This is a genomic window from Mesorhizobium sp. M7A.F.Ca.US.010.02.1.1, from assembly GCF_004023085.1.
In the GTDB taxonomy this organism is placed as follows: domain Bacteria; phylum Pseudomonadota; class Alphaproteobacteria; order Rhizobiales; family Rhizobiaceae; genus Mesorhizobium.
The window spans coordinates 57,672-115,342 of the sequence record NZ_RZRV01000004.1 but is presented as its reverse complement, the minus strand read 5'-3'; the positions used below and the strand labels follow the sequence as shown (position 1 = coordinate 115,342).

Annotated in this window: 50 protein-coding genes and 4 pseudogenes (1 of these 54 only partly in view); 27 read left to right on the top strand and 27 right to left on the bottom strand. The window is 59.5% G+C overall.

The window, feature by feature from the left end:
- Positions 1 to 52: 52 nt before the first annotated feature.
- Positions 53 to 316: a hypothetical protein gene (locus tag EOA19_RS35790; RefSeq protein WP_245273263.1), complete on the bottom strand. Its 264-nt coding sequence runs from the start codon at positions 314 to 316 to the stop codon at positions 53 to 55.
- A 237-nt stretch (positions 317 to 553) separates the two neighbouring features.
- Positions 554 to 1,264 carry an SDR family oxidoreductase gene (locus tag EOA19_RS05555; RefSeq protein WP_023812734.1) on the bottom strand — a complete coding sequence of 237 codons (711 nt, stop codon included), beginning with the start codon at positions 1,262 to 1,264 and terminating at the stop codon, positions 554 to 556.
- 308 nt (positions 1,265 to 1,572) lie between these two features.
- Between EOA19_RS05555 and EOA19_RS05550 the strand changes: the two genes are divergently transcribed.
- The 4 genes from EOA19_RS05550 (at position 1,573) to EOA19_RS05535 (ending at position 7,649) form a co-directional block, all read left to right on the top strand.
- Complete coding sequence (locus EOA19_RS05550) at positions 1,573 to 2,004, top strand: VOC family protein (RefSeq protein WP_245486069.1); 432 nt, start codon at positions 1,573 to 1,575, stop codon at positions 2,002 to 2,004.
- 898 nt (positions 2,005 to 2,902) lie between these two features.
- Entirely contained in the window at positions 2,903 to 5,197 is a 2,295-nt protein-coding gene (locus tag EOA19_RS05545) for an FdhF/YdeP family oxidoreductase (RefSeq protein WP_128302953.1), read from the top strand.
- 209 nt (positions 5,198 to 5,406) lie between these two features.
- Positions 5,407 to 6,444 (top strand): alpha/beta hydrolase, encoded by a 1,038-nt coding sequence (locus EOA19_RS05540; RefSeq protein ID WP_023812731.1) that lies wholly within the window; start codon positions 5,407 to 5,409, stop codon positions 6,442 to 6,444.
- 167 nt (positions 6,445 to 6,611) lie between these two features.
- Positions 6,612 to 7,649: an LLM class flavin-dependent oxidoreductase gene (locus EOA19_RS05535; protein WP_128302952.1), complete on the top strand. Its 1,038-nt coding sequence runs from the start codon at positions 6,612 to 6,614 to the stop codon at positions 7,647 to 7,649.
- Between the two features lie 59 nt (positions 7,650 to 7,708).
- Here the strand turns inward: EOA19_RS05535 and EOA19_RS05530 are convergent, their stop codons facing one another.
- Together EOA19_RS05530 and EOA19_RS36515 are read right to left on the bottom strand one after the other, a co-directional pair.
- Positions 7,709 to 8,170 carry a nuclear transport factor 2 family protein gene (locus tag EOA19_RS05530; RefSeq protein WP_023812729.1) on the bottom strand — a complete coding sequence of 154 codons (462 nt, stop codon included), beginning with the start codon at positions 8,168 to 8,170 and terminating at the stop codon, positions 7,709 to 7,711.
- 248 nt (positions 8,171 to 8,418) lie between these two features.
- Positions 8,419 to 8,641, bottom strand: a pseudogene (locus EOA19_RS36515) (nitronate monooxygenase); the annotation flags it as partial.
- A 359-nt stretch (positions 8,642 to 9,000) separates the two neighbouring features.
- On the opposite strand from EOA19_RS36515, the pseudogene EOA19_RS05520 reads away from it, so the two are divergent.
- The 6 genes and pseudogenes from EOA19_RS05520 to EOA19_RS05495 form a co-directional block, all read left to right on the top strand.
- A pseudogene (locus tag EOA19_RS05520) lies at positions 9,001 to 9,090 on the top strand (3-oxoacyl-ACP reductase); the annotation flags it as partial.
- Entirely contained in the window at positions 9,084 to 9,554 is a 471-nt protein-coding gene (locus EOA19_RS05515) for a RidA family protein (protein WP_023812726.1), read from the top strand. The pseudogene EOA19_RS05520 and the gene EOA19_RS05515, both read left to right, overlap by 7 nt.
- A gap of 36 nt (positions 9,555 to 9,590) precedes the next feature.
- A complete protein-coding gene (locus EOA19_RS05510; protein WP_164892854.1) occupies positions 9,591 to 10,580 on the top strand; it encodes an enoyl-CoA hydratase/isomerase family protein in 990 nt (329 codons plus the stop codon).
- A 140-nt stretch (positions 10,581 to 10,720) separates the two neighbouring features.
- A complete protein-coding gene (locus tag EOA19_RS05505; RefSeq protein WP_023812724.1) occupies positions 10,721 to 11,269 on the top strand; it encodes a hypothetical protein in 549 nt (182 codons plus the stop codon).
- Between the two features lie 19 nt (positions 11,270 to 11,288).
- The gene (locus tag EOA19_RS05500) at positions 11,289 to 11,924 is read left to right on the top strand and encodes an isochorismatase family cysteine hydrolase (protein WP_128302951.1); all 636 of its coding nucleotides are present in this window, start codon (positions 11,289 to 11,291) and stop codon (positions 11,922 to 11,924) included.
- 565 nt (positions 11,925 to 12,489) lie between these two features.
- Positions 12,490 to 12,612 (top strand): annotated as a pseudogene (locus tag EOA19_RS05495) (IS481 family transposase); the annotation flags it as partial.
- Positions 12,613 to 12,689: 77 nt separating this feature from the next.
- On the opposite strand, the gene EOA19_RS05490 reads toward EOA19_RS05495, so the two are convergent.
- The 5 genes from EOA19_RS05490 to EOA19_RS05470 all read right to left on the bottom strand — a co-directional run bounded on the left by EOA19_RS05490 (position 12,690) and on the right by EOA19_RS05470 (position 18,332).
- Positions 12,690 to 13,283 carry an NAD(P)H-dependent oxidoreductase gene (locus tag EOA19_RS05490; RefSeq protein WP_023812721.1) on the bottom strand — a complete coding sequence of 198 codons (594 nt, stop codon included), beginning with the start codon at positions 13,281 to 13,283 and terminating at the stop codon, positions 12,690 to 12,692.
- Between the two features lie 47 nt (positions 13,284 to 13,330).
- On the bottom strand, positions 13,331 to 14,359 hold the full coding sequence (locus EOA19_RS05485; RefSeq protein WP_128302950.1) for a D-cysteine desulfhydrase family protein: 1,029 nt from the start codon (positions 14,357 to 14,359) through the stop codon (positions 13,331 to 13,333).
- A 51-nt stretch (positions 14,360 to 14,410) separates the two neighbouring features.
- Positions 14,411 to 15,697: an epoxide hydrolase family protein gene (locus EOA19_RS05480; protein WP_128302949.1), complete on the bottom strand. Its 1,287-nt coding sequence runs from the start codon at positions 15,695 to 15,697 to the stop codon at positions 14,411 to 14,413.
- A gap of 584 nt (positions 15,698 to 16,281) precedes the next feature.
- Positions 16,282 to 17,214, bottom strand: coding sequence for a LysR family transcriptional regulator (locus EOA19_RS05475; protein ID WP_128302948.1), 933 nt, complete (start codon positions 17,212 to 17,214; stop codon positions 16,282 to 16,284).
- Between the two features lie 578 nt (positions 17,215 to 17,792).
- On the bottom strand, positions 17,793 to 18,332 hold the full coding sequence (locus EOA19_RS05470; RefSeq protein WP_128303079.1) for a hypothetical protein: 540 nt from the start codon (positions 18,330 to 18,332) through the stop codon (positions 17,793 to 17,795).
- A gap of 306 nt (positions 18,333 to 18,638) precedes the next feature.
- Here EOA19_RS05470 and EOA19_RS05465 point away from each other — a divergent pair, with 306 nt between their 5' ends.
- A complete protein-coding gene (locus EOA19_RS05465) occupies positions 18,639 to 19,625 on the top strand; it encodes a helix-turn-helix domain-containing protein (RefSeq protein ID WP_128302947.1) in 987 nt (328 codons plus the stop codon).
- Between the two features lie 176 nt (positions 19,626 to 19,801).
- Here EOA19_RS05465 and EOA19_RS05460 read toward each other — a convergent pair whose 3' ends face one another.
- From EOA19_RS05460 to EOA19_RS05445, 4 genes are all read right to left on the bottom strand, one after another.
- Positions 19,802 to 20,053 carry a cupin domain-containing protein gene (locus tag EOA19_RS05460; protein ID WP_245273262.1) on the bottom strand — a complete coding sequence of 84 codons (252 nt, stop codon included), beginning with the start codon at positions 20,051 to 20,053 and terminating at the stop codon, positions 19,802 to 19,804.
- 388 nt (positions 20,054 to 20,441) lie between these two features.
- A complete protein-coding gene (locus EOA19_RS05455) occupies positions 20,442 to 21,059 on the bottom strand; it encodes a response regulator (RefSeq protein WP_128302945.1) in 618 nt (205 codons plus the stop codon).
- A 90-nt stretch (positions 21,060 to 21,149) separates the two neighbouring features.
- Positions 21,150 to 21,524: a response regulator gene (locus tag EOA19_RS05450; protein WP_128302944.1), complete on the bottom strand. Its 375-nt coding sequence runs from the start codon at positions 21,522 to 21,524 to the stop codon at positions 21,150 to 21,152.
- Between the two features lie 7 nt (positions 21,525 to 21,531).
- Positions 21,532 to 24,564, bottom strand: coding sequence for a PAS domain-containing protein (locus EOA19_RS05445; protein ID WP_128302943.1), 3,033 nt, complete (start codon positions 24,562 to 24,564; stop codon positions 21,532 to 21,534).
- A gap of 225 nt (positions 24,565 to 24,789) precedes the next feature.
- On the opposite strand from EOA19_RS05445, the gene EOA19_RS05440 reads away from it, so the two are divergent.
- The 4 genes from EOA19_RS05440 (at position 24,790) to EOA19_RS35605 (ending at position 28,550) form a co-directional block, all read left to right on the top strand.
- Positions 24,790 to 26,091 carry an epoxide hydrolase family protein gene (locus EOA19_RS05440; RefSeq protein ID WP_164892853.1) on the top strand — a complete coding sequence of 434 codons (1,302 nt, stop codon included), beginning with the start codon at positions 24,790 to 24,792 and terminating at the stop codon, positions 26,089 to 26,091.
- Between the two features lie 100 nt (positions 26,092 to 26,191).
- On the top strand, positions 26,192 to 26,998 hold the full coding sequence (locus EOA19_RS05435; protein WP_128302942.1) for an SDR family oxidoreductase: 807 nt from the start codon (positions 26,192 to 26,194) through the stop codon (positions 26,996 to 26,998).
- A gap of 51 nt (positions 26,999 to 27,049) precedes the next feature.
- Positions 27,050 to 27,700, top strand: a complete 651-nt coding sequence (locus EOA19_RS05430; RefSeq protein ID WP_128302941.1) for a VOC family protein — start codon at positions 27,050 to 27,052, stop codon at positions 27,698 to 27,700.
- 517 nt (positions 27,701 to 28,217) lie between these two features.
- On the top strand, positions 28,218 to 28,550 hold the full coding sequence (locus EOA19_RS35605) for an SDR family oxidoreductase (RefSeq protein ID WP_348629819.1): 333 nt from the start codon (positions 28,218 to 28,220) through the stop codon (positions 28,548 to 28,550).
- A 375-nt stretch (positions 28,551 to 28,925) separates the two neighbouring features.
- Here the strand turns inward: EOA19_RS35605 and EOA19_RS35185 are convergent, their stop codons facing one another.
- Positions 28,926 to 29,072, bottom strand: a complete 147-nt coding sequence (locus EOA19_RS35185; RefSeq protein ID WP_164892852.1) for a hypothetical protein — start codon at positions 29,070 to 29,072, stop codon at positions 28,926 to 28,928.
- A 691-nt stretch (positions 29,073 to 29,763) separates the two neighbouring features.
- Here EOA19_RS35185 and EOA19_RS35180 point away from each other — a divergent pair.
- The 4 genes and pseudogenes from EOA19_RS35180 to EOA19_RS05405 all read left to right on the top strand — a co-directional run bounded on the left by EOA19_RS35180 (position 29,764) and on the right by EOA19_RS05405 (position 35,396).
- Positions 29,764 to 29,904 (top strand): hypothetical protein, encoded by a 141-nt coding sequence (locus EOA19_RS35180; protein ID WP_164892851.1) that lies wholly within the window; start codon positions 29,764 to 29,766, stop codon positions 29,902 to 29,904.
- 112 nt (positions 29,905 to 30,016) lie between these two features.
- Positions 30,017 to 33,622, top strand: coding sequence for a PAS domain-containing protein (locus EOA19_RS05420; protein ID WP_128302940.1), 3,606 nt, complete (start codon positions 30,017 to 30,019; stop codon positions 33,620 to 33,622).
- Positions 33,622 to 33,993, top strand: coding sequence for a response regulator (locus tag EOA19_RS05415; RefSeq protein ID WP_128302939.1), 372 nt, complete (start codon positions 33,622 to 33,624; stop codon positions 33,991 to 33,993). The genes EOA19_RS05420 and EOA19_RS05415 overlap by 1 nt, the downstream gene beginning before the upstream one ends.
- Positions 33,994 to 34,297: 304 nt before the next feature.
- Positions 34,298 to 35,396, top strand: a pseudogene (locus EOA19_RS05405) (IS3 family transposase).
- 262 nt (positions 35,397 to 35,658) lie between these two features.
- On the opposite strand, the gene EOA19_RS05400 reads toward EOA19_RS05405, so the two are convergent.
- From EOA19_RS05400 to EOA19_RS05375, 6 genes are all read right to left on the bottom strand, one after another.
- Complete coding sequence (locus EOA19_RS05400) at positions 35,659 to 36,216, bottom strand: hypothetical protein (protein ID WP_128302938.1); 558 nt, start codon at positions 36,214 to 36,216, stop codon at positions 35,659 to 35,661.
- A gap of 325 nt (positions 36,217 to 36,541) precedes the next feature.
- On the bottom strand, positions 36,542 to 37,027 hold the full coding sequence (locus tag EOA19_RS05395) for a hypothetical protein (RefSeq protein WP_128302937.1): 486 nt from the start codon (positions 37,025 to 37,027) through the stop codon (positions 36,542 to 36,544).
- 23 nt (positions 37,028 to 37,050) lie between these two features.
- Complete coding sequence (locus EOA19_RS05390; RefSeq protein ID WP_128302936.1) at positions 37,051 to 39,444, bottom strand: primase-helicase family protein; 2,394 nt, start codon at positions 39,442 to 39,444, stop codon at positions 37,051 to 37,053.
- Positions 39,445 to 39,450: 6 nt separating this feature from the next.
- On the bottom strand, positions 39,451 to 39,816 hold the full coding sequence (locus EOA19_RS05385; protein WP_128302935.1) for a hypothetical protein: 366 nt from the start codon (positions 39,814 to 39,816) through the stop codon (positions 39,451 to 39,453).
- Positions 39,817 to 40,031: 215 nt separating this feature from the next.
- Positions 40,032 to 40,532 carry a hypothetical protein gene (locus EOA19_RS05380; protein WP_128302934.1) on the bottom strand — a complete coding sequence of 167 codons (501 nt, stop codon included), beginning with the start codon at positions 40,530 to 40,532 and terminating at the stop codon, positions 40,032 to 40,034.
- A 236-nt stretch (positions 40,533 to 40,768) separates the two neighbouring features.
- Positions 40,769 to 40,990 (bottom strand): DUF6471 domain-containing protein, encoded by a 222-nt coding sequence (locus EOA19_RS05375; RefSeq protein WP_023808488.1) that lies wholly within the window; start codon positions 40,988 to 40,990, stop codon positions 40,769 to 40,771.
- Positions 40,991 to 41,113: 123 nt separating this feature from the next.
- On the opposite strand from EOA19_RS05375, the gene EOA19_RS05370 reads away from it, so the two are divergent.
- The 3 genes from EOA19_RS05370 to EOA19_RS05360 all read left to right on the top strand — a co-directional run bounded on the left by EOA19_RS05370 (position 41,114) and on the right by EOA19_RS05360 (position 44,164).
- A complete protein-coding gene (locus EOA19_RS05370; protein WP_023808489.1) occupies positions 41,114 to 41,332 on the top strand; it encodes a hypothetical protein in 219 nt (72 codons plus the stop codon).
- Between the two features lie 54 nt (positions 41,333 to 41,386).
- The gene (locus EOA19_RS05365; RefSeq protein WP_128302933.1) at positions 41,387 to 42,073 is read left to right on the top strand and encodes a hypothetical protein; all 687 of its coding nucleotides are present in this window, start codon (positions 41,387 to 41,389) and stop codon (positions 42,071 to 42,073) included.
- Between the two features lie 753 nt (positions 42,074 to 42,826).
- Positions 42,827 to 44,164 carry a site-specific integrase gene (locus EOA19_RS05360; protein ID WP_128302932.1) on the top strand — a complete coding sequence of 446 codons (1,338 nt, stop codon included), beginning with the start codon at positions 42,827 to 42,829 and terminating at the stop codon, positions 44,162 to 44,164.
- Positions 44,165 to 44,685: 521 nt separating this feature from the next.
- Here EOA19_RS05360 and EOA19_RS35175 read toward each other — a convergent pair.
- Positions 44,686 to 45,147 carry a hypothetical protein gene (locus EOA19_RS35175; protein ID WP_164892850.1) on the bottom strand — a complete coding sequence of 154 codons (462 nt, stop codon included), beginning with the start codon at positions 45,145 to 45,147 and terminating at the stop codon, positions 44,686 to 44,688.
- 222 nt (positions 45,148 to 45,369) lie between these two features.
- Here EOA19_RS35175 and EOA19_RS05350 point away from each other — a divergent pair, with 222 nt between their 5' ends.
- The 3 genes from EOA19_RS05350 to EOA19_RS05340 all read left to right on the top strand — a co-directional run bounded on the left by EOA19_RS05350 (position 45,370) and on the right by EOA19_RS05340 (position 46,555).
- The gene (locus EOA19_RS05350) at positions 45,370 to 45,540 is read left to right on the top strand and encodes a hypothetical protein (protein WP_348629818.1); all 171 of its coding nucleotides are present in this window, start codon (positions 45,370 to 45,372) and stop codon (positions 45,538 to 45,540) included.
- Between the two features lie 6 nt (positions 45,541 to 45,546).
- Entirely contained in the window at positions 45,547 to 45,987 is a 441-nt protein-coding gene (locus EOA19_RS35780; protein ID WP_023808494.1) for a hypothetical protein, read from the top strand.
- Positions 45,988 to 46,210: 223 nt separating this feature from the next.
- Positions 46,211 to 46,555, top strand: coding sequence for a hypothetical protein (locus tag EOA19_RS05340; protein WP_128302930.1), 345 nt, complete (start codon positions 46,211 to 46,213; stop codon positions 46,553 to 46,555).
- Between the two features lie 33 nt (positions 46,556 to 46,588).
- Here the strand turns inward: EOA19_RS05340 and EOA19_RS05335 are convergent, their stop codons facing one another.
- The 4 genes from EOA19_RS05335 to EOA19_RS05320 all read right to left on the bottom strand — a co-directional run bounded on the left by EOA19_RS05335 (position 46,589) and on the right by EOA19_RS05320 (position 52,019).
- Entirely contained in the window at positions 46,589 to 48,208 is a 1,620-nt protein-coding gene (locus tag EOA19_RS05335; protein WP_128302929.1) for an ABC transporter ATP-binding protein, read from the bottom strand.
- Between the two features lie 16 nt (positions 48,209 to 48,224).
- Positions 48,225 to 49,346 (bottom strand): ABC transporter permease subunit, encoded by a 1,122-nt coding sequence (locus EOA19_RS05330; RefSeq protein ID WP_128302928.1) that lies wholly within the window; start codon positions 49,344 to 49,346, stop codon positions 48,225 to 48,227.
- Positions 49,339 to 50,262, bottom strand: a complete 924-nt coding sequence (locus tag EOA19_RS05325; protein ID WP_027035849.1) for an ABC transporter permease subunit — start codon at positions 50,260 to 50,262, stop codon at positions 49,339 to 49,341. Before EOA19_RS05325 ends, EOA19_RS05330 begins: the two co-directional genes overlap by 8 nt.
- Positions 50,263 to 50,426: 164 nt before the next feature.
- Positions 50,427 to 52,019, bottom strand: a complete 1,593-nt coding sequence (locus tag EOA19_RS05320) for a peptide ABC transporter substrate-binding protein (RefSeq protein ID WP_023808499.1) — start codon at positions 52,017 to 52,019, stop codon at positions 50,427 to 50,429.
- Between the two features lie 389 nt (positions 52,020 to 52,408).
- Between EOA19_RS05320 and EOA19_RS05315 the strand changes: the two genes are divergently transcribed.
- Complete coding sequence (locus EOA19_RS05315; protein WP_127295651.1) at positions 52,409 to 52,843, top strand: TadE/TadG family type IV pilus assembly protein; 435 nt, start codon at positions 52,409 to 52,411, stop codon at positions 52,841 to 52,843.
- Positions 52,844 to 54,598, top strand: a complete 1,755-nt coding sequence (locus EOA19_RS05310) for a TadG family pilus assembly protein (RefSeq protein WP_128302927.1) — start codon at positions 52,844 to 52,846, stop codon at positions 54,596 to 54,598.
- A gap of 13 nt (positions 54,599 to 54,611) precedes the next feature.
- On the opposite strand, the gene EOA19_RS05305 is transcribed toward EOA19_RS05310, so the two are convergent.
- A complete protein-coding gene (locus tag EOA19_RS05305; RefSeq protein WP_128302926.1) occupies positions 54,612 to 56,237 on the bottom strand; it encodes an alpha-glucosidase family protein in 1,626 nt (541 codons plus the stop codon).
- Positions 56,224 to 57,671: the 3' portion of a glycogen debranching protein GlgX gene (glgX, locus tag EOA19_RS05300; RefSeq protein WP_128302925.1), read on the bottom strand. It continues 568 nt past the right edge of the window; only the last 1,448 of its 2,016 coding nucleotides appear in the window; its start codon lies off the right edge, out of view; its stop codon occupies positions 56,224 to 56,226. Before glgX ends, EOA19_RS05305 begins: the two co-directional genes overlap by 14 nt.

Below are 57,671 nucleotides of genomic sequence, written 5' to 3'. Positions count from 1 at the left end.
GTCTGTCGCGACCTCTTCGATGGTACTCCGCTTCCTGTAGGCCTCGAGGAATTCATCGGGGTTGACGGGTGACTAAGTCCTTGAAAGCGCGGGATCCCACCTCCGCCAGTACGAAGCCGTTCGTGGTGTTAAGCGCATCGACGTAAAACGCGTGCTGGAATGCACGGAAAACCTTGAGAAGATCCGCCTGCGGGCGAAGGATCCGGGCGGTAACGACCGCGCGGCATACAGGCTCGGTGTCGTAGACGAACCCAGTCCTTGCAAGCAGGCCTTCACGGTTGAACGGCACCTCGCTGGCCTCCTCCACCTTCGCCAATGGTGCAGTCTGAACTGCTTGCCCGCGTCTCGGTCGCTCCGGCGCGCAGTCCACCGAGGATGATCGTCAATGAGACGTCCCGACGCCGATGCATCAGAAGTTCCATTTGCTTGGCAAATCCATAACACCAAGAGCACATCGGATCGGCGGCCAGCACGAGTTCCATTTTTTTCCTTTAGTTTGTCGGCAGGGCCCGCGGCGTAACCACGCCACGTGACCCGCTTCCTGGTGAACCTACTAGCGGCCAGCGTTCTGGCCACCGTCGACGTGTAGGATCTCTCCCGTGACGAAATTTGCGTTCTCGAGGTAAATCACGGCGTCGACGATGTCGCTGATCTCGCCCATGTGGCCGACCGGGTGGAGAGCGGATAGGAACTCGTGAGTTTCAGGCGCGTGCATCGGAGTCTTGATGATGCCGGGAGATACGGCGTTCACCCGGACCCCAGTCTTGGCGAATTCGATCGCCAGTTCCTTCGTCACAGCGTTCAATCCGCCCTTTGTGAGCGAAGCGAGAGCCGTGGGAACGCTCGACACCGGCTGGTTCACAAGGCTCGTCGTGATGCTGACGATGTGGCCGGAACCCTGCTTGAGCATCTCCCTCGCAGCCCGCTGCGTGATATGGAAGAAGCCCGAAACGTTCACGCCGAAGTTCAGGTCGTAGTCTTCCTGCGTAAAGTCGACGAAAGGCTTTGCAGTGAAGACGCCTGCGTTGTTGACCAACGTGTCGATCCGACCGAAGCGTTGGATCGCCTCGCGGACGACGCGCTCGGCGGTCTCTGGATTGGAAATGTCGCCCGCTACGGCATGCACGCCGTCATCGGAACCCGGCTTGATCGAACGCGAGGTGGCGACCACGCGGTAGTTCCGCTGGCGATAGGCGCGGACAAGACCTTCGCCGATGCCCTGTGATGCACCAGTGATTATAGCGACCTTCTGCTGATTGCTCATAGTATATATCCTTTTCAATTGCTGCGGCCCTTGCTCGAGCCGCCCGGCGCCCTCGGCGTTGGTGCGATTGATTTAAGGGCTCACAATCATCGGGAGAATTGCTGAGCAGCGGCATTCACTTCACCGCTTTTCGGCAGAATGTCTATTGCGCGTAGTTTATCGGCGCTTCGCGATTCAGGCGTAACGAGTGGGCCGCAGCCAATACCAAAGTGTCGGGCACACCTTCGGACAATACCGGTCAGAATCCACCTTGTTTACCTGACGTCACCGCGAAAAGACCCTGCGGCGGGCTAACAATAGGAGCCGACATGACCGACCCGACGCTGCAAGCGAAACCACCGGCTAAGACATTAGACACCAGTCCGCCCAGCATGAATCTTGAACTCGTTGTAATCCCGGTATCCGACGTGGATCGTGCTTTAACGTTCTACAAAAACCTGGGCTGGCGGCTGGACATCGACCACGGCAAGGGCGACGATTACCGCATTGTCCAGTTAACCCCAGTCGGCTCAGGAGGCTCCGTGATGTTCGGCCAGAACATCACCACGGCGGCGCCCGGCTCTGCCCAGGGCATGCATCTAGTCGTGCCCGACATCCTTGCCGCGCGCGACGACCTCGTACGACGCGGCGTAAAAGTCAGCGACCTTTCCACGACGTCGGCGGAATCTTCCATCACTCTAACGGCAAGGGAATTGCCAAGGGGCCGAATCCCGATAGGAAGAGCTATGCCTCTTATTTGACGTTCGAGGATCCCGACGGCAACGGATGGACCTTGCAGGAGGTGACGGCGCGTCTACCTGGAGCTCCTACCGACACCAGCTTCACGACGCAGCTTCACGAAGCCGTCTGGGGATCTGAGCGGTAAGCGAATTTGTTGATTCAGGTTCGGCTCGCGCAGGGCTCGACTACGTCACCACGTCCCACGCCTATTGCAATCAAATCTCGTGCGATCTGACTGAATGCATTGCGTGGTTTTCATTGCGCTTCAAGGAAACGCAGGACGTGGTGACGGTTTGCTCGACTTAACACTGGCGCTAAACGGTGTCGATAAATCACGAAGGCCGGCGCATCCCCGCCTGAGGGCGTCCGCTCGACTCACCTTGGAGTGACCCTGGCTCGAAACGCTTTGAAGCAGAACGGCGATCTTGCAAGTCGCATCGTCGAAGACAAGGCCGGGAATTTTGGGCGCATTGAGCCCTGACCGGCGGATGCAGGTTCCGTTCGCTTTACAAACACGGTCGTTCCCTGCACCGCCGCTAAATGCGAACGCACGTCGCAGAGGCAGACCGCGACGGCCGCTACAAGATCCATTTGTTCATCAAACATGGTGCAGCGTCCAGCGGCGGGCCCTCCGACAGCAAGGCAAAATCACGACGGGCGATACCAAAGTGCACTTATGCAGGGGCGGCGTCAGGGATAGCGTCTAGACATCGCCTCCGTCTTCGACAAGGCGATCCGCTGCAAGCAGCGAAACGCTCCTGCGTCCTCCCCTCCGCCGGAGCGCGCGGATTTAGCCAAGATCCGCCTTGGGGCCGTCTCCTTCCGCCGGGAGACGGCCTCTTTCAAACGCCCCGCCCAGTGACATGCAATGGCAGCGGACGCCGCTTTAGGTCGAATAAACCGTTCAAGGAAAATAAAATGAAGAAGACCCGCCCCCCGGGTATTTTGCGCTACGACCATCCGGCAGGTGGCTGGGATGCGTTGAAGGCGGTTGCCAAGACGCTGGCCCGCCAGCAGATTGCCGTGCAGGGCAGCAGAACCTTGCTGAGGGCGAACCAGCCGGAAGGATTCGACTGTCCCGGATGCGCGTGGCCAGACCCCAAGCACACCTCGTCGTTCGAGTTCTGCGAGAACGGCGCCAAGGCGATCACATGGGAGTCCACCGCGAAGAGGACCGATGCGAGCTTCTTCGCGGAACACACCGTGTCAAAACTCTGGACCTTGAAGGATCACCAGTTGGAAGATGCCGGGCGTATCACGCTCCCACTACGCTACGACACCTCCAGCGACCGCTTTGAACCAATCGATTGGGAAGCGGCATTCAAGTTGATCGGCAGCGAACTGAATACTCTCGTCTCGCCAGATCAGGCGGAATTCTACACGTCTGGACGGGCTTCCAACGAAGCTGCGTTTCTATATCAGCTTTTCGTTCGCGCCTACGGCACCAACAATCTCCCGGACTGCTCCAACATGTGTCATGAAGCCACCAGCGTTGGCCTTCCAAAATCCATCGGCGTCGGCAAGGGGACAGTGACGCTCGAAGACTTCAATCACGCCGACGCGATCTTCAGCTTCGGACACAATCCGGGTACCAACCACCCGCGAATGATGACGACTCTTCATCAGGCGGCGCGCCGCGGCGTTCCAATCATAGTCTTCAATCCCCTTAAGGAGCGCGCGCTCGAACGGTTCGCGGCGCCCCAAGACCCCGTCGAGATGGTCACGATGTCCTCGACGCCGATCGCCTCGGCCTATCACCAGGTCCGCGTGGGCGGCGATATGGCCGCTCTAAAGGGACTCATGAAGGCGGTTTTCGAGCTCGACGCAGCAAGTCTTGCCGCAGGCCGCGGCGGAGTCCTCGACAGGCAGTTTATCGGCGAGCATACCTCCGGTATTGATGCACTTCGCGCCGACGTCGAAGCCACCCGTTGGGACGAGATCTTCGAGGCCAGCGGCTTGACGAAGCAGGCCATCGAGAGCACTGCGGGCGTCTACGCGAAGGCAGAAAGGGTCATCGTCTGCTACGGCATGGGGATCACGCAGCATGCGCGGGGCACCTACAACGTCCAGCAGATTGCAAACTTTTTGATGCTGCGAGGAAACATCGGCCGCGAGGGCGCAGGCATCGCGCCTATCCGGGGTCACTCGAACGTTCAGGGCGACCGGACAGTCGGCATAACCGAGATTCCGAGCAAGACACTTCTCGACGGCATGGAACGTGCGTTTGGATTTCGACCGCCAAGCGGGAAAGGCCACAACGCGGTCGACGCCGTGGAAGCCGCTATCGATGGCCGCGCCAAGGCGCTGATCTGCCTCGGCGGCAATCTCGCTGTCGCAATGTCTGATCCAGAGGCCACGTTTCAAGGCATGCGCAAACTCGACCTTTCGGTGCATATCGCAACGAAGCTCAACCGCTCCCATCTGCTAACCGCGAAGACTACCCTCGTGCTGCCGTGCCTCGGTCGCACCGACCTCGATATGCAGTCATCGGGACCACAGTTGGTTACCGTCGAAGATTCGATGTCCATGGTTCACGCGTCGCGAGGCTTCCTGTACCCACCGAGCGATCTCGTCCGATCCGAGCCGGCAATCATCGCAGGGATCGCCAAAGCCACGCTTGGCGATCGGCATGGCATCAACTGGGACGGCATGATCGCAGACTATGACGTTATCCGCGACAAGATCGAGGAGGTCTTTCCCGACTTCTGTGAGTTTAACAAGCGCGTGCGCAAGCCAGGCGGGTTCAGGCTGGACATCGCGGCGTCGTTTCGCCGGTGGGACACCCCTGGGGGCAAGGCAAATTTTCTGACATCTCCAGGCCTTTGGGAAGATCCTCTACCCGACGGTCATGACTCACTAATGCTGACCACGATCCGTAGCCACGACCAGTACAACACGACCATCTATGGATTGGACGATCGTTATCGCGGTGTGTTCGGGCGGCGCGACGTGGTCTTCATGAATGGCGAGGATCTCGCCGGCCGAGGACTGAAAGACGGAGATCGTGTCGACGTCCAGGGGATGACCGAAGGGGCAGACGACAAGCATCTCGTGCGCGGATTCACGGTTGTCGCCTATGACATTCCCAGAGGTTCGATGGCGGGCTACTATCCGGAGATGAACGTGGTCATGTCGCTCAATCACTACGATCGATTGTCAGGCACGCCATCCTACAAAGGCGTTCCGGTTCGAGTATCACTAGCTTCATCCTGATCGCAAAAGAAATCGTCTCCGTCGTGTCGTGCGCCTCCAAACAATCAGTTCGCAAGAGAAGGCGACGAGGCCGTCACCGTCAGTCACTCCCGACACCTTCGTCTACTAGCGGTTTTGACCCGTCAGTCTCAAACTTCGCTGGTCAACCGCCGCGCTGCGATAGAATTTTGAGCGGCAGCCATTCATCGTCCATCATCAGAGAGGCAATCATGCGCAATCTTGAATTTGAGAACCTCACACGTCGGTCTTTCGGCGGGGTCGCACTAGGACTGACGGCGGCGGGTATCCTCCCCGGACGCGCCGCGGGTGCGGACCAGGGAAAGAAGGCCGTTCGTAAGAATAGCCATGAACTGGTTGCCGACAAGCGTATAGACGCCGGAGACCTCAATATCGGATACGCCGAACTGGGCCCTGCCGACGGCTCGCCCGTGATCCTTTTTCACGGTTGGCCGTATGACATCAACGCCTTTGCCGAGGTGGCCCCGGTGCTCGCAGAGAGGGGGCATCGTGTGATCGTGCCACATCTGCGCGGATACGGCAGCACGAGGTTTCGTTCCGACGACAGGATGCGCAATGGCCAGCCGTCGGCCCTTGCCGTAGACGCCATAGAGCTGATGAACGCACTTAAGATCGGCAAGGCGACGTTGGGCGGGTTCGACTGGGGTGCGCGGACAGCCGACATCGTAGCCGCGCTCTGGCCGGAACGATGCAAAGGCCTGGTTTCCGTCAGCGGTTACCTGATCGGGAACCAGACCGCCGGAAAGTCCCCCCTCCCACCCGCTGCCGAACTCCAGTGGTGGTACCAGTTCTATTTTGCGACGGATCGTGGCCGAGACGGGTATGAAAAATACACGAGCGAGTTCGCTAAACTGATCTGGCAACTCGCCTCCCCGCATTGGAAGTTCGACGACCCGACGTTCGAGCGAAGCGCCAAGGCGTTTGCTAATCCGGACCACGTCGCGATCGTTGTTCATAACTATCGCTGGCGGCTTGGTCTGACGAAAGGCGAGAAGCGGTTCGAGGAGTTCGAAACCAAGCTCGCTTCCGCTCCCGAAATCCACATTCCCACGATCACGATGGAGGGCGACGCTAACGGAGCCCCCCATCCGGATCCTAAATCCTACGCCGGGAAATTCAAAGGGAAGTACGAACACCGTCTGATAACTGGCGGGGTTGGCCACAACCTCCCGCAGGAGGCCCCCGAGGCCTTCGCCAAGGCGGTCCGGGATGTCGATTCCTGGGCGTGACCGATCACGAAGGGTTCAACCTGCGCCCTGTCCCACGGATTGGTTATCCAGTGATACCCATTATAAAAACAGGCTGGCGCGAGGCTCGCCAGCCGTGTGCTAGCTTGCGTGTTCATCCGCGTCGCTCAACTACTTAAGCGCCTCGTCGTCCCCAAAGGATTTATGAATTGGAAATCGGAATCGACAGTTTCGCAATGCTGCTGACCGACCCCGCTACAGGTCAGTTGCAGTCAGCCATCGAACGGATGGCGAGCGTGCTCGCAGAAGTCGAGCTCGCAGATCAAGTCGGACTCGATGTCTTCGGAATGGGCGAACATCACCGGGAGAACGCGCTCGATTCAGCACCTGCGGTGATCCTTGCCGCGGCTGCCGCACGCACGACGTCGATCAGGCTTACAAGCGCCGTCGCCGTTTTGAGCGCCGCCGACCCCGTGCGGCTTTTCCAGGAGTTCGCCACACTGGATCTCATATCCCGCGGACGAGCGGAAATGGTGGTCGGTCGCGGCTCCTCCGTGGAGGCTTACCCTTTGTTCGGACTCGACCTGCGTAACTATGATGCGCTCTTTGCGGAGAAACTGGACCTGTTGCTGAAGATTAGGGAGCAGCCCAACATTACGTGGACGGGCCGTTTTCGCCCTGCGATCAATGGCGAAGGTGTTTTTCCTCGCCCGCACCAGCCAGCCTTGCCCATTTGGCTGGGCGTCGGCGGGACGCCCGAATCGTTCGTCCGTGCCGGAACGCTCGGTCTGCCTCTGATGGTCGCTATCATCGGCGGAAGTTTCGAGCGTTTCCTGCCCCTCGTCGAACTCTATCGTCGCGCATGGCTGGCCGCCGGCCGTCCTCCAAAGAACCAGAAGATCGGCATCCACGCTCTGGGCTTCGTCGGGGAGACTGATGTCGCTGCCAGGGAAGCGTTCTTCCCCGGGTGGTTCCAGATGTTCACGGAGGCGGGAAGGGAGCGCGGCTGGCCGCCGCCAACACAAGCTCAGTTCCAGCATATGTGCGGGCCAGGTGGCGCGTTTCTGGTCGGCAGCCCGCAAACTGTTGCTGCGAAGATATTGCATGTTAACGGGACGTTGGGAGGGATCGCTCGAATCACCTTCCAGATGAGCACTGCCGCCCTCGAGGCGAAAGCGATGCGTCGTTCGATCGAACTGCTGGGAACCCACGTTGCGCCTTTGGTGAGAGGACAACTTGGCGACTAGCAAGAGCGCTTCTACGGCGGGCGCCGACATCGGGAGGCGCCCCCTCTTTCTCCGATCTTTTATCCGAAAATCAATCTCTGGTAATTGGCCAGCATTTTCGGATCCTCGACCGACCCGTGATGGTGTAGCTGCCGCCAGGCCCCGTCCCTGCGTACGAACCACCGGGTCGTCCGGAAGGCGACGTCGAGCTTTTCCTTCGCCGTGCTGCATGCTCCACGCTCGCGACCGACGAACAGATGCCAGTCGTCGGCGCCCTGGCTGGTGAAGTCATGGAAGGTCACGTGAACCTTCGCCTGACCTCTGAAGACCTTCGAATACCCGTCTGCGATCTCCTGCCATCCACGGCGGATACCACCGATAGGGTTGTCCATGCTGGGCTCCGAACCGCCGAGCCACACGGCTTCGAGCCCGGTGAGATCGCCATCATTGAAGGCTCGGTAGAATTCGATCAGCGCATCCAAGGGACTGCCTTCGCCCGGCTTCGTCTCGCCGCCGTCGACTTCTGTAAGATTCGGGTTCATCGGCATCGTCCTCGCATCTAAGTCCACGGCGGTATCCTCATTCGTTCGCATGGGCATGCAGCCATATTTCGGTCAGACAGACGGGCGGGCCGAACCTCGTATCGCGCCCTTCGTCCGCTCTGGAAGCAATGCTCGATGGACATCGCCGATTCCATTGTACGATGGTGTCGTCGGTTTTCTGAGGGACGAACGTGCGCTTAGGGCGCAAGCAAAGCTCTCATCGCATCGGTGCGGCCTTACCTTCGGCTGAAGTTGACGTTGACCGCAGCCGCTGTCGCCGTCCTAATTTCGGTCAAGGCCTGCCGAAGTCCCTCAACGTTTACCTGTGGGCTTGGAAGGGAACCGAGAGCGCCGGCCTTGTCAGCGGCGACGACCATGTCGACCGTCGTTGCGCCAGCCATCGGCGCCTGGATGATGGAAAGCTCGACTTCCGAACAGGTCGAGAATTAGGCGATCCGGCCAGCGGGTCATGGGGACTCCCTACCGAGCGTGACGTTCCACGCTGATAGCTCCGGACCCCCTGCACGTCCACTAGACCTTGGTGTGCTGACGAAACTTCCGATCCCAAGGTATCGGAGACACCTTGGTACAATACCGGGTCTGGATTTAATGCGCGATGGTTTTTGACAGAGGGGAAGACGGCACGACCGTCGGAACACTCCCGGCTCGTGGCCGTCCAACGAACACTCAACACCAGAGCGACCGACCGCCACCTGGCGGCCGAGGGTACCCGCGTCGCCAGAACGGAGGTAGGCATGAGCGTGCATAAGACTGTGATCGGCACCGGCACGTCACAAGGGATCGGAGCAGGCCTGGTGAAGACAGGCGACGTCGATGGCGTGGTCTATCTGACAAAATCGTCAAGCATTTCCGGGGAGGTGCTGCACGTCGACAACTGCGCACATCACGTCAAATGGTAGTCGCGAGCGCGGAAGCGCGTTTGAAGGAACTCGATCTGCTCGTACCGGCGGCACCCACCCCGTTCGGCGCTTACGTCCAGTCAGCGCGGGCCGGCTCCCTGCTGTTCTTGAGTGGCATGCTTCCGGTGGTCGACCACGTCCCCCGTTACACTGGTCTTGTCGGCAAGGACTTATCGGTCGCCGAGGGCTATGACGCCGCGCGAACCGCGTGCCTCAGCGGTCTTGCTGCTGCGCGGTCTCATATAGGATCGCTGGATAGGATTCGTTCAGTTGCCAAACTGGGCGTTTACATCGCCTGCCCGGCGGAATTTCACGAGCATCCAAAGGTAGCCGACGGCGCCTCAGAGCTGTTGCTCGAGGTTTTTGGTGCCGCCCGGCTTCCGCCCCGCATCGTGCTTGGCGTTTCTAGCATACCGCTTGGAATGCCCGTGGAGATCGAACTCGTCTTCGAGATCGAATCTTAGCGAGGCAACTTGCTCTAACCCGAAACGGAGGCAGTCATGAAGACCAGACCCCCTACTACGACAAGCTCCATCGCCATGTCGTCAAAATTGCTCACTGCTACTGCCGTGCTGCTGATTCCGGCGCTTGCCCTCGCGGGGGAGATGAAGGCGCCCGAGAAGATCTATCGATCTCTGGACGTCAGAGCCGTGGCCGGTCAGGAGAAGGCGCTGATCAAGCTTGAGAAGCGGACGGCTGCCTATTGGCGCGTCACCTTCGACAATCCGCCGTTCAACATTTTCGGGCCGGAAACAATCCCGCAGATGGAGAAGGTCGTTTCTCAGATAGAGAAGGATCCCGATCTCCGCGTCATCGTGTTCGATAGCGCGGTGCCCGGCTTCTTTCTGACCCATTATAACTTTACGCCACCCCTTGCTGAATCCACCGGCCTCCCCTCTGGACCGACCGGACTGCACCCACTCCCCGACATGCTGGTCCGCATCAGCAAGGCGCCCGTGGTTTCCATCGCCCTGATCCGCGGCCGCGCGACGGGGGTCGGGAGCGAGCTTGCGCTGGCTAGCGACATGCGGTTCGCCAGCCGCCAGAAGGCGATTCTGTCGCAATGGGAAGTCGGCGCGGGCCTCGTCCCTGGTGGCGGCCCGATGGCACGGCTTCCCAGACTGATGGGGCGTGGCCGCGCCCTCGAAGTCCTCCTTGGATCCGACGACATCAACGGCGATCTCGCCGAGGAGTACGGCTACGTCAATCGGTCGTTCGATGACGACAAGCTCGATCCGTTCGTCGACGGGCTGGCAACCCGGATCTCCGGGTTCGACCGCCAAGCGATCGCTGACACCAAACGCCTCGTCGATTTCGCGAGCCTTCCGAGCGATCCCGAGATCGCGGCAGGATGGGACGCCTTCATAACATCGATCCAGCGCCCGGTCGCGCAGAAGAACATCGGCCGTCTCATCGATATGGGCCTGCAGAAAGACCCGGACGTCGAAGCAAGACTGGGACATTACACGCAGTCTCTTGCCGACAAATAGCTATGGCGGAGCCCGCCAGTGACGGCAGGTCGCGCGGGCACCAATTTGAACTGCCAAACCCAGTCGCGAAGTCGCACTTCGCCTTGCGATAACGCGATAATCGCAACCCGTAAAAACCCCGTTAAACCATGGAGAGACACATGCACAGCATCGAAAACCAGATCGTCGATTCAAGCTTCTCGGCGATTATCAACGCTCCGATCGAGAAGATCGACATTCCGAAGTGGTGCTTCAATCTTCCGGAAAAAGAATACCAGGGATGCTCCCCCGCGCACATCGCAGCAGGTTTCACGACTGCGGCGGACGGCACCCGGATGTCGATCAACGTCGAAACTATCGGCGGGAGCCTGATGGTCCAGCATTATCACGAGACCTTGGGTGAAAAGAATCGTCTGATCCTCGACTCCGATTCCGACGTCTTCACGTCGAACGGCCGAGTGACCATCCACGTCACCTGGGAACTGAGCGTGAAGAAGGTCGATGCCGTCCGCTGCGAGTTTACGAATCGCGTTAGATCCTACGCGACCGACGAAATGATTGCCTACCTCGGGAGCCAGGGGATTCCGTTCGATATCTTCCGCTCTCAGCGGCAGCCGATGTCGATCGCGCACAATAAGGGGGAGACACCTCTGTTTGCGGCAAGCATCGAGCGGGCTGCACTTCAGAACACGTCCACGAAGGCAGCCTGAGCGCCGAAGGAGGTATCCCATGACAGAACTGTCGTTCGACCGGAGCAACACTGGCTTGCTGGTGGTGGACCCATACAACGATTTCATCTCCGAGGGCGGCAAGATCTGGCCTCGGATCCAGGAGGTCGCGGAGGCGAATAACTGCATTCCGCACATGCTTGAGGTGTTGACGGCCGCACGCAAGGCCAAGTTCCGGGTCTTCTTCGCGATGCATCATCGCTATCGTGCCGGCGACTATGAGAACTGGAAGTTTGTGGCGCCCATCCAGCGGGCGGCCTGGCACCGCAAGAGTTTCGAATTCGGAACGTGGGGCGGTGAATTCCGCGCCGAATTCGTGCCGATGGCCGGCGAGGTCGTCGCCTCCGAGCACTGGTGCTCGAGTGGCTTTGCCAACACCGACCTCGATCTGGAACTGAAGCGGCATGGAATCCAGAGGGTCATCGTGATCGGGCTCGTCGCTCACACCTGCATAGAGGCCACGGTACGATACGCCGCGGAGCTCGGCTACGACGTTACGGTCGTAAAGGACGCGGTTGCCGACTACTCGCCAGAGATGATGCATGCGGCACTGGAGGTCAATCTCCCAAGCTATGCCAGCGCGATTGTCGACACTAAGGAAACCATCGCGGCGATCGCCCTCACGCAGGCGGCGTAGTCTCGCGGTAGCGCCGTCTCCACAATCCGGCAGGCGTCTACGCGCACGCCGGATTTTTTTTGCCCGGAACAAGTATTATGCGGGTCGAGTGTTGGGATGCCTTTTCGATGCTTACTTGGGTTCGGAAGCCATGCGTCGAGGCCTGCGCGGCGTGGCTGCGATTTACCGCAATCGCGCCGGCGAAGTGCGGTTCCGTCGAAGGTCGGCTTATTGCACTGGGCGATGTTCTCGTTCTGTAAGCGCTGCACGTGGACGCATCAAAGTGAGCGCGCTAGTCCGTGGGACGGCTTCGCCTCTTCGCGAAAGGGGTCCGCGACGGCAGTTTGCAGGAAATCGCGGTGTTCGAGCGTCGAAGTTTCCACTGGCGTCTTCGGTCGTCGGCGATAAAACCGCGTCTGCCCTCGCCGCCGGCTGTCCGATCATCTTCAAGACTTGCACCGCCCTTCACGAAACCTCCGCGCTGGTCGGCAAAGCCGCCGCCCGCGCCGGTCGCGGGGTTGCGGCTCCAATCGGGGACTTTTGCGCTTTTGTCGGTGCCGGATTCGAGGTTGGCCAGACCCTCGTCGCCGAACTGCCTTTCTGGCTGCACAGATACAATTGGCATCGCCCACACGGCAGCCTAAATTCCAAACTACCCATCAGTCGCCTCGATCTAACCCTGGACAACCTGTTGAGGTTCCACAGCTAGGCGGGCCGTCCCCGCGCCAAGAAAGACGATATCAATGGCGGGGGCGGCTCATGCCCCCGCGACATCCGAATCCCACGTCAGGCGCCTGCAGTCTTGGCGGCCATCGTTGCCCCCGCCCACCAGACAAGTTCGTCGAGCGCAGTCTTCGCCGACGGCAGGAGGTTGGCTTCGATCTCCTCGATCGGCTTGTTGGCGCCCATTGAGGAGACTGTGAAGAAATCGCTGCCGCCGATATGAACAGCCGCATGGGTAGAGACCATCTGCAGCTCGACCCCGATCCCACGCAGATGTTCGAGCGCGCGTGAACCGCCTGCAGTGCCGTATGCGATCGCGGTAAACGGCTTGCGAGCCCATTCCGTGTAGGACTGGTCGAGGGCATTTTTCAGTACGCCGGTGATGGAGCGGTTGTATTCCGCGACGACGAATATGTAGCCGTCGTAGCGACCCACAGTCTGCTGCCATCGGACCGCTTCCGCGTTCTGGCTGGGAGCATAGGCATTGGATGCCACCTCGTCGAAAAACGGCAAGGGATGGTCGCGCAGATCAACCACTTCAACGTCGATGTCGTTGCGGCCCCGCGCCTGCTCCAGGATCCACTGCGCCGGCTTGTCGGCGAAACGAGTAGGCCGCGTGGAGCCGATGATGATGGCGATTTTTGGTTTCATAGCCATAGTATTCCTAATTTTTTGAGTTGAAAATGATTACCTCTTGAAGAGGATCAGTTGCTGTTCAGGGCGTCTGCGTAAGCAAAAAGCCCGGGGGAACCTCCCGTCATGATGAACAGGACGTTCGATCCAGGGGCGATGACTTCGGTTTCAATATCGGAGAGCAGACCCGCAAAGGCCTTGCCTCCGTAAACGGGATCAAGGAGCAAGCCTTCCGAGCGGCCGACGAGCTTGACCGCTCCAACCATTTCGGAGGTCGGTATGCCGTAGCCACCACCGAGCTGCGTGCCGTTTATGTTCAGATCTTCCGCTTGAATACGGGCTTTGCTCCCGAGAAGCTCAAAGACAGCGTTGACTTTGCCGGCCGTCGCGGCGACGCATGCGTCCGCTGGCGACAGGACGGTATGTGCCCTTATTTGGAAAGGATCTCTTCCCGAGATAGCTGCTCCCGCCACAAGGCCTGCGTGCATGCCGCCGCTGCCGTTCGGGATGACGACCTGGTCGAACGGAGTGCCGATTTCAGTCGACTGCGATTCGATTTCGAATGCGCAGCCGACGTAGCCCAGAGCCCCGACCGGAGTCGAACCGCCGAGCGTGCCCACGAAAGCCTTCCCCCCAGACGCCGCTATCTCCGCCGCCCGGCGCAAAGCGAACCCGCCCGCATCGTCTCCCAGTTCCAGAATATGGACGTGCGCACCGAACAGTCGGTCCAATACGACGTTGCCGTTGGCCTGATAGATCTCGGTCTCGCGGGGCACCATTTGAGCCAGAACGACTTCGCATGCCAGACCGGTTCTGGCGCAGGCGGCGGCGGCTAATCGGGCGAAGTTGGACTGAATTCCGCCGGTCACGACCACGGTATCGCAGCCTTCCGCCATCGCCTCCCCGAGGAGAAACTCGAGCTTGCGGAGCTTATTACCGCCCCCGCCGAGTTCCATCAGATCGTCACGCTTCACCCAGATCGAGACGCCTTTGCGTCTTTCGCCAAGAACCTTCTCCAGATGACTGAGCTGCTGGATCGGCGTTGGTCCATTCATGAGACGTACGCGCGGAAACCGGTTCACTAGATCGCTATCGGGCATTGCTCGCCTCGCAGTTCGTAATCAAGGTTCGTGAGAGCAGCGTTCGACGCTTCAACGCAGGGTTTTGAACGCCGCACGTAGTTCATATGTGAAGAGTTCAGGCTGTTCCCACGCGGCGAAATGGCCGCCCTTATCGACTTTGTTGTAGTAGATGAGGTCGTGGTAGGCCTTGTCGGCCCAACTCTTGGGCGCTTGGTAGATCTCGCCGGGAAACACGGTGATTGCCGCGGGGATATTGATGTCGACGGCGTTGAAGTTGTTGGCGTTGTTTTCCCAGTACAGACGCGCGCCCGAGGTTGCCGTCCCGGTGAACCAATAGAGCGAGATGTCGTCCAGCATCTCGTCTTTAGTCAGCGACTTCTCCGGATCACCTCCGCTGTACGTCCAGTCTGCGAACTTGTCGTAGTACCAGGCGGCAAGACCGACCGGTGAATCCGTCAACGCATAGCCCAAGGTTTGCGGCCGGGTGACCATCATCAGGGCGTAACCCGCTCCCTTCGTGTAAAGAGCGCTCATCTGCTCGTATGCGACTTTTTCGTCTGCGGAGAGACCGTCGGGAGCGGGCTCGCCGTCGGCAAGAGCCTTCGCGATCTCCGGAGGGACAGTGGCCGGCATGTTAGTGTGGATGCCGAGCAGGCCTTCCGGCGCTTGGGCTGCCATCTTGTCGGAAACGACCGCGCCCCAGTCGCCGCCCTGCGAGACATAGCGGTCATAGCCCAACCGCTTCATGAGCGCGTGCCAGGCACGTGCGATGCGGTCCGGTCCCCACCCAGTCTCGGTCGGAACCTCGGAGAAGCCGTATCCTGGCATAGAAGGTATGACCACATCGAAGGCGTCCTCGGCGGCACCGCCGTACGCGGTCGGATCCGTAAGCGGTCCGATCGTCTTGACAAGTTCAAGGACAGATCCCGGCCAGCCATGCGTCATGATCAGCGGCAGCGCATTCTCATGCTTGGACTTGACGTGAATGAAGTGGATGTCCAGGCCGTCGATCCTGGTCATGAACTGCGCATGCGTGTTCAGCTTCTTTTCGCACTGGCGCCAGTCGTAATGTGTCCCCCAGTATTCGATGAGCGGCTTCAACCTTTGAAGCTGAGCGCCTTGCGTGCGATCGGAGACCGTCTCCTTGCCGGGCCAGCGGGTGGCGCGAACGCGGCGACGGAGCTCGTCGACGTCCTGCTGCGGAATCTCGCACTTGAACTGACGCACTGCGTCGCCTCCCGCCGCCGCGCGGGCAGGTCTCGGGAGAGCGCTGAGGGCGGCGGTTGCGGCTGTGGCGGCGAGTACTTCGCGCCTCGTCGGCGACAGTACGGTCTTGGTCTCGACTTCTGCTGACATGACGTCCTCCGTCTGGATCGAAGTGGTTGTGATGTGGTCCAAGGATCGTCTGGCAGCAGCGCTGCCGATGATATTGTGCCTAGGTATCGCCGATACCTAAGCACCGGTTGTCGGGGTGAGCGGCGGGTCGACACCTTCGAACAATGGACGCTGACCTTGGCAATCGCAGATCGTTCTCGGATCTGGTGTAACTGCCCCGTGCGACGGAATGGTCCAAGAACCAAGCTCACCGACGTCCGTGCACGCCGACCACATCGACATGAAGTTCAACGCCGTCATTCGCATTGTCCGACGTCGATCGCGCCAACGGGCTTGCGCTGACGGCCTCGATGCCGACGTCTCCGGAAAGGACGGTTTCGGCGTCTCCGAAGGGCTGTGCCGCAGCGCCCTCCCCGCCTGTGCGGCGCGTGAAAGGGTCGATCCGATCGGACCGGCGTGTTCCCCGCTGGCTACCTGCGACAGCGTTTGTGTCCGCCATTCACGTCAGGCGCTAAGCCGTAGCTCGCCATGTTGGTTAGGGAGTTAGACGCGTCCGCTGTTCTTCAGAATAGTCACTTGCCTAAAGACGCCCGCCGCAACTCAAATCACCCAAGGCTACCCGATTCCGCCGCGATGCGTCCAATTTCTGATCGAAGACGCGGAACAGCGAAGTCAATGAACGTTCGGACTTTCGGAACGGCTGCACGGCCTTGAGGGGTCAATATATGAACGGGCAGAGCCGGCGGCTCGGCGTGCGGAAGAATGATCTTGAGGCGGCCGTCGCGGACGTACTCAGCGACGTGATAGGAATAAAGCCGTGTCACACCCATTCCCTCCGCAGCCGACGCGGCGGCCGCCCGAACGCTGTTGACGAGATACCGAGGAGCGAAGTGCACGGTTCTCGGGATGGACGAATCCTGGGGCGGTGCGAAGCTCCAGGATTCGAGACCGAAATTTGAGAAGGCGATGAGGTCGTGTTTGGCCAGATCGGGAAGCTCGTTGATGTCGGGGTGGCTTTCGAGGTATTTCGGGGCGGCTACAACCACGCGCCGGACGTCGCCTCCGATGCGCGTGGCGATATGTGTTGAGTCCGTGAGGTTGCCGATCCGAAGCGCCGCGTCCACGCCTTCGTCGACCAAATTTACGAGCCGATCAAGCATCAGAAGCCGAACCGAGACGCTCGGATTCTCGCGCAGATAGCTGTCAAGAATGGGTCGCAGCACTTCCTCCCCCAATATGGGAGGTGCGGAGATGGTCAACGTTCCCCGAGGAGAGGATCGTTCCGAACCCGCGACCAGGTCGGCTTCCTCAAGGTCGACCAGCACCCTCCGGCATGCTTCGACGTAGCGCTGACCAGCCTCGCTTAGTTTCAGGCTGCGCGTCGTACGATGAAGAAGTTCGACGCCGACATGTCGCTCCAGCATTCCCAGTGCGCGACTGATTGCAGTTGGGGATCGCTTCAGTCTGCGGGCCGCTGCCGCGAGGCTTCCTTCCTCGACGGCCGTGACGAAGACCTTCATTGCGTCGATACGATCCATCAGGGCAGTCCCTCTGCTTGTGCAAACGTACGGCAGCCCAAGCCGTTCGTCTCGACGAAATACGCCCAATTCTCTTCAAAGGCATAGCGGACACTTTGGTGCATTGCTCGCAAAAGCCGTGGATGCGAGGTCCCGAAAGTCTGAGCCCCCGCCAAAGGTCCATCCACACGCCGCCTGACGAGGTCTTCGCGGGCGGGAACGGTGCTCTCGTCGCCGCGACCTACACCCGCCCCCATTCGTCACGGCCTCCCGAAGTCATGGCGCGGCTTGGCCGAGGTAACGCATTGCAGCGTCGAGCTACTATTTCCGGATCGTTCCAAGCTTCGCGACATCTAACTCCAGGCTGAACTGGCATCCGCGACGTTGCTTTCGGAAATGCCCCGTGGCCTGCGGAACGGCGGCCCTATGTCGTGCACGAGGCAGTGTTCGGCCGGGCAGCGAATCGATCAGGTCCCGCCGCGTTGCGCGAAGTGAGATGCATAGTTGCCTAAGCTCAAACCTGCGCTTATGGCCCAGACGTCTCTCATTCCCATCCCACGCCCCAGTGAGCGGCAGAAGGCCATCTACCGGCATTGGAGTCATTTGTTTAGAATGCCATTGATCAGAGCGGCGCGCTCGATGCTTGCCGCGAGTGAAGGTGTTCGTGCAGTATTATGAGCCGTGCACCAAAGTTGCTGTTGTGACCGAATCTGATCGAACGAAATACCTTCGCGCGCGAGATATGCGAGGAAGTCGTCTGTTGCCCGGGAACGGAGGCGGTTTGTAAACTCGCATCGGCGGTTGTCGACTACAGTGACGCTGAGGTCCCACTCGGTGTCGATCGTAGTACGGCCCGAAGGCGTGAACATTTCGGAGACGGACTTCAATATGAGACGATCGCTGCGGTGAACTGTCTCAACATAGTGGTGGACAAGAAGGGTTTTCCCGGCAGCTGCGACATGAATTGACATTCGCCGGCCATCTAAAGCTGTCGTGAAGCCGGCGGCGATGTGGTCGGGCGAGCATGCGCGATACTCGTCTTCGGGAAGGGAAAAGCACCAGTTAGGAATATCAATTGCCTGGATAGGCGCGTTGACCATCGCCGTGAAACTTTGATCGGTTAGCTCCCGATGGTCCAGCCTCGTCCCCGGTGAGCGGGAGGCAGTAGATGTGTGAACAGGTCCGATAGCCGGAAACGAAGACATGCTCTCTCTCTCCACATGAAGCTATACCTAGGAGGAGAGCGGGTTACAGGCGTTGTCGCTATGCACTTTGCGAAACTCAAGAGGTTTCGTTTTCTGCATAGCCGACTCCCAGGCAGTCGGCGTGCATCCGCGTGCAGGCGCGGAGTGGATGATCTCACGATCATCTCACGTTGATGAAATCACATATTTATCATAGCATGCAGGCATAGGCTTGGCCTGCGGTTGCTCTGGAGCTTGCTCATGGAATTGTTGTCCTCCCATCATGTGTTCTCAAGCGGTGATCTCGAAGAGGGCGCGAGCTTTGCTGGCCAGGTTTGGGAGCGCAATCGAAGTATCAAGACCGATCGTCGCCGATATGGCATCCGGTGGAACCAGTTTGATATGGAAAAAATCGGGTTCTCTTACATCGAGCATGATTGCGCCGTGGATCTTACGGCTCAGGGACCGTTATCCGACCATTTTCGCCTATTCTTCCACGAGTATGGATCGATCAATCACACCGTTGACGGCAAGGCATTTGAATCCCATTCACGCAACCCCGTGATGCATGCGCCAGACACTGACTTGCGTCTCGGCATCAACCCGTTCGGACTCCTCCTTATGACAGTTGACGGGGCCGGCATCAGGAAGGCGATGCGCCAACGGTTCCGAAAGCTGGCGCCTTTCCGAGAATGGGTAGGCTTATTGCCGGAAAGCCCACGACTAGCGACGCTGCAATCTACGGCAAGATGGATGGCCTCCGAGGCGGATCGCGTGGGTTCACCGGTGGCTACGCCAGGCAAACCCCGCCTGTTTGCGCAACGTCTTCTCTTGAGCTTGATCGTCGAGTGCCTATCTGAGGCTTCCCCGTCTGAATCGGAGCTAGTGCAGGACCTCAGTCTCGCACAGGTCCGACGTGCCGAAGATTGGATCAACGCGAATTTGAGCGAAGTAATCGGAGTGGACGAAGTCTCATCGGCTACAGGCGTGGGGGTTCGTTCCCTGCAGTTGAGCTTCAATCGTATCCATGGCTGTTCGCCGCAGGAATTCATTATCAATCGACGCCTTGATGAAGCTCGGCAACAGCTGCTCGTTGCCACGCCCGAGGCAACCGTCACGTCGATTGCGACAGGTCTGGGTTTTTTCGAACTCGGGCGATTTGCTCAGCGCTACCGCCGACGCTTCGCCGAGAGCCCCTCGGCGACGCGTGGGAGAAGTCTCGGGCCGCGGATGACCTCGGAAACTTGAACATCCTTTTGTCAGCCTCGGCCTTATTTCGATATCCATCCTTTGGACGACGTAGGCACAAAATCTTCTGTCACGGTCGACCTTTTCTTGTGCATGGCGTCGTTGGAGCCTGGGCGCGTTCGACCAGGCCTTCGCAATCTTTTGACTAGTTGATCACAAGGGGCGCGGGGCTCGGTTCATTGTTCCGTGCGAGGGTCGTCTTTGAGATCCACATAATCCAGCCCCAATGGGCCGATCGCAATTACCTGTGTCACATAGTCTCCCGATTTCGCCCAATGGAAATGTGGTTGGCCACCCGGAAGGAAGATCAAGGTTCCCGGCGCAAAAGCCTCCAGTTTATCCTCATCGAAGACTTCGCCGCGGCCTATATAGAAGACGCCGGAAATCACGGTGTAGAGACGGTCTTCAGGATGGCGGTGCGGCGCCATCCGAGTCCCCGCAGACAACCTGACTCGGACGGCGTAGGGTCCTGGCCGGGTAGGATCTCCCACCAGGGTCGCTACGCGGGCTGCGTTCGGGTATCCGACGAATGGTTCCCAAACGATTTCCTCTGGTCGGATGGCCAAGAAGTGCTCTTGGCCGGGCTGATGGGGACGAGGCGACCCTGACGGGATATCAGATGCTATGGACATGGAAAACCTCACTCGATGTGGTCGGATGGGAATGCTGCAGTCGCATGGACCGGCCCCTCAGGGTCGCGGACTTCCCTAACCCATTACTGCTGCGATGCCGCGATCAGGGTAGCAAACAGGTGAACTCTTGACCTATTGTCCCAAGGTGTCATCGATACAATCGAATCGGTCCGGGCATGCATGGTCAATGGTTGATACCAAGTGAAGCGGCCATGGTGACGAGATCCGGCAGCGACTTGGCGTGCATCTTACGCGTCATCTGCCCCCGATGAGCCTTGACTGTAATCTCGCTGATGCCGAGTTCAAAAGCGATCTGTTTGTTCATCAGACCGGACACAACAAACGACAGAACCTGCTGTTCACGCCGACTGAGTGAAGCGTATCGTTGCCTGAGCACCTCCAGATCAGATTGCGATGAGAGCGCGGCCCTACTGCGCTTGAGTGCGTGCTCTATGGCCGACAGCATAACATCCTCGCGGAACGGTTTTGTCAGGAATTCGGCGGCACCAGCCTTTATTGCCTTGACGCTGGTGGGTATGTCGCCGTAGCCGGTTACAAAGATTATTGGGGTCTCGGTACGCTCGGCAGCGATGAGTTGCTGCAGATCAAGCCCATTCAACTCGGGCAGATTGACGTCAAGGATAAGACAATTTGGCACTGCCATCCGAGGTTGAGCAAGAAACTCCATGGCAGATCCGAATATCCCCGGCTGCCAGCCGGCGGATCCAATGAGCAGCTCGAGGGATTCGCGGACTGAAATGTCGTCGTCGACCACGAACACGACAGGCGTCTCATTCGTCATGGGTGTTGATCCGATATGGTTCGGTGAGTAACCTAAATCCCTAAGCATTGCGCAGCTCCAGTCAACAAATCTCGTATTCGGTCGTGTTGTTCAAACGAATGGAATTGCCTTCGCCAGAGCCATTTGCAAGGCGGCGTCGCTGAATGGCTTGTAAAGGCAATCCACGGCCCCGTCGGCCATTAGTCGCCGCCTGACGAATTCATCCCGATGTGCGGTGATGAAAATGATCGGCACCTGTTGCCCTCTGTTGCGTAAGTTGCGCAACAACTCGGTTCCAGTCATGCCCGGCATCGCAATATCTAGTATCAAGCAACTGGTCCCGACCTCGACGCCTGACGCTAGAAAGCGTTCGGCCGATGAGAACGCCTCTACACGATAGCCCAACTCCCTTAGGAGGTCAGGCAAGGACTCACGTACAGATTCGTCATCGTCGACGATCGACACGAGTGGACTTTTTGTGTTCATCAAAACCTCACCGTAATGCACTGCTTTTTGGCCGTTCGGAATCGAACGGTGTCGTAAGATCGCAGGCCATTGTCGGGACGGAAAGTGTGAAGGTCGCGCCCGGTCCTTCGTTTGCTTCAGCCCACAGCTTCCCGCCGTGACTCTCGATAATCGTTCGGCTGACGGACAATCCGATGCCCATACCATCGCGCTTAGTTGAGTAGAACGCATCGAATACGCGAGCAGGATCGACGGTGCGAAATCCGATACCCGAGTCGGATATAGAAAGGCGAACCGCATCCCCTTCGCCAAGTGTGGTCGTCAGGACGACGTGTCGTGGTGCGTTGTCGATATCTGCTACGGCGTCAGCAGAATTGCGCAGCAGGTTCATGACCACTTGCTGTAGTTGGACTCGGTCGCCTGAAACGAGCGGAAGCCCTTCGGCCAATTCGGTCCTTAGACTGGCCCGGGCTCGTTGCAGATCGCTCCAGCAAAGCGCGACGACCTCTCGCACGGCTTCGTTGAGGTCGACCTGCTCAACTTGGAAAACACGCTTGCCGAATAACGCACGCAAACGCGTTATCACATCTGCCGCACGGTTTCCGTCGCGGATGGTGCGACGCGCGGTTTCCCGGGCCCCCTCAATGTTAGGGGGATTAGCAGCCAGCATCCTTAGCGACGTGCTGGCGTTCGTGACGATGCCTGAAAGCGGCTGATTGACCTCATGCGCGATGGAGGCGGCCATTGCGCCGAGGCTTGTCACCCTGGTGACATGGGCAAGTTCCGACCGCAGCTCGTCGCGGGCATGTTCGGCCAGCCGCTTCTGTGTAACGTCTTGTACTGCTCCGATACATTCCGATCGGCCGTTGTCGCTTCTTATCAAGCGACCTATCACCCTGAGATATTTGATCGCACCGTCAGGCATGCGCAGCCTGATTGCATACTCCGGATTGTCGCCGCCTGAGCGCACCTCCGCCATTTTTCCAGCAAGTAGCGGGAGATCTTCCGGGTGAACCCGGCCTTGAATGGCCTCGAATGTGATCAGAACGCCCTCGTCGAAACCGAAGATGCGCTTAAGTTCTTCGGAGAATGTCAATTCGTCTGACTCGACCAGCCATGAAAAGGTGCCTGAGAGGCTCATTCGCTGACCTTCGGCCAATAGCATCTGGCTGTGCTTTAACTTCTCTTCCGCATGTTTGCGATCCTCGATGTCGGTTAGGAGCCCGTACCAGCGAATGATATCTCCCTGAGAGTTGAGGAGAGGCAGCCCGCGTATCTGAAACCAGCGAAAGACGCCGTCAAAACGGCGAAAACGGGTCTCGAAATCGTAAGGTTCACCCGAAACGACGGATGCCATGAAACTGTCGATACAATGTTGCAGGTCGTCGGGATGGGTGATCCCGTTCGTTGCCCAGTTCATTACTTCTTCGAGGGGCAGGTTGAAGTAGTCCAGAAGCTGCCTGTTGCCGCCGTTCAGCGCGCCCTCTGGTGTAAAGAGGCAGATCATACCGTCGATGCTGTCCATGGCGAGGCGTGCTTCGATCTCGCTTGCGGCAAGGGCCTGCTCAGCACGCTTCCGATCCTCGATATCGGTGATAAAACCGTAAAATTTGACCACGCTTCCATTCTTGTCGCGAACAGAACTGGATCGAAACAGGAACCATCGATACGTTCCGTCATGGCGGCGTAGGCGGCCCTCTGCTTCCAGGGGAAGGCCTGTATCAATGCCTTCGCGCCAAAGCTTGGCCATTCCTTCGATGTCGTCCGGATGAACAGCGGCTACCCAGCGCCAGCCGAGAAGCTCCTCTATGGGCAGGCCGGTGAAATCGACATAATGTTGATTCATAAAGTCCACCCATCCGTCTGGCTGGGCTGACCATGCAAGGGCAGGAATTGAGTCCACTATGTTCCTAATATCGACTTCATTCGCTCGCGATGCGGCCTCCGCGCGTTTCTGTGCCTCAATGTCGGTGTTGACTCCGTACCACTTAACAATGTTTCCGGCCTTGTCGAACAATGGCTCCACGCGGAACAGAAACCATCTGTACGATCCGTCGAAGCGTTGAAGCCGCGCTTCACATTCACCGCGCCGCGCGGTCGCCATAGTTTCGCCCCAGACGGATTTCAAAGTCTCGACGTCAGCCGGATGGACGGAAGCTATCCATCCCCAATCTCCTATATTTTCAAGGCCGAGACCGACGTACTCCAGGTAATGCCGGTTAAAAAAGTCGGCCGTACCGTCGGCCCTCGCAGACCATACAAGGGCGGGTATCGTGTCGATGATCATTTGTAGATTGTTTTCGCTGTTTCTCAGCGATTCCTCGATCCGCTTCCTGTCATCGATGTCAATGAGCAGATGGAACCAGCGCAGGATGTCCCCGCTGGGATTTCGCAACGGCAGTCCTAGGACGTTGTACCACCGATAGACACCGTCGGCGCGTAGGTGACGGCTCTCAACATCGTAGCTGGTCCCCTGAAGGTGAGCGTAGGCCTGCGCGGCGATCGTTCTCTCCAGGTCGTCTGGATGCACCACGTCGGACGCTTTCCAGCCCTTCAAATCTTCCAAAGTCTTCCCGAAATAATTGAGAATTGGCTGGTTAAGCCATTCGACAGCGCCTGTCGGCGACGTCACGGCGACCGGGATCGGAATGCTATCCACAATGTGTTGGAAACTAGTCGTCTGCTCCAAGAGGCCTTCTACTAGAGGCTGCAGTGTCTCTAGCTCCGTTCCTACGCCGCACCATCTTTCGACTTGCCCCTGATCATCGAATAGCGGACTGCACCTGACGAGGAACCTGCGGTGGACTCCGTCGAAGCGACGCAGGCGAACCTCCAGTTCGGCCAGGTCTGCCGCCTCAGACATCGATCGCCATCGTTCAAGCAGCGCGGGCAGATCGTCAGGGTGAACGATCGACTTCCATTCACTGCCGTGAGCCTCATCGAGGCCGAGACCGGTGTATTCGGCCCATTGTCGGTTGACGAAATCGATACGGCCGTCTCGCAATGCAGTCCAGACCAGTCCGGGCAGTGCATACAGAACGCGGCCTAGGTCCATCTTCATTGGTCCATCTTCATTGCCGTCCCTTTGTGGAAATCGCGCGGCTCTGATCCTGCGCCAAGCGGGCTGTGACGTCCACTATGCCTTGGTGTTGGTTTTGTCACAGATTTGCGCGTCCAGCCGCGGGCAATACAAAGGTATCGCCAATACGTTCGTGCAATCGCGTTCCGGCTCACGTCGAGCGAAATGTTCACCCATCGACTTGACCGGGAAACAGAGGACACCGCAATGCGAGCAAACTCGACGATGCCCAACCGACGCGAAGTCATTGCCACCACAGTTGCCTTGGGAGCGTTATCCGTCGTTCCGAGTGCTTTGAAGGCGGCCGCGGCAGAAACTTCTATCCGCAAATTTTCCGCTCGTTTCACGCAACACCAGCTTGACGATCTGCGCAAAAGGGTCAGTGCGACTCGTTGGCCTGACAAGGAAACCGTCGCTGGCGACACGCAGGGCGTTCAATTGGCCACAATCCAGAAACTGGCCGCTTACTGGGCGTCAGACTACGACTGGAGCCCAATGCAGGCGCGGCTGGATGCGCTGCCACACTTCATAACGGGCATAGACGGGCTGGACATCCACTTCATCCATGTCCGATCCAAGCACAAAGACGCCCTGCCGCTGATTGTCACGCATGGCTGGCCGGGTTCAATCATCGAGCAGTTGAAGATCATCGGGCCACTGACGGACCCAACAGCTCATGGAGGCAGCGCTTCCGACGCCTTCCACGTGGTCATCCCATCGCTGCCGGGCTACGGCTTCTCTGGCAAGCCAACGGCGCCGGGCTGGACTCCGACCCGCATCGCGAAGGCCTGGGCGGAGCTTATGCAGCGTCTTGGCTACACCAAGTACGTGGCTCAGGGCGGTGATTGGGGCAATGCGGTCACCGAAACGATGGCCCTGCAGCAGCCTTCCGGACTGCTGGGTATCCACACCAACATGGCAGCCACGGTTCCAGCCGAAATTGCGAAGGCGCTTGCCGCTGGGACGCCGCCGCCGGCAACTCTGACTCCGGACGAAAGGCGTGCCTGGAATCAGCTCGACGATTTTTACAAGAACGGACTCGGCTACGCGATTGAGATGAACAATCGTCCGCAGACGCTCTACGGCATTTCTGATTCGCCGGTCGGCCTCGCGGCTTGGATGCTTGATCACGACATTCGCAGCTATGAACTGATAGCGCGTGTCTTCGACGGACAAACCGAGGGTCTGACACGTGATGACATCCTGGACAACGTCACACTTTATTGGCTGACCAACACCGCGATTTCCTCGGCGCGTCTCTACTGGGATAACGCACACTTCCCTGCAGGAGGATTTTTCGATCCTCGGGGCATCCAGATTCCGGTGGCAGTCAGCGCGTTTCCCGACGAGATTTACCAAGCTCCGCAGAGCTGGGCCGAGAAGGCTTATCCGAAGCTCATCCACTATAACCGGCTTCCTAAAGGCGGTCATTTCGCCGCCTGGGAACAGCCGGCGACCTTTAGCGCCGAGCTTCGGGCTTCGTTCAAAACGCTACGCGAATCTATCTAGTGCGAGCACAGGCGCCTCCCACGCCTCCTCGCAAGGGCGCGGCTGGGTTCCCCGGCCCGGCCGCGCCAATGTCAAGCTGCACCTTCAAGTGGAGAACACCATGAAAACGTCGGTAAAAGGAACTGCATTGGTAACGGGCGCGTCCTCGGGCATCGGGGCCATCTATGCCGACCGGCTCGCACGCCGCGGCTACGATCTCATTCTCGTGGCGCGCAACCAGGAAAAGCTTGACGGCGTGGCGCGCCACATATCGGGCGTAACAGGCCGCGCCGTCAAAACGGTTGCGGCCGACCTTAACGACAAGGCTGACCGCGGCAGGATTGAGGCGCTCCTTCGAGGTGGAAGCGGGATCTCGATGCTTGTCAACAATGCAGGTCTCGGAGCCGTCAGCTCCATACTCGAGACCGATGTCGACGCCATGGATGACATGATAGAATTGAATGTCACAGCGGTGACCCGCCTGACCTATGCGGCGGCGCCGGCTTTTGTGGCACGGGGAGGCGGGGCTATCATCAACATCAGTTCGGCTATGGGCCTCTGGCCGGAGCTGCTCAACGGTGTCTACGGCGCAACAAAGGCTTATGTCACGGCCTTCACCCTCTCACTACACAAGGAGCTTGCGGACAAGAATATCGCCGTCCAGGCGGTGCTCCCAGGCGCGGTGCAGACCAACTTCTGGGATGTGGCCGGTGGTGATCTTTCCAACTACCCGGACGAACGGGTGATGCAGGCAGAAGACCTGGTCGACGCCGCACTGGCCGGCTTTGACCAGGGAGAGCTTGTCACGATTCCGTCGCTCCCGGACCGTTCGGATTGGGATAGCTACGAGGCGGCGCGCCAAAAGCTGATCCCGAACCTGTCCCGAAAAGTGCCGGCGTCCCGTTATAGGCTTGCTGTCGACGCATAGCAGCGCAACTGGGATCCTTCTGCGCCTTCGAATCGACGAAAGGAGAATGCTATGACCCTTGCCGAAGTTGTTAGCGGCAATGCCGCACCGACCGTGACGAGCGATATGAAGCTCGAAGTTGTTGTGATCCCGGTGTCGGATGTAGATCGCGCCAAGGCCTTTTACGGCCGAATCGGGTGGCGGCTCGACGCCGATTTCCCGGTAGACGAGTCGTTCCGCGTTGTGCAATTCACGCCGCCGGGTTCCCCGGCGTCGGTGCACTTCGGGATAGGGCTCACATCTGCCAAACCCGACGCAGCAAGTACAACTTATCTCGTGGTATCTGACATCGAAATCGCACGCGCCGAGCTTTTGGCAAAGGGGGTTGAGGTCAGTGAGGTGTTCCACCGGGCCGGGCCAGGCCAACCGCCTATCCAGGGGCGCGATCCCGAAGGACGTAGCTACGTCTCGTTCGCGACATTCACCGATCCTGACCGCAACATATGGCTGATGCAAGAGATCACCAATCGCTTTCCCGGTAGGGTCGATGCCGATTCGACAAGCTTTGTCTCCTTGGCGGATCTCGCAGGCGCACTGCGCCGCGCGGCTGCTGCACATGGAAAACACGAAAAGCGCGACGGTGGCCGGCATGATGAGAACTGGCCGGATTGGTACGCCGAATACATCGTTGCCGAATATACGGGCAAAAAGCTGCCTCTTTAGCCTTACAAGCGGATGACAAGCTGCCGCGTGCTTCTGGAACCGAGGCTATTGATCTGGGACACAGTTGACGGTGAACCCGTCGCGTAAGGAGTATTAATGGCTACCGCGCCCCTTTTCGGCAGGTGCAAACCCCACCTGCTTGGCCAGAATGTTGTTGTCATTGGAGGCAGCGCCGGGATCGGGCTAGAGACAGCCCGGCGTGCCCGCTCGGAGGGCGCCAGCCTCATCTTGGCAAGCCCGCGACAAGAATTGTCTCGAACTGGCAGCGCAAGAGACCGGCGCGAAACACATTGCCACTTTCGACGCCAACGATGCCGACGCGCTGGAGGCGTTTTTCTGGAATCTTCCAATGTTAGTGGATCACGTCATGGTCACAGCCGGCGCGCCCCACTATCGCCCACCGCTTGAAGTGTCGCCTGAGGAGGGCGCAAAGATGTCACGGAGCATCTGCTGCTCGCGATTAATGTGGCCCGATAAGCCGTGGGCAAGTTAATGCCAGGTGGATCGCTAACATTCATTGGCGGCACTGGCGCACGTCGTCCCCGTCAGGGCCTTGCAATCGCTTCGACGGTCACGGTTGCGTTGCCTGCGCTCATCGCCAATCTGGGCCCTCGAACTGGCCCCCGCCCGCGTGAACCTGATCGCGGCCGGCTTCGTCAATACGCAACTCTCGGCGTCGTTGTTGGGCGACAATCTTGAAAAGCGGCGTGAAGAGCTGAGGCGAATTTTGCCTATCCGGCGTGTCGTCGAGCCGGCCGACGTCGCAGCGCTCGCCGTTCATATCATGAGTAACAAGGCGATGACGGGCGCGACATACGACATCGACGGCGGTCAGCAACTTGTCTCGTAGCAATGCCGAGCCTTCTGCTGATTTCTTATGTCTGATGTGTCTTGGCTAATGCGCTTCGAAATGGAACCCGCCGTTTGCGGACGCCAGGACCACAAGCGGCAACAGCACCTTGAGACGATGTTGGCTGGCCGGGTCGATCGGGGAAGATGGCGTTGAACGTATCGATAACACCGCAGCGTCGGCGCGATAGCCGTCAAGCAAGCCGCATGCATAGATGCAAATGCCCATCCATAAAGCAAAGGCCACGAGTAGCGGATCACGGCAACCTCCGCGATCATCCGATGCAGATCGGCGAAGGCCAAGGAGCTGACAGGAAGTCGAACGACAGCACAGGGCCAATGTTTGTCGGCTGCGCTCACGGCCGGGGCCATTTCTTCATCCGAGGATCATGCCTGCGGCGGAAACCAAGATCCACAATCCGAACAGCGGAACCAGGATCCACCGCGCTTGGTTGACGCTGATTTCGTTCTTCGTTTTGACGATTGCTGCGACGCGTGAATTGGTCAGCCGTTGATCGCGCATGGCACATCTCCTGTGTTGAATGCGCTAGTGATCGAATGGCGACCGCCGCAAATCCATTGCACGATAGTGTCGGCAATACTTTTGTGTTGGTCTACGAAGCAGCGTCTTCCCGCCTGATATTGAGGCACGACAAATTGTGATTGGAAGGGTATCGCTTCGGAGAGAATACCTCAGATACAGTTGATGATCACCCCGGCTTAGGTAGCTTGCAGGGCTTGAGAATCCTAGTCTTGAGCCTCAATGCAGGTCTGTTTTCAAAGCGATGGTCGGGATGTAAAATGCATACGTTGCGCGCCGATCCAAGCGGCGCCCATTCAAGAGACTTGGGTCCAGCGGCAGTCTGGAAACCCCGAGATCCGCGCCTCCGGCCAGGATGTGCTCGCCTCATAGCTTCCCGAAATCGAGCGGACATTCGAAGCGGTCTTCAAGTGGATGATCGCTACGACCTTGGGCAAGGTCACGAAACCGAAAACAGAAGGCGCGGCAATCGCGATCCTCTGCTTTTCCTCGTTCTTCATCGCGAAGAGCGACGCGTCCAGCCGATCCAGCGACGTCAGGGCCAGTTCTGCGTTTCGCAGGAGTTCCCAGGCCTCCTGCCCGCGGCGGACCTATGCTGGCATCGGCGCGCCACAGCCGATGCGCTTCGGCGCCTACACCTTGGCGGACCTTCGCGCCGGCCTCGAAAGCGCAGATGGCAGGCGCCGGGCGTCGATCTGGCCGCAATGTCACCGAAGCCTACTACTGGAGCAACGTCTTCCTGAACGCAAACGTCGTGTCGCGCTTCGTCGGCCAACCGGCCACCTACGGCGTGGCGGTCTCCGGGCGGCTCTGACAGGCCCTCAACGAGAGCGGCTACAGGAACCGCGACGACCGACACCATAGTCCTATGGACGCGTGCGGGTCGGGCTCTGCATTCTCGTCAACCGGGGACAGCACGAAAGTCAATGATGGAGACGGATCAGACTCGCCTGCTGGACGCACTGCCAGGGATGGTATGGACTGCCACGCCAGACGGATCCTGTGACTTCGTCAACCGACTTTGGCGCGAGTACACGGGAACTACGCTCGAGCTGGCGAACGCTTCCGGCTGGATCTCGCTCTTCCATCCGGATGACTTGGCGGTCGTTGAGGCGGCGTGGAAAGAAACCCTTAGCGTCACGGCGCCTGAGGAAATCAACGTGACGGCTCGGCTCCGCCGACACGATGGTGTCTATAGGCGTTTCAACCTGCAGACCCGTCCACTCAGAGACATGGCGGGAAACCTGATCGGTTGGTGCGGCGTGAACACCGATATCGAGGACCGCACGCGGGCCGAGGCTCAGTTGGCGGCGGAAAAGCGTCTGCTTGAGCTCGTCGCACGTGGTCTGCCGCTTCCTAGCGTGCTTAACGAGCTTTGTCTTCTCGTTGAGGATCTCTCGTCTGGCTCGGTGTGCAGTATCCTCTACGTCGACCACGACGGGCAGCGATTCCGGGTTGCGGCGGGCCCAAACCTTCCGGCAGACTACAACGCGGCGCTCGAAGGCTTGAAGATCGACCCGGAGTACGGCCCCTGCTCACTGGCCGTCGTATCCCGCGCGACCATTATCGCCGCCGACCCGCCGCGAGATCCTCGTTGGGCAGCGTCGCCCTGGCCGCAACTCGTCACGGGTTTCGGCTTGGCGTCGTGCTGGTCTGCCCCGATCTTTGACAGTCATAGAAACGTGCTCGGGATTTTCGCGATCTACAAGCATGTGCCGCAAGGCCCCACGGGCCAGGACGAGGAACTGGTCGACCGCTTCGCGCGCATTGCCGGCATCGCTATCGAGCGCGCCAGATCCGACCTCGCCCTGAAGGCCGGGGAGGCCAACCTCCGGCGGGCCAACCACTTCCTAGTGGGAGGGCAGCGGCTCAGCAAGACCGGCAGTTTTTCGCTGGACACGGCTTCCGACGAGCAGGTGTGGTCGGAGGAGAATTATCGCATCTGGGAGTTCGATCCGGCCGTGCCCCCGACCATAGAGATGGTCATCGCCGCCATCCATCCGGAGGATCGCGAGCAGATGCTGGAGACCTTCGCCGCGGCTACGCAAGCCAAGGAAGGGTTCGAGGTCTTCTATCGCATCGTCACGCCTGTTGGGGGCGTGAAGCACCTGCATACTGTGATGGAGATCATTTCCGAAATCTCTGACCGGGCGGTTTATCTCGGCAGCTCGCAGGACATCACCGAGAGCAAGCTGGCCGAAGCGGCTCTGAAGACGGGCGAAGCGGATCTCATGCGAGTCAACCTGTACTTAACCGCGGCCCAACGGCTCAGCAAGACGGGCAGCTTCACCTGGGGGGTTGAAACAGGCCACCTCGACTGGTCAGCCGAGTCTTACCGAATCTGGGGCATCGACCCCTCGCTACCACCTGCAATGTCGATGGTCTTGAACGGAATCCACCCCGATGATCGGGAGTGGGTCACGACGGGCATGAGCGAGGCGACGCAGGCAGGCGCCAACTTCGAGATGGTGCACCGCATCGTAACCCCCGCGGGCGTCACCAAGCATATTCGCTCGGTCGTCACACGCATGTCGGAACCCACGGATGGGCCGGCCTATTTCGGCGCACTTCAGGACATCACCGAAGCCAAAGTCGCCGAAGAGGCGTTGAAGGCGAGTGAGGCTGGTCTGCGGCGTGCCAACCGCTACCTCAAGGCCGCGCAGACCCTCAGTCGCGTTGGCAGTTACACCTGGGATGTAGATTCCAACAAGCTTGACTGGTCGGACGAGAACTATCGGATTTGGGAGGTCGACCCGGCCGTCACGCCCACGTTAGACGTCATCGTGAACGCAATCCATCCCGACGATGTAGATGTGGTCTTGAAGACCATCGATGGTGCCCGCCGGTCTGGCGAGAACTTCGATGTCATCTACCGCATTGTCACGTCGGCAGGCGTAAAGCATATACACACCGTTAGCACCCGGATTCCCGAGATCACCGATCGTATTGTTTATATCGGCAGCAACCAAGACGTAACCAAAGACCGGCTCGCTGAGGCCGCTCTTAAGGCGAGTGAAGCGAGGCTAGCGCGCGCCAACCGCTACCTAAAGATCGCTCAGTCGCTCAGCCGGATCGGCAGCTTCACGTGGGACCCAGAGTCCGATGATATCGACTGGTCAGACGAAAACTATCGGATCTGGGGCGTTGACCCGGAACAGCCTCCGACAATGGACACGATCTTCAGCGGCATCCATCCCGAGGACCTGCCCCGGGTTGCTCAGGTTACCGCCGACGGTCAGCGCTTCGGGACCGACTTCGACGTCTTCTATCGGATCGTCACGCCAGCCGGTGAGACCAAGCATGTCCACACCGTCATCGCGCGCATTCCGGAAGTCGCTGAGCGTCTCCTCTACCTGGGCAGCACGCAAGACGTCACGGTCAGCAAACGGGCGGAAGACGAACTGGCACGGGCCAACACTTACCTTACCGCGGCCCAACGCTTGAGCCAGACCGGGAGCTTTACCTGGGACGTCCATGCTGATGAGCACAATTGGTCTGAGGTCATTTACAAAGTGTTTGGGTTCGAGCCCGGTTGCAAGGTGACTATGGACATGATGATGACGGCGATTCATCCGGACGACGTGGGTCAGGTCGAGGCCCTGATCGGCGGCGCGCGAATAGGCGAAAACTTCGAGCTCGAATTCCGTGTTATTAACACCGATGGGGGTATCCGCCACACTCAAGTGGTCGGCCATCGGATCGACCAGATTCCCGATCGCCCGGTGTTCATGGGCGCGCTGCAGGATATCACGGCCAGGAAGCTTGCCGAAGACGACCTCAATCGGGCACGTGAGGACTTGGCTCATGTCGCGCGCGTGACGGCGCTTAGCACGCTCACCGCATCCATAGCCCACGAGGTCAGCCAACCACTGGCTGGTATCATCACCAATTCAAGCACCTGCCTGCGCCTGCTCGCGGCCGAGCCGCCTGACGTGGCGGGAGCCTTAGCGAACACCCAGCGCACTCTCCGTGACGGCAATCGCGCATCGGAAGTGATCAAGCGCCTGCGCTCGCTCTACGCTCGTCGCGCCCCGACCCTTGAACCCATCGACCTGCAGGAGATTGCCCGCGAAGTCCTTGCCCTTCTCGCAAGCGAACTACAGCGTCGCCGTGTGATCGTGCGAACGACCTTTGCAGGAGACCTGCCCCCCGCTGCCGCGGACCGAGTCCAGATCCAACAGGTTATTCTGAACCTCGTCCTGAATGCCGCTGAGGCCATGAGCGAGGTCACGGACCGTGTCCGAATGCTTCGGATCGCGACCCGGTGCGAACCCGATGGCGATATTTCGCTTGAAGTGCGCGATTCCGGGCACGGTATCAACCCACAGGGGACCGAAAAGCTTTTCGAGGCGTTTCAGACGACCAAACCCGATGGCATGGGCATAGGGCTGTCCATCAGTCGCTCGATCATCCAGGCCCACGGTGGCAGCCTCACGGCGGTACCCAACGGGAACGAGCCTGGAGCGACGTTCACATTCTCCCTGCCGTGCAAGGCCGTAGAGGTTGCAGGTCTCAATTCAAGGCAAGCGTAATGATGCACCGTGATCTGGTCTGCGTGGTGGACGACGACGAATCCGTTCGTGAGTCCCTTCCTGACCTCCTGAATTCCTACGGGTTCGTCACGCGCCCCTTCGAGTCGGCGGAAGCTTTTCTCGCTTCCGAAGTACTGACGTCGCCTGGGTGTCTGGTTATTGACGTCTCGATGCCGGGGATGACAGGCCCCGAACTGCAGATTCAGCTTCTGAATCGGCAAATCGACGTAGGCATTGTATTCATAACGGCTCACGCCGATGCGATGTTGGAAGCGCAAGTGCTCGAGCGCGGCGCGGTGGCTTTTCTGCTCAAACCTTTTACGGAGGAGGCGATCGTCAAGGCCGTGGAAGCTGCGCTAGGAAGGGGATGAGGGTTCCGCATGCAAAAGCCGTTCAACGCGACGATGGCCCCTCACCCGCCCTCCGCCATAGGAGTACCCCGGCCTGACAACGCTCGAAACGGTCTGTGTCGTCGACGATGACATCTCTGTTCGCGAGTCCCTCGAAGGCCACATCCGGGTCTCGGGCTGGACCGCGCGGGTGTTCCCCTCTGCGGCGAAAGCCGTTCATGGCGGGTTGTTTATCGATGCCCGCTTATCGGCACGGATAGTGACCTGAGACCCTGAAGCTCCTCCAGTTTTTGGTAGAGTCCGTCCCGATCAAGGAGACGGACGAATGAAGCGTTCACGGTTCACGGAAGAACAGGTCATCTCGATTTTGAAGGAGCAGGAGGCGGGAATGAAGACCGCCGATGTCTGCCGCAAGCACGGGATCTCGGAAGCGACCTTCTACAAATACAAGGCGAAGTTCGGCGGCATGGACGTTTCCGATGCGCGCAAGCTGAAGGCTTTGGAAGAGGAGAACGCCAAGCTGAAGAAGCTTCTGGCCGAGCAGATGCTGGACAATGCCATCCTGAAGGATGTCGCTGCAAAAAAATGGTGACGCCCGATCCAAGCGATGCGCTGTGGCCCACGCCTGCGAGCGGCATGGGGTGAGCCAGCGTCGGGCGTGCAAAGCTCTTTTCGTCGATCGCTCGAGCGTTCGCTACACAAGCATCCGGCCGGATGATGCCGTCGTTCGAGCCGCGATGAAGACGGTGGCAGCCGAACGACGCCGCTTCGGCTATCGGCGCATCCACATCATGCTTGAACGGCAAGGGATCGTGATGAACCAGAAGAAGCTGCGGCGGCTTTACAGGGAGGAGAAGCTCCAGGTCCGCAAGCGTGGCGGCCGCAAGCGGGCCTTGGGAACGAGAAGGCCGATGATCGCGCCGGGCCGGATGAACGAGCGCTGGAGCCTGGATTTCGTCAGCGACGCCTTCACAGATGGTCGGCGGTTCAGGGTTTTGGCCGTCGTCGACGACTTCACGCGGGAATGCCTGGCACTGGTCGCGGATACGTCGCTGTCGGGCGCCCGTGTCGTCCGGGAACTGGACGCCATCATCGCTCGCCGCGGCAGGTCTCGCACGATCGTCTCGGACAACGGCACCGAGCTGACGTCGATGGCGGTCCTCAAATGGTGCCAGGAGAGCGGCGTCGAATGGCATTACGTCGCGCCCGGCAAGCCGATGCAGAACGGATTCGTGGAGAGTTTCAACGGCCGATCTCGCGATGAATGTTTGAACGAAACGCTGTTCTCCACTCTCACGCAAGCGCGGGCAGCAATCGAACTATGGAAGGAGGACTACAACCGCAACAGACCACACTCAGCCTTGGGTAACATCACGCCCATCGAATTCGCCATGAAAATGGCACTGGAAAAACAGGCCGCATGAGGCCAGAAATGAAGCGTCGGACTCTCCATTGAAATGGAGGGAACAAGGGTCTCAGGTCAGTCGAACGTCACCACACCAACAACCAGGGTTGTCCCTCAACCTGTAGCGGAAAAGTGGAGCCAATCTCGCGACTGATTGGATGTCGGCCCCATGCTACCCCCGGGTATCGGCGCGGATGAAATATAGGAGGAGGGGCGCAACGCAGCTGCGCCTTCCCCAAAAACCAGCTAAGTGACAGGTCACCAGCTGGAACTGCCCCATACTACCTTACGTGCTTCGGTTGATCCATTTTGTTCAAATACCGGATGTCACGGCCACGTTGCTGAACCGGTTGCCTTGAGATCATTCTCTGAACGTCCTCTGTGAGTTCCTGAAGATCCCTTTCGAACCTTCCATCATCATCTTCATCCCCCATTTCGTTGTGGAGTTTGAATTCACTCCAGACCTTTTCTCTGTTTAGCGTGTGGAAGGGCACTTGGCACTGATATGCTACCTGAAGCGCGTTTGGTTCGCTGACCCACACCTCATCGAAACCGCCGCACATTGCGGCTCCAGCACCACGGCATTGTTCTAACGCAACAACGCTCACCCAGGTATATTTTTCATTGAGATAGCTGACTATAGATTTTGCCGATTCAGCATTTCCGCTTTCTGTTTGCAGGAAGAGAAAGAGGAATCCTCTTTCGCCGATTTTTTCAGTTTCCTGCACTACATATCTGATGGCAGTCCCATCAATGTCAGAGTTTACATAGAGGAAATTACAATCCCACCTGTGTTCAAAAAAATTAGCTGCGAGCGATACGTATTCACGAAATTCCATCGACATCCTTTCGAGTTCGCCGCCAACACGCTTGCCGCGCCGGCTCGAGCTGTGAAATAGTCACCGCTGTCTCGCCTTTCGATGGGCAGATTAGACTTGCCCTATAGTATCGGGCAGAAAGGCCGAGCCCAGTCAGCTTGATACGCCGAATGTTGCCGCGAAAGACCTGTAGGCAGGAATCATCGCCTCGCCGGAGGGCCTAGTTCGCTGAACTGGGGTTGATACGACGAAGCCAGTCGGCGGTTGCACTGGTCCACTAGCTTTCTGCGAGATGCGCTGCCGAACGTGAGTGTTCCTCGCGTTCCGTACTATTATTTCACGTGGCCTAGGCTGCCTCGACCTCTCTGAAATTCCGCCAGAGCCGATTGACTGCCGGAAATAGGTTGCTCACGCCCTCCAGCTGGGCGATACGATCGCGTACGGCATCCTCGCTGATCACATCGAGCGGCATGCCCATGTGCTGAAGCCACAAAGCCGAGAACTGCCAGTCGCAACATTTCCCACCAGAGAGCCACTCGGCGATCTTGTCAGGGCGATAGTATATTCGATTGCCCTGCCCCCGACGCATCGGCTCGGTTGCGGGCCCCAAATCGCGCATTCTCCAATTCGCTAAGCTCTGGAGGCTGGCGCCAAGAAACCTTGCCGCGAGGCGAGATGGTATCGGGCGCCATGGAGGAAGGTTTGTCGTCATGGCAACCGAGAAGAAGTGCTTTACGTCGAGGTGTTTGGCGATCCCCTTCGGTGTCCAGCTGTCCAACTGTCCAACCTCTTTTTCTTCAAAGTGATAGCTAGAAGAGATACAAGTCTGCATGGTCCGTTGCTCCGCGCACCTGGTCAGTTGGCCACTTGGACAGCCGCCGCGACAATCGGCATCAATCCCGATGTCATGACATCCACGTCTCTAGCCACCAGAGCAGTTCTGACCTCGTCGCTCGAAGCGTTTAGCCACCTTTCCACCTCCTGCCACGCCCAGACGTAGCCACGCGGCGATCTTCCAAGGCGCGGGACTGATGTCTTAGTGCTCCGCTTGCAGTCACCGAGCTTTTTCAGGATCGGAGTGATCTGCTGCACGGTTACCGTTCGCCTCATGCGCTCTTCAACGGCGCTGGCCACATCTTCTGCCAGGTACACCTGACGATTGAACGGCGCCGAACCCGTTTCCCGAAGCTCAGTGATAACCTGTTCCAGAAGGGATGCGCTGGCCCGGATCAACTCTTCTTTGGCACCGGTAAGCGGCGGCTCTGCATTCGCGTCGAAGTCTGATAGATCGAGGTGGAGGAGATAGTACTTGAAGGCCGCAACACTCTCGTCTGACATGCCTCCCTGCCAAAGTTCACTGTAGTATGCGTCCTCCCGTTTAGCGGCTTCCACCTTGCACACGAAGAGCCGCCGGTCGTCATGCTCGATGGCCATGGGCTTGTCGCTGTTGGTCATGATGATGATGCCGCGCGGCGTTCTCACGTTGAACGCATCAACCCCCTTGCGCTCGACGGACTGGATCTCCTCCGTGGTCCATCTCTTCAGGCGATTGTAAGCGGTCTTCAGCTCGTCGATCTGCAGTTCGTCGAGGGCTAGCAGACGAGTGTTTCCCAGCTCCGCCTGCCAACGCTCGCCTAGGATGCCACCGTACACCTCGCGAACATCGTTCTCATGAAACATGCGCTTTACGGCGCGCACCAAGAGGTTTTTGCCGACGCCTTGTTTAGATTGCAGCACGATAGCCGACTTGATCTTAGCAGCCGGCCGCTGGACGAGATGAGCAAGGTATTGGAGAACCCATTTCCTCTCGCCCTCGCCAGGCAAAAGATAGCGAAGATGGTCATGCCAGATCGAGGCGTCACCTTCCACCGCGGCGACGCCTCCGTCCTGCCAGGTGTTGAATGTCCGGATGCCATTTTCCTCGACGATGAGCTTGTCATTCCCAACCAGGAAGTCGTGTTCATCGGCCAAGCATGAGAGTGCCGAATTGCGGAAAGTGGTGCTGGCCAGCCGCTTCTTCTGCATATTCCGCGTGAAGGAGCGATCGAAATCGTCCTTCGTCTTGTCCCGTCCCGTCGAGATGTCAAAGAACAAACCAGTTTTGGCGTCGAGCACATATCGCCCCTGCAGTGGCACAAGCCCCGGTTCCGACTTTGCCAGCTGCACCGGGGTGCGAATCACCATTCCTTCACGGAACAGGCAGCCGTCGCACTCGGAGTTTGTTTCGGCAATCGTCTCGCATAGCTTCGGGCGGTATTTACTGGCGTGATCCAGTTTGGCCTCCGCTTCGCGATATGAGTAGCGGGGATCACGGCTGGACAGATTGTGAAAATACCGCCTCCCTTCCGGAATGTGCGCCAGAAGGTCCGCAGCATCCTTCCACTGCGGTTCTGTTAGGCGTTCGCTGCCCTCGTCACACCCTTTGAGAAAACTACATCCGGAGATCATCGCCAGAGCTCCAGCAGCATTCTTGCAGGCATCTTCGTCGCCCGACATCATTTCCTGACGAAGCGTGTCGGCTAGTTGGTGCTCGCCGGAACGCGGCGAATTGTTGGAACTCGAAGCAACCCGATCCGCGACAACGTCTTCCAGTTGCTCAAGGGTCCAGAGCCGATCACTTGACGTGCCCAAGATGCGGACAGGCTTGGCCGGCTTAGTCTTAGGATTGAAAGTGCCGGGGACCCTCAGGACACGCGCGAGATCTGCGATAGGGTCCAACTTGAGGCCATGCCGTTCCCAAGTTATTCGGGCCTGCTCATACCACGCTGACCAGAGCCGCTGAATGCGGCTCCGATCGTCCTTGCTTTCCAAAAGCAGCGGCTGCTGAAACTGCCAGATCGGGTAGAGCCCTCCCCCAGAATGGATGACCAGAGTCGGCTCGGGCAGATCGGCTTCATTTAGCAGACCGAGCGCCTGTTCCTCGGTTTTGGGGAGGTTCGTGGCAGCGTGGACCCCCGTAGCCAGGTCGATGTCGAGCGCCAAGAAGGCGAGGGCACAGGCCGTGTCCCCTCGGCGCGTGTGTTCCTCAAAGGCTTGCCCGTCGTGGAGGGCCACCGCGAGATACCGATGAACGTTATCGGGCTGCGCTGCCAGGAAGTCGAAGACGATTTCCCGATCGGCGTATGGGAAGACCGCATGCCGTCTACGTTCCCCCGACAGATCGCGTTCGAAGACAACCAGGTTTCCCCCGCTGTCCTGCCCGAACATCCGCTCGACGTAGTTCTTAATTTGTTTCCTGTCGGACTGCATGCGGACCTACCATGCCTTCCGAGAAAACAAGGTAGTCAGAAACCTGCGCGGATCTGCGTTGTCATAGTGTTCGAACTCACGAATGCGCCGAGTGCGATCGTCTTTCAGAATGATATCGGCCGCTTGCCTTATATCGTCGTCACCTGCTTCCCGAGCTGCCCAGGATTTCCAGCTTGGAACGAACGCCTTCGAAAACCAGTAGTGTCCAGACGCAAAGGCGGGATGGGGCTTCGGGCCCAACCCTGCCTGTACCAGTTCGATGAGCGCTTGCTTGGTGATGTGAAGTTTTAGAGCTACCTTGTAGTCGACCATAAGATGTCTTTCGTACTTAGCCAAATATGGGAAGAGGTCTATGGGATTTTGTTCTTTCATGTATTCCGCCTTTCGGTTCACCTGGCCGCTGCCAGTGGCGAACAGATGTTGACTACCGATGAGGGGAACAACCGAAGTGTGCTGCGTCGTGCTGCAGTCAGATCTCACCACGAGTCGCGTGATGTGCGCAGGCCGCGAACCACACAAGTGCAGCCTTTTGGACGCCGAGCATTTGAAACTCGGCATCCATGACGCGCTACTAATGCTTGCTGGGATCAGTGGCTCACATTTGGAGCTGCGACCATCACATCCAAATCGTACCGTCCGGCCCAGCTATATCCCCAGGCGATTGAAGTGGGCTTTGGAAGATCCCCCAAACTGACCTCAGGGACACTTGCGTCCTCACAGGAAAGCAAGATGGTCTCGTGATCGGGAAGATCATCGACCAAGTGTGTGAGCCATGGGCGAATGTGAAGGCTTTTGTCCCAGAGACTGAAAACTGCGAATGGACAGTTTTTGTAGACAAGCATGTGGCTGGCCTTCACCACCCTATGATAGAAAAAATCTTCGCCCGTCGAGAGGTAGACGCCTGCAGAGGGGATAGCGTCGTCCTCCTCCTCACGTCGACGCAAGATAGGCTCCTCAGGAAAGTGTGGTTCACCGTTTGTCGTGACCGGAGGTGGGAGCGCCCCATGCTCAGCCATTCGCAAAACGTTTTCTTTGAGCACACCAAGCAAGTCGGCAACTTCTGAGACTGTCAAATATTTGTCGGACATTGGTTTCCTTTCAATGGATGGTCCGACCCATTTGGTCCCGCCAAGCTCGTTCCGCTAGGCGCGTAATCCGCGATACTCTAGGGGAAGAGAACTCCGTCGAGATCGTCTCCGAGTGACCAATCCCGCCTGCGCCAAAACTTGAGCCAGGTCCAAGGGCCCAAACCCGACTGGTCAACTAGCCGCGGTAGCTGTGTCTATATCACTGCATGGACCAGGCGCCGGCGCCCCCACAAAAGTCAGTCGAGCTTCAGCCTCTTCGACCCTATCGCGTGAAGACACTGCGCTAGGAAGACAGCGCTGAAGCGTCCGCGTGACAGTTTGTTGCGGATGTTCGGCACCTTCTCCTCGACGCCGATGACAGCCAACTTCTCGGCCAAGTCGGCGTAGCTCAGACCCTGAAGCTTTAGCTCGGCCTTCAACACCCCGCTGATCAGTCGCTCCCACTCGGCTTCGGTCATCCGAACATTCTCCAGCAAAAAATCTTTGGCGGCCTATTGAAGGCAATTTTGCGCCACTTATGTATCGCATATAGTGCAAACACACCGTATACGATCAACTACCAATCCCAAGGAACTCACAACATGACCATCGACCAGACAACGGCAAAAGTGCTGACCGACCTTCTTCGCGAACTCTCCTCGGAACTGGACCTTCATCACGAAGATGAAGAGTTTACAGCCCTTAAATCAACGATTGAAACGCTGCGAAGCGCTGCCACCCTGATGACGGACGCCGGCCACAAGACCCCTGAAGTCTATCACCATGTCATGCGCCGCTTCGAACGGGCGACTCGTTCCTAACATAGCCGAAGCCAAACTTCACGGCGTCCAGCCTTCCTCCTCAAAGGACTTTCAATGACCAAACTGTTCGACCCGTTCATCTCGAGCTCCGACTATCTGGCCCTGGCGCGTGATCGCGACCGGACCGGAACATCCAGACTACACGAGGATCTCTCCCAAATGCTCGACAACGACTACGCCTGCGGCCTAAACCAAGAACACGTCGATGTCCTTATCTATCCCGCCAACTGGAGCTCCGCCGTACGCGATGAGAACAGGAAACCGCGGGCCTATCTCCACGCAAGGGTTAACCAAAAGGGAAACGCGGAGGTTAACTGGGCGCGAGGCGACCACGAAGTCGTTTATGAAAATGACTTTCTGGCCAGGTACGTGAGCGCGGCTCAGTCCGCCGCCTCGGTCACAGGGCGAGGCATCGGGGAACTGATGTGGTGGAAGGGCTTCGAGCTCCTGGTCAGCAATGCAATTATCCGCAGATCGCCTGTAGCCACCGCGCTCCTGTACGCCCACGCCGCCAGCCTCAACGAGCTCGCGTCCGTCATTGCCCAACACGTCAATCTGGTCGGCGCAACGGCGCTCAAGTTCACCTATCAGGATGCCGAAATAACCTCGGCGGACTTCGTGGCGACCATCCTGCCTGATCGGCTCCGAGAGATGATCCAGGAGCGAGGCCGGCGGAAGGCGGCAACGCTTCGAGAGGCCGTTGAACGCATGGCAAAGTTTGATCCTGAGGATCCTGAATGATCCTTTGCCACCCACTTCCTCCTTCCTCACGCAGCCAATGTTTGTCCAATGGTCTTCTTCGGTGGCACGTTTGCCCAAGGCTCGCGCGGCGTTCTTCGGATCTGCCGGATCGGCAGTCGTACCCCCAACGAATCCACCGGCTGGGCAGCGCCTGCTTGGCCGAGCTGTCCCGCTTCGGGGACGAGGATGAGCGGTACAGCCGGCTGGGTTTTTCGGCCGACATTTCCGCCCTGCATCTCGGCCACCTGCCGGAAGGTTTGGAACCGGCTCGACCGCGTATCTTTCGATCACGTGCGCGCCTCGAGGAAGGGGTACACGATATTCTGTGCTGACGGGCAGGGTTTGCGCGGGAATGGACCTACCTACGGCACGCACAAATTTTCGCTTTTTCGGGTAATAGCACTCGCCGCCGTCCGTCCCGCGGTCAAGAAAAGCCTCTCCCCCTATAGTACCACGCCCAAGGGCCATAGAACCATATTGTCCAGCGAACTAGATCAGGCTGGCTCCGCCACCTATGGCTTCCACACACCAGCGTGTCTTCTGATCTATGACCAACCGCATTTTTGAGAAAAGCAATCGCCCTGACCAAAACGCGCCGCTCCGGCTGGACATAGCCGCTCGAATCGCTTTCCCCGACGGTACGATGGGGGCACCAGGGCTGCGCAAGGAACGGGATGCTGGCCGACTAGTAACAGAGATGATCGCGGGGAAGGAGTATGTCACCTTGGCCGCGATCGCCGAGATGAGGGAAAGATGTCGAGGACTTCGAAAGGGGCACGCCTCGTCTGGCGGCACGAAAGCAGGAAGCAGGACGGATCCTTGCGGAGCCGGGCCGGCTGGTTCATCCGTGACGGCGGCACCTTCGTCAGCGCTTGCGGCGGCACTGGCAACCGCGAACAAGCTGAGAAAAGCCTCGCCGGCTTTATCACCGAAAAGTACGAGCCGGTCCGCGAGCGCAGTCGTGATCCCGCTACGGTCGCAATAGCCGACGCCATTGGTGTCTACCTAACCGACATCGCGCCAAATCACGCCAAGCCGAAGGAAACCGCTGGCCGTATGGTCTCGGTGCTGAACTGGTTTGGCAACAGGATGATCGGCGACATCGACGGTAAGAGCTGCCGCGACTATGCTAAAGCACACGGCGGTGGTGCAGCCGCTAGGCGGCAGCTGGAGGACTTGCGGGCAGCACTGAACAACTATCATCGAGAAGGCTACATAACCTCAGCGCCGGCCATCGTGCTGCCCTCTAAGTCCGCGCCCAGAGATCGCTGGCTGACACGAAACGAAGCGGCGGCTTTGATCCGCGCTGCGTGGCGTATGCGTCAGTCGTGGAAAGGTCTGGCTAGCCACCGTCGCACAGGGCGTCACGTCGCGCGCTTTATCCTTGTCGCGCTCTACACCGGCACGCGCTCGGCGGCGATCTGTGGTGCCGCCGTTCGACCTACCGAAGGGGCGGGCCATTTGGACCTGGAGCGCGGCGTTTTCTATCGTCGCGCAGCTGGTCGCCTCGAGACCAAGAAGCGCCAGCCGCCGGTGCGTCTGCCCGATCGTCTGCTTGCCCATGTGCGGCGATGGGCCATCACTCCGCTGGAGATCAAGACCATGGGTCGCGGCAAGAGCTCAAACGTCGGTCGAATGATAGCCCACGACTACGTCGTTGAGTGGAACGGGAAGCCCGTCCAGTCAATTAAGAAGGCGTTCCGCTCGGTGGTCGAGGCAGCCGGATTGGGCTGGTACGACGATGTTGAAGCCCCGGATGGAAGCGTCAGACGCATATTCCGGACCGACGTGACTCCGCACATCTTCCGCCACACCGCTGCAACATGGCTAATGCAACAAGGCTCCGACCCTTGGGCAGCCGCTGGCTTCCTCGGCATGACCGTCGAGATGCTGATCCAGACGTATGGCCACCATCATCCAGACTTCCAGGCAGAGGCGGCCGAGGCGATTGTCTCCAAGTCGCGCTACAGGAGCCTTCCAAAAAATGTGGTCCGCATGCCGGAGGCACAGACGACGAACGCCCCCACAGGCCCCCACAGAAACCCCACAGATATGCTAGATACAAAGGTGAACAAAGGTCGCCGACCGTAATGAAGAATGGCGGAAATCCGGGCTTTTTCTGGCAGACCCCGTCGTTCGGGACGAGGGGGTCGCAGGTTCAAATCCTGCCACTCCGACCAGAGAAAACAAAGAGTTAGCGCATCCCGACTTCGGCGCTCCGCCTGCCCCTCAAGCGAGATTACTCGCGTCCCCCGCCAGTCGGATGGGCGAATTTCTATTCGCCGTGCCTCTGTGACCCGGCCGACAGCGATGCCTGTTGCACTGGACAGTACCCAGTCCTGATGCCTTCATGCGTGCGCTCGCGGACAGTTTCGGGTAAACATCCCGACTGGTACGCGCCTCCCCCTCAGCGGAGGCCAAAAAAGCTCAAGATCGCTATCACGATGACCACAGCTCCAACGAGCCAAATGATATTGTTCATGATCTCTCTCCTGTTGCCTGGGAAGCCCGCGCCTCTGGCAGAGAACGCGGGCCCACCAGCCTTTGCCGACTGATCCGCAGCAGACACCAAATCGTGATCCCGGCTGCGGGAAATAAACCATCAGGCACGCCTAATGTTCCGCCGTTTGACGAGATCCAGCGATGACCAGTGAACGTTCGGGTCGATGCCGGACGACCGGAACCAAAGCGATCAGGGGCAGTTTATCCAATGAAGGGCTAATTAAGAAAATGGAGAAACTGCAATGAAAACAATGATCATGTGCGCGTTGGCGCTTTCCCTTGGACTGCCCGTTGTGGCTTCGGCAGCCGAAGCCGATGTGGTTGTTAGAACCCATCATCGACATCACGAAAGCGTCAAGATCATCAACGAAGACGGTCAGCGCTTGCACCACCGCCGCCATGGTACCGTAGCGTTCTATGACCATGGGCGCCGGCATCATCACCGCGATACTGTTGTCGTGACAGGTTCCGTCTCCACCCATCGTCACCACCATCGGCACCATCCCGTTGTGATCGAGAACGACGGGTACTGATCGCAGATCTCCGGCCCGATTCTTGATGAGTCGGGCCACGAAAGGCCTTTTGGCACGCATCCTGGGTCATGCTTTGGCGGCGCCGTCGGCAAGACCATTGCGCCCCACAGACTTAGGTCCGACCCCTCCCCGACCGAAGTCCAGGGTTGGAAACGTTTGCCCTTGCCCCAAATTCGAGTGGCGGGCAAAAAATGTCAATGAACTATGAGCAGCAGCATGTCGAACCGTGAGACCAAGAAATCCCATGCCCTGAGCATGCGCATGACAGAGATCAAAGCCAGGATGCAGGAAACCCAGATTACCGAAGACGAGATGAAGACCTTCCAGAAGGTCGCAGCCATCATGGAGGGCGGCGAGGGCCGAATCGAGGTTGACGATCTGATTGCCGCGTCCTTCCTCACCGAGACGACGCTGAACAGCCAGAAGCGTTAAGCGACCATGCCGACGATTTGCAGACTTTTTGATTCCCCCGTCGATGCGGCGCGGGTCGCCAGCGACTTGGTGGCAGCCGGAATTCCTCGCGTACAGATCGCGATCATCGGGCCTTACAATGACGAGGCGGGATCTCTTCGGGTTTCCGCTTTGGGATCGTTATTTGGCGCTGCCGCCGGCGGGTTGGTCTGCCTGAGTGCCGTTGCGGCCTATGGCATCAATCCTGTTGCTGCGGGCGTATTGCCAACAGCGGTGGCTGGCGCGGTCTGTGGCGGCGTTGCCGGTCTGTTTGGAACATTCGCCACGGCCGCCATAAAGGCGGATGATCAGGAGGTTGCCGAAGGGGTCGTTCTGGTGACGGCGCATGTCGATGAAAATGACGCCGACATCGCTCAGACAGTGCTCGGCGGTTGCCCCCCGTCGAGGTTCGTGGCCGAGGCAGCGTAGGAAAGGCCGCCCCGACGTCGCCGGAACCGGTACTCTCCGTTTGCCAGCGATTGAGCCCAACACTCGGCAGATAGCAATTCCAGTGACTGAGATGTTCCTGCGTCGGCCGCAAAGGCCGGGCCCAGTGGGAGGTTTCTTCGAGGCCGCATATTTTGACGAAAAGGTCTGTCGGTCTTAGGGTCGTGAACTTGATGGAGTCAGTGAACGGCGGGCCGAGTGCGACATGAATTTGAATTCAACCACAGCCTCTCCCTTGATTCTCGTGATGACGCTGGTTCTCGTCGCTGGCTGTTCATCGCTCGGCAGAACCGTCGATCCAGCGAAATACGATTCGATGACGTGCACCGACCTCAACAGGGCGATGGGAGACGTCGCCCGTGACATCTCGCAAACGGCAATCACGCGCGGCAAGGTCGCCAACACCAATGTTCCACGCTGGCTGCTCGGCGGCTCACGCGTGAAGACCGCGGTGGCCAACCGCGAAACAGCCAGGATCGACCGGCTTAAGCAGCAACAGGATGCCATTGCCGCTGTGCGAGCACGCAAGTGCCCGAGGTCCGCGAATTGAGCGGATAGCCAATGCCTCGGTGCGGAGCCTGGTTCAGGCGCTCGGGCGAAATCGCGTCACGTCGATTGCGGCGGCCATCAGCGTCTGTGTGTAAGCGTGCCGCGGATCGCTGAAAATCGCCTCGGTCGGCCCCTCCTCGACGATCTTGCCCTGTTTCATGACGATGATGTAGTCGGCCATGGCGCGCACGACCGACAGATCGTGGCTGATGAAGAGATAGGACAATTCGTGGTCCGCCTGCAGCTTGCGCAGCAGTTCGACGATCTGTTTCTGCACAGAGCGATCGAGCGCCGAGGTCGGCTCATCCAATACCACCAGCCTGGGCGTCAGGATCATGGCGCGAGCAATGGCGATGCGCTGCCGCTGGCCGCCGGAGAATTCGTGCGGGTAGCGATTGCGCGCGTTGGGGTCGAGGCCGACCTCGCGCAAGGCGTCGACCGCGCGTTGATCACGCTGCTTGCCCGAGAGATCAGGCTCATGCACCAGAAGTCCTTCGGTGACGACCTGGCCGACGGTCATGCGCGGCGACAGCGAGCCGAACGGGTCCTGGAAGACAAGCTGCATCTGGCGCCGCAGCGGCCGCATCGCCTGCCTGTCGGCTTGGGAAATGTCGCGATCGCCGAAACGGATAAGCCCGTCGCTCGGCAACAGCCGCAGCAAGGCGCGGCCGAGCGTCGACTTGCCCGAGCCGGATTCACCAACGATGCCGATGGTCTGGTTGCGCTGCAGCCGGATCGAGATGTGATCGACGGCACGCAGCATCAGCGGTTCACCAGCAAGAAACCCGCCGCCAATCCTGAACGTCACTTCGACATTTCTGCCTTCAAGCAGCACCGGAGCATTGGCGGGCGGCGGCGCCTTGCTGCCGGTCGGCTCGGCCGCCAGCAGCATTTTCGTGTAGGCATGCTGGGGATTGACGAAGATGGCCTCCGCCTCCCCCTCCTCGACAACCTCGCCCTGGCGCATGACATAGACCCGGTCGGCAAAGCGGCGGACTATGCCAAGATCGTGGGTGATGAAGACGATCGCCATGCCGAGCTTGCGCTGCAATTCGGCCAGAAGCATCAGGATCTGCGCCTGGATGGTCACGTCGAGCGCCGTCGTCGGCTCGTCGGCGATCAATATGTCAGGGTCGTTGGCGAGCGCCATCGCGATCATCACACGCTGGCGCTGGCCACCGGACATTTCATGCGGATAGGATTTCATCCGCCGCTCGGGATCGGGAATATGCACCAGCCGCAGCAGCTTGAGCGCCTCTTCCCGCGCGTCGGGGGCATTCAGGCCCCGGTGCCGGCGGATCGGCTCGATCAACTGATTGCCAATCGAATAGAGCGGATCGAGTGAAGTCATCGGCTCCTGAAAGATCATGCTGATCTTGCGGCCACGAACCTGGTTGAGCTCGGATTTGCTGAGCGTCAGAAGATTGCGGCCGCGATAATCGACGCTGCCTGTCGCTTCGCCATTCGATGCCAGCAGGCTCATCGCCGCCATCATCGTCTGGCTTTTGCCGGACCCGGATTCGCCAACCACGGCAACGGTCTCGCCTGATTTGATGTGGATGTTGATGCCCTTGACCGCCTCGACCGCGCCGTCCAGCGTGCGGAAGCGGACACGCAAATCCTTGACGCTGAGGATCGTTTCGGAAGCAGCCATCTCGGCGATCCCCATCTTAGCGATCCCTTGGGTCGAGTGCGTCGCGCAGGCCGTCGCCGACGAAATTCAGCGCGAACAGCGTCGAGACGAGGAAGAAGGCGGGGAACAGGAGCAGCCAGTTGGCGGTGCCGATGTTCTTGGCGCCGACCGAGATCAGCACGCCCCAGCTGGTCATCGGCTCCTGCACGCCGAGCCCCAGGAATGACAGGAAACTCTCCAGGATGATGACCTGCGGCACCAGCAGCGTCATGTAGATGACCACCGGGCCGAGCAGATTGGGAATGACGTGGCGCAGCAGGATACCGCGCTGGCCGACACCCATGGCTTCCGCCGCCTGGACATATTCCTGCCGGCGGATCGACAGCGCCTGGCCGCGCACGATGCGCGCCATGTCGAGCCACAGCACGGCGCCGACCGCCAGGAACATCAGCACGAAGTTGCGGCCGAAGAACACCACCAGCATGATGACGAAGAAGATGAAGGGCAAGGAATAGAGCACGTCGACGATGCGCATCATCACCTCGTCGATTTTACCGCCGGCAAAGCCGGCAGCGGCCCCGTAGACCACGCCGATGACCACCGCCACGACACCCGCGAGCAGGCCGATGGCCAGCGATATGCGCCCGGCCATCAGCGTGCGCGACAACAGGTCCCGGCCGGTGTTGTCGGTGCCGAACAGGAAATATTGCTGCTTGATCGAGGCGCTCATCGTCACTTCGAGACCGTCGGGCGACTTGCTCTCGATCTTGGTGCCGTCAAAGGCATCGGAACGGTCGAGATAACGGATGTTGCGATCGTCGATCGGCCTGGTCGACTTGACGGTGACGAAGACCTGGTTGCCTTCCTGCCGCCACTCCTTGATGTCGACCCGCATGCGCTTGATCGCTTCGGTAAGCGCCGTCTCGACCATGTCGGCCTTCGGATAGGCTGACAGGCTTGGCGGCATGCGCACATAGTCGGCATAGATGGTAGTGTATTGATGTGGCACGAACCACGGCCCGAACACGCTGACGACACCGATCAGGGCAAGGTAGTACAGGCTGAACATGGCGGCGCGATTGGCCTTGAGACGCGCCCAGGCATCCCCCCAGAGTGAACGGCCGATGACGGCGGGGGCTGTGGCTGTGATGTCAGTCATAGCGCACCCTCGGATCGACGACCGCGTACATGACGTCGACGATCAGGTTGAAGACAATGGTAAAGATGGCGATCACCACCACCGTTCCCATCACCAGCGTGTAGTCACGATTGAGCGCGGCATCGACGAAATAGCGGCCAACGCCTGGAATGGAGAAGATCGTCTCGACAATGACCGAGCCGGTCAGCAATGCCGCCGCCGCCGGACCGGTGAAGGAGACGATCGGCAGGATGGCGCCGCGCAGCGCGTGCTTGACCACCACCGACCAATCGGACAGGCCGAGCGCGCGCGCCGTGCGGATGTGATGGGACCGTAAGGATTCGATCATCGAGCCACGCATCAGCCGGGCGACGATGGCGATCTGCGGCAGAGCGAGCGTCAACACCGGACCGACCTTGTTGATGAAAGCGCCATCGCCCCACCCACCGATCGGCAGCAGCCTCCAGGTCAGCCCGAACAGGAGTTGGATCACCGGCGCGATGACGAAGGTTGGGATGGTGCTGCCGGCCGTCGCCAGCGCGATCACCGTATAGTCGCCAAGCTTGTTCTGGTTAAGCGCCGCAATGGTGCCGAGCACACAACCGAGCAGCAGCGCCAGGACGAGCGCCGAGGCGCCGAGCTGAACCGATATAGGCAGGCCCTTGGCGAAGAGTTCGGTGACGGTGAAGTCCGGCATGTTGTAGCTCGGGCCGAAATTGCCGCGCAGCAGATTGCCGAGATAATGGACGAATTGCAGCCAGAGCGGGTCGTTGAGGCCGAACTGGGCTTCGAGATTGGCCTTGATCTCGGGGCTCAGCCCCCGCTCTTGGTTGAATGGGCCGCCCGGCGCGACGCGCATCAGGAAAAACGCCATGGTCACGATGACGAACAGCGTCGGGATGGCGGTCAGAAGCCGCCGTAATACGTATCGCAGCATCGGTGCCCCGCTTGATCCAGAGCAACGCGCGTCCAGCCGGACGGTTGCGCTCTAGCCTTCAAATCTTCGCACCGACATGCCGAAAATCGATTCCGGTTTCCGGACCGATGCGATGGCAAACCAGCACCGCCGCGCATTGAGTTGCGCGGCGGCCCGGCTAAGGATCAGTCCTTACTGATGAAGCGGGACGGATGGATATCCATCACATTGTCGTCGAAGCCATGCAGCTTCGAGGAAACGATGTCGTGGAAGCTGTAGTAGAGAAGCGGAATGTTACCGACGTCATCGACAAGGATGCGCTCGGCCTCAGCGAGGTCCTTCATGCGCTCTTCCGGCTTACCGCCGGCAGCCGCCGCCTTGTCCATGGCCGCTTCATATGCCGGGCTGACATAGCTCGAATAGTTGTTACCGCTGGCCTTGCGGGTGATGCCGAGGAAGGTCTCCGGATCCTTGTAGTCGGCGATCCAGGCGGCACGCGCCACGTCGTAGTCGCCCTTCTGCTCGAGGAAGGAGTAGTGGGTCTTGGTGTCGGTGTTGACGAGCGAGACGTCGACGCCGAGCGGCTTCAACTGTTCCTGGATGGCGACGGCCGTGTTCTTGTGGTTTTCCGACGTGTTGTAGCGGATCTCCATCTTCAAGGGATGCTCGGGCGTATAGCCGAGTTTCTCGAGGGTCTTCTTGGCAGCGTCCTCGCGGTCGATCTGCGACATGTCGGCGTATTTGGCCGTTGCCGGCGAGTAGCCCGCGATGCCCGGAGGCACCATCGAATAGCCAGGCAGCATCGAGTTCTGCCAGACCTTCTCGGCGAGGAAGTCGCGGTCGATCGCCATCGAGATGGCGTTGCGCAGTTCGACATTGTCCCACGGCGCCTTGTCGGTCTTGATCGCATAATAATAGGTGCCGAGATAAGGTCCGACGCGGACCTGGTCGCCGAACTTGGTCTTGAGGTCAGCGAGCTGTTCGGTCGGCAGGTCGCCGTAGCTGTCGAGTTCGCCGGCCTCGAAGCGCTTCATCGCCGATGAGCGGTCTTCGGTCGGGATATAGTTGACGACGTCCATCTTGACGGTCGCGGCGTCCCAGAATTTCGGATTCTTGACCAGCTTCATGTGGTCGTTGGGAATCCACTCGGCCAGCGTATAGGCGCCGTTCGAAACGAGATTACCCGCCTTGATCCAGTCGGCGCCGAGCTTGTCGATCGAAGCCTTGTTGACCGGATAGGTGGCCTGATGGGTCAGCATCTCCAGGAAGTAAGGCGTCGGCGCCTTCAGCGTGACTTCGAGGGTATTTGCATCAATCGCTTTGACACCCATATCCTCCGGCTTGCCCTTCTTGGTGTTGACGTCCTCCGCACCCTTCACCGGGTACAGCATCGAGGCGTATTCGGCAGCGGTGGCCGGGTCTTCCAGCCGACGAAACGAATAGACGAAGTCGTCCGCCGTCACCGGGCTGCCATCCGACCAGAGGCCATCCTTGCGCAGCTTGAAGGTGTAGACAGTGCCGTCGTCGGACACTGTCCAGCTTTCGGCCGCGCCCGGAATGAGGTTCGTCTTCTGGTCATGCATGACCAGGCCCTGGAACAGGTCGCGTATGATATCGGCTTCGTAGACTGTCGAGGTCTTGTGCGGATCGACCGTCTCCGCTTCGGCGGCGCTGCCTCTGTTATAGACGGTCTCGGCGAAAGCCGGCGTGTAGAACGTGCCGGCGGCCAGCGCCATGGTCGTGGCGAGCACCGTCGCCTTCAGCATGTTTTTCAGCATGAAGTTCTCCCTGTCGGCGCTGCCGTTGGCGCGCCTATTAAGTGTTGACGCCCTGGAGCCGATATCTGACCCCTTTGAGCGCGCCGCTGGTTCCCATCCTGCGGCTCGTGCCCAGACACTAACGCGGAGAATTTTTATTTCAACAGACTCTCTGGGTCACCCAAAGTAAGGCGGACGAAAGCTATGGCGTGGCCGCTGAAACACCAGCCGAAACCAGAAGCTTGACTTGGTTTCTTCACCTCGACGTCATTTTTCACCGCGAATCGGAGCCACGCCAGTTTGCCGGAATGTCTTAATGCGTTCTTAAGCAACCACAGGTTACATTATGATTGCCTTCTATACAGTTCGATCTCAGACGCGTGGCGGCTATGAGCAACGGAGCAAGTAAATTGCCCAAGGTCTTTCAATTGGTGCGAAAATTTCAAGAGGAACGTGGAACTTCTGCGGTCGAATTTGCCTTACTTTCACCGATTTTCATTCTTCTTCTACTCGGAATGGTTGCATATGGTATATACTTCGGCGCCGCCAACTCGATCCAGCAGATCGCAGCGGATGCCGCCCGCACGGCAATTGCCGGGCTGAACCAGACCGAGCGCCAGACGCTCGTGGCCAGCTTCGTCACCAACAATGCCGGCGGATATCCCTTCGTGGATGTCAGCAAGTTGACCTACCAGGCCAACGACAGCGCGGCCGATGGAAGCCAGTTCGTGGTGGCCATCCAGTACGATGCCCGCAACCTGCCGATCTGGAACCTTTTCCCGGGCATAGCCATGCCCGGGACCACCATCAAGCGCCAGTCAACGATTAGGGTCGGGGGCATTTAAATGCTGCTGCATGCGTGCAATGGGATCGGTCGGCTTGCCCGGTTGATGCTGGGTGACAGGAAAGCGAACTTCACCGTCATGGCGGCATTGAGCGCGCCGGTGGCGCTGGCGCTGGCCGCGGTGGCCATCGACGAAGCCTCGATCTACACCGAGCGCCGCGAAGCACAGGCAATGGTGGATCTGGCGGCGATCACCGCCGCCTCGAACATGACCAAAGTCAACACCGCGGTTGTCACCACGCTGACCGACAACGGCATGCCAGGGGTTGTCGTTCAAAGCTCGGGACAGACGATCGAGCCGGCGGCCGGCAAAACCGTCGTGACGGTCACACCCGGGCGATATGTGGCATCCGGCGCCAATGTGGGCCAGCGTTTCCAGGCCAGCGTAACACCCTACAATGCCGTCCGCGTCACCCTGAAGAAGATCCCTGCCCGCTATTTCGCGAGTTCGCTGATCCCCACTCCCGTCATCGGCACCCAAGCCATCGCCAGCATGACGCCGCAGGCGACGTTCTCGGTCGGATCGAGGCTCGCCAGCCTCGATGGCGGTATCCTCAACGCGCTTCTCGGCGGACTTCTCGGCAGCAACATCTCGCTCAGCGTCATGGACTACAACGCGCTGCTCTCTGCGGATGTGAGCGTGCTCTCCTTCGTCGACGGCCTTGCCACACAGTTGAACCTGACCGGCGTATCGTATACGGATGTGCTGGCATCGAAGGCGACCGTCGGCCAAATCGCCACGGCCATGGCCAATGTGCCGGGGCTTGGCAACACGGCCAAGGTCGCCCTGCAGACGATCGCTTCCAAGTCGACCAGCACGGTCAAGATCCCGCTCAGTCATCTGGTCGATCTCGGCTCCGTCGGCAAGTTGGGCCTCGGCCAAAAGCCGGCCGGCCTTGGCGTCGATGCCAGTGCGATGGGCATGCTGACCGCTGCCGCCGGACTGGCAAACGGTTCGAAGCAGGTCGACGTCGCGCTCGGCGCCGCCATTCCGGGGGTGCTGTCGACCACGCTCGCCATCGCTATCGGCGAACCGCCGCAATCCTCGCCATGGCTGGCGGTTGGCGAGGTCGGCGCCATTGTGCGGACGGCGCAGACCCGCATCAAGCTAATAGTGAAGATCGGGGGCGGCAACAAAAATGTCGGAGGCGGTATCACCTTGGTATCGGTCAGTTTGCCCCTGCATGTCGAAGTCGCCTATGCCGAGGCCAAGCTCACGGACATAAGTTGTCCAACAGGCCCTGACAGTATCAAGGTCACCGTTGCTACACGTCCCGGTATCGTCGAAGGACATCTCGGTGACAGCAGCAGCGCCGGCTTTGCCGATTTCACCAATAAGGAGACGTTTTCCAACACCGAAATCGCGGCCGTGAAACTTCTGCTCATTCCCGTGGTGTCCGTAGTGGGCTCGGCGGCGTTTAACATGGCCAATAACCCCGCGACGACGCTGACTTTCAACAAGGCCGACATCGATGCCAAGACGATAAGGACCGCTTACACGCAAAACTTTACCCAATCGTTGACTACGTCGCTGGTCAGCGGCCTGTCGCTGACGGCGAATTTACTCGGCCTGCCGCTGAATCTGGACGCCCTTCTGGGATTTGTGAAGCCGCCGGTGGTGGCACTTCTGAACAGCGTGGCAGCACCGATCGATACCTTGCTTGCCAACCTGCTTGGAGCCCTTGGCGTGCGTCTCGGCGAGGCGGATGTCCGGGTCACCGGTGCGACTTGTGGACGCTCCGTGCTGGTGCAGTAGAGCAGTCGAGGCATCAGTCGAGCCTACCGAGGAAGCATCCAAGTCCCGGCAGCAAAAGCTCGACCTCCCTGGTTAGCGAGGCATCGCCGTCAAGTTCCGTAACCACTCCGATGTCCCCCGGCAACGGCCAATTGGCCGATCCCCCGCCGAAATTGAAGACACAGAGCAGTCTTTCGCCGCCGCCCTCGCGAATGAAAGCAAGCAGGTCACCCTCGGCGTCGAGAAATCGGATCGAGCCTGACACCAGCGCCTCATGCTTCCCGCGCAAGGCCAGCGTGGTCCGATAGGACTTCAGCACCGAGGCCGTGTCGGCATTCTGGACGTCGACCGCGCGGGCGCGATGGCTGGCCGGTATCGGCAGCCACGGCCTGGCCGTGGAGAAGCCTGCATTGTCGGCGCCGGCCTCCCAGACCATTGGCGTGCGACACCCATCCCTGCCCTTGACGCCTGGCCAGAAGCGGATGCCGACGGGATCGCGCAGATCCTCATAGGCCAGCTCCGCCTCCTCCAGGCCCAACTCCTCGCCCTCATAGAGGCAGATCGAGCCGCGCAGGCAGGCGAGCAGCATGATCGAGAATCTTGCGACCGCATCGGGATCGCTGTCCGGCCTTGTCCAGCGGCTGACATGGCGCACCACATCATGGTTGGAGAACGCCCAACAGACCCAGCCGTCGGAGACGGCCGCCTCGAAGGCTGCGACGCAGCCACGCACATGCGCGGCCGAGAACTGCGGACCGAGCAGGTCGAAGGTGTAACACATATGCAGCTTGTCGCCGCCTGAGGTGTAGGCGGCGAGCGTCTGCAGCGAGCGGCCTTCATCGCCGATTTCGCCGACCGCGGCGCGGTTGTCGTATTCATCGAGCAGCGCCCTGAAGCGGCGCAGGAACGCCAGGTTTTCCGGCTGCGTCTTGTCGAACAGATGCTCCTGGTAGAGGTAGGTGTTGGTCTCGCCGTTGGTGCCGGCGACGCTCGACGCCAGCGGCGGATTGCTGCGCAGCCAGCGGTCGTGGACATAGTAATTGACCGTATCGAGCCGGAAGCCATCGACGCCGCGCTCCAGCCAGAACCGCACCGTGTCGAGAAGCGCGTCCTGGACCTCCGGGTTGTGGAAATTCAGGTCGGGCTGCGAGGCAAGGAAATTGTGCATGTAATACTGCCGGCGGGTCGAATCCCATTCCCAGGCCGGGCCACCGAAGACGGAGAGCCAGTTGTTGGGCGCGCCGCCATCGGGCTTGGTATCGGCCCAGATGTACCAGTCGGCCTTGGGGTTATCGCGGCTGGCGCGGCTTTCGGCAAACCAGTCGTGCTTGTCGGACGAATGCGACAGCACCTGGTCGATGACGATCTTCAGGCCGAGACGATGCGCCTCGGCGACCAGCGCATCGAAGTCCTCGAGCGTGCCGAATATCGGATCGACATCGCAGTAATCCGACACGTCGTAGCCCATATCGGCCATCGGCGACTTGAAGAAAGGCGACAGCCAGACGGCGTCGACACCAAGCGAGGCGACATGAGCGAGCCTCGACGTAATGCCGGCGAGATCGCCGCTGCCGTTGCCGGTCGTGTCCTGAAAGGAGCGCGGATAGACCTGGTAAATGACGCAGCCGCGCCACCATCCGGTCCTGTCACCTGCCGCCATTGCGCTTCTCCCCTGTGCCGGCCTGCGCTCGTTCGATCATGAAGATCACCGCCCGTCCCGATATCGGTCGCGAACTGTCCGCTGGCTCGGCGGTTTCGAGGGCTGGCACCCAGCAAAATCCTTCACGCTCAGGCAAGGTGAACATGCAGGCCCGACGATCGCCGTTGACGAGCACCGCAAGACGGCGCTCGTCGTCGCTGGCGCCACCCAGGATCATGACAAGACGGTGCTGCTGCGGATCTTGCCAGCCTTGTCCATCGAGCGGCGTGCCCGTTTCGGTCAGCCATGCGACGTCCGGCGTCCCCGAACCTGCCTGCGGCTGGCCAGTTAGGAAGCTTGTATCGAAGAGCGCCGGCATCGACCGGCGCAGCCTCGAGAGTTCCACCGTGTAGCGCTCCAGCGCCTGGTCACGGCCGGCCCAGACGAGCCAGGTGATCTCGTTGTCCTGCGCATAGGCGTTGTTGTTGCCTTGCTGGGTGCGGCCGAATTCGTCGCCCGCGGTCAGCATGATGGTGCCGCGTGAGGCAAACAGCGTGGCGAGCAGCGCGCGCTGATCGTTCAGGCGAGCAGTTGGTACGGCCGGATCGTCCGCATCCCCTTCGACGCCGTTGTTCCAGGACAGGTTTTCATTGTGGCCGTCGCGGTTCTGCTCGCCATTGGCTTCGTTGTGCTTGCGCTCGTAGCGCACGATATCGGCGAGCGTCATGCCGTCATGGGCGGCGATGAAATTGACGGTCCGACTGGCGTTTTGCCTGTTCGTTGCGAACACATCGGACGAACCGGCAAGCCGGGTCGCCAGCGCACCGACCATGCCGGCGTCGCCGCGCCAGAAGCGTCTGACATCGTCGCGATACTTGTCGTTCCATTCGAGGAAGGGCGGCGGGAAATTACCGAGCTGATAGCCGTCGGAACCGATGTCCCACGGCTCGGCGATCAACACCCGATCGGCCAGCAGCGGGTCGTCGCGCATCGCTCTCAGCAACGACGCCTCGGCATCGAATGTTCCTTCGACCCTGCCCAAAATGGGCGCCAGGTCGAAGCGGAAGCCGTCGACGCCGGCATCCCTGACGAAATGGCGAAGCGTGTCGAGGACCATCTCCTGGACGACAGGATGGTCGCAAGCGACCGTGTTGCCGGTGCCGGTATCGTTGGCCAGCCCGCCGTCCGATGAGTGCCGGTAGTAGGCCTGGTTGTCCAGACCGCGCAGCGACAACGTCGGGCCAAGCCAGTCGCTCTCGCCGGTGTGGTTGAAGACGAGGTCGAGGATGACGCCGATGCCAGCCTCGCGCAGCACGGCGACCGTGTTTCGCAACTCCATGATGCCGCCCGGCGCCAAACGCGGATCGAGGGCCATGAAAGTCACGGGATTGTAGCCCCAGGCATTGCGCAGCCCGAGCGGCGGCAAATGTCGCTCATCGATCGACGCGGTCACCG

Coding starts and splice junctions, on each gene's coding strand:
- EOA19_RS05555 (WP_023812734.1), bottom strand. CDS start 1,264: ATGAGCAATCAGCAGAAGGTCGCTATAATCACTGGTGCATCACAGGGC.
- EOA19_RS05550 (WP_245486069.1), top strand. CDS start 1,573: ATGACCGACCCGACGCTGCAAGCGAAACCACCGGCTAAGACATTAGAC.
- EOA19_RS05545 (WP_128302953.1), top strand. CDS start 2,903: ATGAAGAAGACCCGCCCCCCGGGTATTTTGCGCTACGACCATCCGGCA.
- EOA19_RS05540 (WP_023812731.1), top strand. CDS start 5,407: ATGCGCAATCTTGAATTTGAGAACCTCACACGTCGGTCTTTCGGCGGG.
- EOA19_RS05530 (WP_023812729.1), bottom strand. CDS start 8,170: ATGAACCCGAATCTTACAGAAGTCGACGGCGGCGAGACGAAGCCGGGC.
- EOA19_RS05515 (WP_023812726.1), top strand. CDS start 9,084: ATGGTAGTCGCGAGCGCGGAAGCGCGTTTGAAGGAACTCGATCTGCTC.
- EOA19_RS05510 (WP_164892854.1), top strand. CDS start 9,591: ATGAAGACCAGACCCCCTACTACGACAAGCTCCATCGCCATGTCGTCA.
- EOA19_RS05505 (WP_023812724.1), top strand. CDS start 10,721: ATGCACAGCATCGAAAACCAGATCGTCGATTCAAGCTTCTCGGCGATT.
- EOA19_RS05500 (WP_128302951.1), top strand. CDS start 11,289: ATGACAGAACTGTCGTTCGACCGGAGCAACACTGGCTTGCTGGTGGTG.
- EOA19_RS05490 (WP_023812721.1), bottom strand. CDS start 13,283: ATGGCTATGAAACCAAAAATCGCCATCATCATCGGCTCCACGCGGCCT.
- EOA19_RS05485 (WP_128302950.1), bottom strand. CDS start 14,359: ATGCCCGATAGCGATCTAGTGAACCGGTTTCCGCGCGTACGTCTCATG.
- EOA19_RS05480 (WP_128302949.1), bottom strand. CDS start 15,697: ATGTCAGCAGAAGTCGAGACCAAGACCGTACTGTCGCCGACGAGGCGC.
- EOA19_RS05475 (WP_128302948.1), bottom strand. CDS start 17,214: ATGGATCGTATCGACGCAATGAAGGTCTTCGTCACGGCCGTCGAGGAA.
- EOA19_RS05465 (WP_128302947.1), top strand. CDS start 18,639: ATGGAATTGTTGTCCTCCCATCATGTGTTCTCAAGCGGTGATCTCGAA.
- EOA19_RS05460 (WP_245273262.1), bottom strand. CDS start 20,053: ATGGCGCCGCACCGCCATCCTGAAGACCGTCTCTACACCGTGATTTCC.
- EOA19_RS05455 (WP_128302945.1), bottom strand. CDS start 21,059: ATGACGAATGAGACGCCTGTCGTGTTCGTGGTCGACGACGACATTTCA.
- EOA19_RS05450 (WP_128302944.1), bottom strand. CDS start 21,524: ATGAACACAAAAAGTCCACTCGTGTCGATCGTCGACGATGACGAATCT.
- EOA19_RS05445 (WP_128302943.1), bottom strand. CDS start 24,564: ATGAAGATGGACCTAGGCCGCGTTCTGTATGCACTGCCCGGACTGGTC.
- EOA19_RS05440 (WP_164892853.1), top strand. CDS start 24,790: ATGCGAGCAAACTCGACGATGCCCAACCGACGCGAAGTCATTGCCACC.
- EOA19_RS05435 (WP_128302942.1), top strand. CDS start 26,192: ATGAAAACGTCGGTAAAAGGAACTGCATTGGTAACGGGCGCGTCCTCG.
- EOA19_RS05430 (WP_128302941.1), top strand. CDS start 27,050: ATGACCCTTGCCGAAGTTGTTAGCGGCAATGCCGCACCGACCGTGACG.
- EOA19_RS35185 (WP_164892852.1), bottom strand. CDS start 29,072: ATGCGCGATCAACGGCTGACCAATTCACGCGTCGCAGCAATCGTCAAA.
- EOA19_RS35180 (WP_164892851.1), top strand. CDS start 29,764: ATGGCAGGCGCCGGGCGTCGATCTGGCCGCAATGTCACCGAAGCCTAC.
- EOA19_RS05420 (WP_128302940.1), top strand. CDS start 30,017: ATGATGGAGACGGATCAGACTCGCCTGCTGGACGCACTGCCAGGGATG.
- EOA19_RS05415 (WP_128302939.1), top strand. CDS start 33,622: ATGATGCACCGTGATCTGGTCTGCGTGGTGGACGACGACGAATCCGTT.
- EOA19_RS05400 (WP_128302938.1), bottom strand. CDS start 36,216: ATGGAATTTCGTGAATACGTATCGCTCGCAGCTAATTTTTTTGAACAC.
- EOA19_RS05395 (WP_128302937.1), bottom strand. CDS start 37,027: ATGCAGACTTGTATCTCTTCTAGCTATCACTTTGAAGAAAAAGAGGTT.
- EOA19_RS05390 (WP_128302936.1), bottom strand. CDS start 39,444: ATGCAGTCCGACAGGAAACAAATTAAGAACTACGTCGAGCGGATGTTC.
- EOA19_RS05385 (WP_128302935.1), bottom strand. CDS start 39,816: ATGAAAGAACAAAATCCCATAGACCTCTTCCCATATTTGGCTAAGTAC.
- EOA19_RS05380 (WP_128302934.1), bottom strand. CDS start 40,532: ATGTCCGACAAATATTTGACAGTCTCAGAAGTTGCCGACTTGCTTGGT.
- EOA19_RS05375 (WP_023808488.1), bottom strand. CDS start 40,990: ATGACCGAAGCCGAGTGGGAGCGACTGATCAGCGGGGTGTTGAAGGCC.
- EOA19_RS05370 (WP_023808489.1), top strand. CDS start 41,114: ATGACCATCGACCAGACAACGGCAAAAGTGCTGACCGACCTTCTTCGC.
- EOA19_RS05365 (WP_128302933.1), top strand. CDS start 41,387: ATGACCAAACTGTTCGACCCGTTCATCTCGAGCTCCGACTATCTGGCC.
- EOA19_RS05360 (WP_128302932.1), top strand. CDS start 42,827: ATGTCGAGGACTTCGAAAGGGGCACGCCTCGTCTGGCGGCACGAAAGC.
- EOA19_RS05350 (WP_348629818.1), top strand. CDS start 45,370: ATGACAGAGATCAAAGCCAGGATGCAGGAAACCCAGATTACCGAAGAC.
- EOA19_RS35780 (WP_023808494.1), top strand. CDS start 45,547: ATGCCGACGATTTGCAGACTTTTTGATTCCCCCGTCGATGCGGCGCGG.
- EOA19_RS05340 (WP_128302930.1), top strand. CDS start 46,211: ATGAATTTGAATTCAACCACAGCCTCTCCCTTGATTCTCGTGATGACG.
- EOA19_RS05335 (WP_128302929.1), bottom strand. CDS start 48,208: ATGGCTGCTTCCGAAACGATCCTCAGCGTCAAGGATTTGCGTGTCCGC.
- EOA19_RS05330 (WP_128302928.1), bottom strand. CDS start 49,346: ATGACTGACATCACAGCCACAGCCCCCGCCGTCATCGGCCGTTCACTC.
- EOA19_RS05325 (WP_027035849.1), bottom strand. CDS start 50,262: ATGCTGCGATACGTATTACGGCGGCTTCTGACCGCCATCCCGACGCTG.
- EOA19_RS05320 (WP_023808499.1), bottom strand. CDS start 52,019: ATGCTGAAAAACATGCTGAAGGCGACGGTGCTCGCCACGACCATGGCG.
- EOA19_RS05310 (WP_128302927.1), top strand. CDS start 52,844: ATGCTGCTGCATGCGTGCAATGGGATCGGTCGGCTTGCCCGGTTGATG.
- EOA19_RS05305 (WP_128302926.1), bottom strand. CDS start 56,237: ATGGCGGCAGGTGACAGGACCGGATGGTGGCGCGGCTGCGTCATTTAC.